At 59.6% G+C, this 45578-nt stretch carries 36 protein-coding genes; 14 read left to right on the top strand and 22 right to left on the bottom strand.

Annotated features, from left to right (window positions below; all coding sequences use genetic code 11):
* On the top strand, positions 1–157 hold a 157-nt coding region (locus B5F76_RS15365), incomplete at its 5' end, for a transposase (RefSeq protein WP_239407026.1).
* A gap of 100 nt (positions 158–257) precedes the next feature.
* Complete coding sequence (locus B5F76_RS14920; protein WP_087354240.1) at positions 258–470, top strand: hypothetical protein; 213 nt, start codon at positions 258–260, stop codon at positions 468–470.
* On the opposite strand, the gene B5F76_RS10365 is transcribed toward B5F76_RS14920, so the two are convergent.
* From B5F76_RS10365 to B5F76_RS10355, 3 genes are all read right to left on the bottom strand, one after another.
* Positions 456–1196 (bottom strand): sulfite exporter TauE/SafE family protein, encoded by a 741-nt coding sequence (locus B5F76_RS10365; RefSeq protein ID WP_162608804.1) that lies wholly within the window; start codon positions 1194–1196, stop codon positions 456–458. The genes B5F76_RS14920 and B5F76_RS10365 overlap by 15 nt on opposite strands.
* Before the next feature lie 184 nt (positions 1197–1380).
* Positions 1381–2475, bottom strand: coding sequence for an aldo/keto reductase (locus tag B5F76_RS10360; RefSeq protein ID WP_087354234.1), 1095 nt, complete (start codon positions 2473–2475; stop codon positions 1381–1383).
* A gap of 123 nt (positions 2476–2598) precedes the next feature.
* Complete coding sequence (locus B5F76_RS10355) at positions 2599–4713, bottom strand: HD-GYP domain-containing protein (RefSeq protein WP_087354231.1); 2115 nt, start codon at positions 4711–4713, stop codon at positions 2599–2601.
* A 232-nt stretch (positions 4714–4945) separates the two neighbouring features.
* Here B5F76_RS10355 and B5F76_RS10350 point away from each other — a divergent pair, with 232 nt between their 5' ends.
* Positions 4946–5788 (top strand): aspartate dehydrogenase domain-containing protein, encoded by an 843-nt coding sequence (locus B5F76_RS10350; protein WP_162608803.1) that lies wholly within the window; start codon positions 4946–4948, stop codon positions 5786–5788.
* 74 nt (positions 5789–5862) lie between these two features.
* Here the strand turns inward: B5F76_RS10350 and B5F76_RS10345 are convergent, their stop codons facing one another.
* Both B5F76_RS10345 and B5F76_RS10340 read right to left on the bottom strand, forming a co-directional pair.
* Complete coding sequence (locus B5F76_RS10345) at positions 5863–6171, bottom strand: hypothetical protein (protein ID WP_087354225.1); 309 nt, start codon at positions 6169–6171, stop codon at positions 5863–5865.
* Between the two features lie 2 nt (positions 6172–6173).
* On the bottom strand, positions 6174–7496 hold the full coding sequence (locus tag B5F76_RS10340) for a transglycosylase SLT domain-containing protein (protein ID WP_087354222.1): 1323 nt from the start codon (positions 7494–7496) through the stop codon (positions 6174–6176).
* Between B5F76_RS10340 and B5F76_RS10335 the strand changes: the two genes are divergently transcribed.
* Positions 7480–7743 (top strand): hypothetical protein, encoded by a 264-nt coding sequence (locus B5F76_RS10335; protein WP_144268464.1) that lies wholly within the window; start codon positions 7480–7482, stop codon positions 7741–7743. The two genes, B5F76_RS10340 and B5F76_RS10335, sit on opposite strands and share 17 nt — an antisense overlap.
* Here the strand turns inward: B5F76_RS10335 and B5F76_RS10330 are convergent.
* Positions 7740–8231 carry a hypothetical protein gene (locus tag B5F76_RS10330; RefSeq protein WP_087354216.1) on the bottom strand — a complete coding sequence of 164 codons (492 nt, stop codon included), beginning with the start codon at positions 8229–8231 and terminating at the stop codon, positions 7740–7742. The genes B5F76_RS10335 and B5F76_RS10330 overlap by 4 nt on opposite strands.
* 342 nt (positions 8232–8573) lie before the next feature.
* Here B5F76_RS10330 and B5F76_RS10325 point away from each other — a divergent pair, with 342 nt between their 5' ends.
* The 10 genes from B5F76_RS10325 (at position 8574) to B5F76_RS10280 (ending at position 25581) form a co-directional block, all read left to right on the top strand.
* Entirely contained in the window at positions 8574–8777 is a 204-nt protein-coding gene (locus tag B5F76_RS10325) for a hypothetical protein (RefSeq protein WP_087354212.1), read from the top strand.
* 117 nt (positions 8778–8894) lie between these two features.
* Entirely contained in the window at positions 8895–11282 is a 2388-nt protein-coding gene (locus B5F76_RS10320) for a type VI secretion system Vgr family protein (protein WP_087354209.1), read from the top strand.
* Positions 11283–11472: 190 nt separating this feature from the next.
* Entirely contained in the window at positions 11473–13842 is a 2370-nt protein-coding gene (locus B5F76_RS10315) for a type VI secretion system Vgr family protein (RefSeq protein WP_087354206.1), read from the top strand.
* 7 nt (positions 13843–13849) lie between these two features.
* Positions 13850–16765, top strand: coding sequence for a type VI secretion system Vgr family protein (locus B5F76_RS10310; protein WP_087354203.1), 2916 nt, complete (start codon positions 13850–13852; stop codon positions 16763–16765).
* Positions 16766–16869: 104 nt separating this feature from the next.
* The gene (locus B5F76_RS10305) at positions 16870–20289 is read left to right on the top strand and encodes a DUF2169 family type VI secretion system accessory protein (protein WP_087354199.1); all 3420 of its coding nucleotides are present in this window, start codon (positions 16870–16872) and stop codon (positions 20287–20289) included.
* Positions 20289–21377: a pentapeptide repeat-containing protein gene (locus B5F76_RS10300; protein ID WP_087354196.1), complete on the top strand. Its 1089-nt coding sequence runs from the start codon at positions 20289–20291 to the stop codon at positions 21375–21377. The genes B5F76_RS10305 and B5F76_RS10300 overlap by 1 nt, the downstream gene beginning before the upstream one ends.
* A gap of 100 nt (positions 21378–21477) precedes the next feature.
* Positions 21478–22185: a DUF3540 domain-containing protein gene (locus B5F76_RS10295; RefSeq protein WP_162608802.1), complete on the top strand. Its 708-nt coding sequence runs from the start codon at positions 21478–21480 to the stop codon at positions 22183–22185.
* Between the two features lie 147 nt (positions 22186–22332).
* On the top strand, positions 22333–22734 hold the full coding sequence (locus B5F76_RS10290; RefSeq protein ID WP_087354190.1) for a DUF4150 domain-containing protein: 402 nt from the start codon (positions 22333–22335) through the stop codon (positions 22732–22734).
* A 31-nt stretch (positions 22735–22765) separates the two neighbouring features.
* Complete coding sequence (locus B5F76_RS10285; protein WP_087354187.1) at positions 22766–24079, top strand: serine/threonine protein kinase; 1314 nt, start codon at positions 22766–22768, stop codon at positions 24077–24079.
* Entirely contained in the window at positions 24076–25581 is a 1506-nt protein-coding gene (locus B5F76_RS10280; protein WP_087354184.1) for a metallophosphoesterase, read from the top strand. The genes B5F76_RS10285 and B5F76_RS10280 overlap by 4 nt, the downstream gene beginning before the upstream one ends.
* Before the next feature lie 62 nt (positions 25582–25643).
* Here B5F76_RS10280 and B5F76_RS10275 read toward each other — a convergent pair whose 3' ends face one another.
* From B5F76_RS10275 to B5F76_RS10205, 16 genes are all read right to left on the bottom strand, one after another.
* Positions 25644–26816: a tetratricopeptide repeat protein gene (locus B5F76_RS10275; protein ID WP_162608801.1), complete on the bottom strand. Its 1173-nt coding sequence runs from the start codon at positions 26814–26816 to the stop codon at positions 25644–25646.
* A 67-nt stretch (positions 26817–26883) separates the two neighbouring features.
* A complete protein-coding gene (locus B5F76_RS14915) occupies positions 26884–27561 on the bottom strand; it encodes a hypothetical protein (RefSeq protein WP_162608800.1) in 678 nt (225 codons plus the stop codon).
* Complete coding sequence (locus B5F76_RS10270) at positions 27558–28436, bottom strand: vWA domain-containing protein (RefSeq protein WP_087354178.1); 879 nt, start codon at positions 28434–28436, stop codon at positions 27558–27560. Before B5F76_RS10270 ends, B5F76_RS14915 begins: the two co-directional genes overlap by 4 nt.
* Positions 28433–30010 carry a methyltransferase regulatory domain-containing protein gene (locus B5F76_RS10265; protein WP_087354174.1) on the bottom strand — a complete coding sequence of 526 codons (1578 nt, stop codon included), beginning with the start codon at positions 30008–30010 and terminating at the stop codon, positions 28433–28435. Before B5F76_RS10265 ends, B5F76_RS10270 begins: the two co-directional genes overlap by 4 nt.
* A gap of 60 nt (positions 30011–30070) precedes the next feature.
* The gene (gene tssG, locus B5F76_RS10260) at positions 30071–31195 is read right to left on the bottom strand and encodes a type VI secretion system baseplate subunit TssG (RefSeq protein ID WP_087354169.1); all 1125 of its coding nucleotides are present in this window, start codon (positions 31193–31195) and stop codon (positions 30071–30073) included.
* Positions 31159–32898: a type VI secretion system baseplate subunit TssF gene (gene tssF / locus B5F76_RS10255; protein WP_162608799.1), complete on the bottom strand. Its 1740-nt coding sequence runs from the start codon at positions 32896–32898 to the stop codon at positions 31159–31161. The genes tssG and tssF overlap by 37 nt, the downstream gene beginning before the upstream one ends.
* Positions 32899–32902: 4 nt before the next feature.
* On the bottom strand, positions 32903–33331 hold the full coding sequence (gene tssE, locus B5F76_RS10250) for a type VI secretion system baseplate subunit TssE (RefSeq protein ID WP_087354163.1): 429 nt from the start codon (positions 33329–33331) through the stop codon (positions 32903–32905).
* 93 nt (positions 33332–33424) lie between these two features.
* The gene (locus B5F76_RS10245; protein WP_087354160.1) at positions 33425–33904 is read right to left on the bottom strand and encodes an Hcp family type VI secretion system effector; all 480 of its coding nucleotides are present in this window, start codon (positions 33902–33904) and stop codon (positions 33425–33427) included.
* Positions 33905–34271: 367 nt separating this feature from the next.
* The gene (tssC, locus tag B5F76_RS10240; RefSeq protein WP_087354157.1) at positions 34272–35759 is read right to left on the bottom strand and encodes a type VI secretion system contractile sheath large subunit; all 1488 of its coding nucleotides are present in this window, start codon (positions 35757–35759) and stop codon (positions 34272–34274) included.
* Positions 35760–35762: 3 nt separating this feature from the next.
* The gene (gene tssB / locus B5F76_RS10235) at positions 35763–36254 is read right to left on the bottom strand and encodes a type VI secretion system contractile sheath small subunit (protein ID WP_087354154.1); all 492 of its coding nucleotides are present in this window, start codon (positions 36252–36254) and stop codon (positions 35763–35765) included.
* A 70-nt stretch (positions 36255–36324) separates the two neighbouring features.
* Positions 36325–38058: a type VI secretion system domain-containing protein gene (locus tag B5F76_RS10230; protein WP_087354151.1), complete on the bottom strand. Its 1734-nt coding sequence runs from the start codon at positions 38056–38058 to the stop codon at positions 36325–36327.
* Positions 38055–38747: a type VI secretion system ImpA family N-terminal domain-containing protein gene (locus B5F76_RS10225; RefSeq protein ID WP_087354148.1), complete on the bottom strand. Its 693-nt coding sequence runs from the start codon at positions 38745–38747 to the stop codon at positions 38055–38057. Before B5F76_RS10225 ends, B5F76_RS10230 begins: the two co-directional genes overlap by 4 nt.
* A 1-nt stretch (position 38748) precedes the next feature.
* Positions 38749–42177 carry a type VI secretion protein IcmF/TssM N-terminal domain-containing protein gene (locus tag B5F76_RS10220; protein WP_087354145.1) on the bottom strand — a complete coding sequence of 1143 codons (3429 nt, stop codon included), beginning with the start codon at positions 42175–42177 and terminating at the stop codon, positions 38749–38751.
* A gap of 21 nt (positions 42178–42198) precedes the next feature.
* The gene (locus B5F76_RS10215; protein WP_162608798.1) at positions 42199–43005 is read right to left on the bottom strand and encodes a DotU family type IV/VI secretion system protein; all 807 of its coding nucleotides are present in this window, start codon (positions 43003–43005) and stop codon (positions 42199–42201) included.
* A 15-nt stretch (positions 43006–43020) separates the two neighbouring features.
* A complete protein-coding gene (tssK, locus tag B5F76_RS10210; protein WP_087354139.1) occupies positions 43021–44421 on the bottom strand; it encodes a type VI secretion system baseplate subunit TssK in 1401 nt (466 codons plus the stop codon).
* A 1-nt stretch (position 44422) separates the two neighbouring features.
* A complete protein-coding gene (locus B5F76_RS10205; protein ID WP_162608797.1) occupies positions 44423–45004 on the bottom strand; it encodes a type VI secretion lipoprotein TssJ in 582 nt (193 codons plus the stop codon).
* Positions 45005–45578 lie beyond the last annotated feature (574 nt).

Raw genomic sequence — 45578 nt, 5'->3', positions numbered from 1 at the left:
TTCCAGCAGGCTGATCAGAAAAAAAGGATATCCCTCCATCCAAAAGAAACTTTGGGGTGGCTCTCTCTGGTCACCAAGCTACTTTGCAGGCAGTTGCGGTGGAGCGCCGTTCTCCGTCCTTAAGCAGTATATCGAATCCCAAAGAACTCCCAACTAAAGGCAAACTTGCCAAGCTAGGGGCGCCTTATATCCTCCCCCTGAAGCGAGAGGTTTTACGGCGCGCTTGATAACCCTGGCCTGGTTTCACAAAGCGGGACATGCCACCCAACAGTTCCACTGCTGCCCTGGTGGCAGCGGAAGGTGTCCCCGGTTGCAACTGCTGTGTCCGGCGTGGCAGACCCCTTGCTGACGCCATTGCAGCCCCGGGCAGGACAAGACCAGCAGCAGAGGAAGGCTCCCTGGAATTTCAGAAAGTCGCGTCGCAGCACGTGTTCCTCCCCTGGGTTCCGGGATTTTCAGCGGACAAATAGGTACAGGCTTGTGGCTATGCAGAGTGCGGATATGCAGACTTTGAGGGTCTTTGCGTTCATGCTGTAGGCAAGGCGGAGCCCAAAGTAGAAGCCCGCAAGCTCAAGTGCCGTGATCCAGGCTGCCAAAAGGTAGTCCACACTGCCGTTTGCCATGAAGACAATGCTGCCCGAAATGCCTGCCACAAGCTGCAGGGGCTGGGCAACTGCCACGGCCACAATGGGCGCAAAGCCCATGGCTATCATGAAGGGCACAGAGAGCACAGGCCCGCCTATGCCCGTGAGCCCGGACATGAAGCCCACCAAAAGACCCAAGCTCAGGAGGATGAAAAACTGCGCCCTTTGCGATGTGCCTGTCACGTCACAAAGGGGCCTTTGCCCGGACTTGAGGGTGCTTATACCGGCAAAGAGAATGAGGATGGCAAGCACAAGGTTCAGGGCCTGCGCGGAAAAGGCGGCATTGGCAAAGGCGCCCACAAAGCCGCTGGCAAGCGCTCCCAGGGAGATGGCGAGTGCCTCGCGCACACGTATGCTTCCCTTGCGGCCGTGCAAATAGGTTCCGAGCATGGCCATGATGGCAAAGGAAAAGAGCGAGGTTGCCATGGCCTCGTGTATGCCAAGGTGCGAGAAGAGCACTATGCCTGGAATGAGCAGTATCCCGCCAATACTGGTACAACCGCAAAAAAAGCCGACTACAAGGGCCACGAGGGCCAAAAGCGCTGTTTCCATGGGCAAAATTCCCCGTACACGCGAAAAAAAAAGGTGACTCATCCCAGTCCCGCAAGGCCAGGGCAAAATTGGTCTAGCACGGGACACAAAAGGGGCGCAAGCTTTTGTTCACTCCCTCTTTTTGGGGGAAGACAAAAGGCTTGCGCCCTCTCAATCGCAAAAGCGCTTTTGTTGCCTTGAGGGTTTAGCGAGCGGCAAACCAGGCGTCCATCTCGCGCATGCGGGCCACCTGGTCCACGTGGAAGGGACAGCGGCTGTTGCAGTGGCCGCACTGGGTACAGGCATCGGCGTGCACGTGAAGGGTGCGGTAGTGATCCACTGCCAAATCGTCCCCCGCCCGTGCCAGATCGTAGTACTTGTTCGCAAGACCCACATCTATGCCTGCGGGACAGGGCTGGCAGTGGTTGCAGTAGACGCAGCGCCCCTGCAGATCCACGGGTGTCAGGCTTGCTATGAGGGAATAGTCGCGCTCTGCGGGACTTGTAGCAAAAAAGCCCAGGATGCTCTCAAGCTCATCCATTGAGCCTGCGCCTGCCACCACGGTGAGGACGCCAGGCTTGTCCAGCACATACTGCAGGCACTGCCAGGGCGAAAGGGCCCTGCCAAAGGGCGAGGTGCGCTCGTCCAGAAGCTGGCCGCCCGAGAAGGGCTTCATGACGGAAATGCCGACACCCATGGCCTCGCAGCGCTGGTAGAGTTCCATGCGCTCGCTGCCGCTGCCGTGGGCAAACTCGCCATGCTGGTAGTCGTAGGCAGCGTTGATGCTGAAGAGCATCATGTCCGCCACGTCCGCGTCCAGGATGAGGTTGGCAACCTTCGGAGTGTGGGTGGAAAAGCCCAGATGGTGCACAACACCCTGGCCCTTCAGCTCCAGAAGGTAGTCGAGCACGCCGTTTTTCCGGTATTTTTCCCAGTCCTTTTCCTCGTCCAGACAGTGGATGAAGCCGTAGTCTATGTAATCCGTCTTGAGCTCGGAAAGCTGCCAGTCCACCGAGGCCTTTATCTTGTCGAGATTCAGGGTCCAGGCGTAGCTTTTGCCGGGGCCATAAAGCGCGCCAAAGTGCACCTGATAGCGTACCTTGCTGCGCACGCCGGCAAGGGCCCTGCCGAAGGTGGTGAAGGTATGGGATTCGGCTGTTGCCAGATCAAAGTAGTTGATGCCGCCTTCCACTGCGGCCTCAAGAATCCGGACGCCCTCCTCCCCTGCGGGAAGGACGCTTGTCCCAAGACCAAGAACGCTTATGGCATCGCCTGTGCGGCGGTTGATACGGTATTCCATCTCTCAAACCTCATGTATGCCCCTTGGGGCGTATCATGGCAGGGAAATAGCACCGTACAGGGGCATTTTCCAGACACATTTGTGCCCGGAAAATGCCCGTTTCTCGCACTCTGAATCTTGAGCCTACCTGTCGGAATTGGCAGGGGAGGCGGGATCCATCTGATCCCAGAGCGCCATGGCGTTCTGGAAGCTGTCGCCCTCGCCAGTGCACTTGCGCACTATGGTCTGAAAATCCTTGACCGGAATGGTGCAAAGGGCCTCCACCACCTCGGGATCAAAGCCCTTGTCCTTCTTCAGCTGTTCGAGGGCAGTCTCGACACTCAGGGCCTTGCGGTAGCTTCGCGGGCTCACCATGGAGCAGAAGGCGTTCACAGCAGAGAGCACCCTGGCTGTAAAGAGGATTTCCTCGCCCTTCAGGCCGTGCGGACCACGGCCATCCACGCGCTCACCCATCTCGTACACTGTTTCTGCCACAGGCAGGCCGAAGTTCAGGCTGTACAAAAGCTCGTAGGCAGCCTCGGGCGCCCTGCTGACCTGGGCGTACTCCTCGGGCGTGAGCTTGCCGCGCTTGTTGAGGAGGTGGCGCGGCACAAAGAGCTTGCCAACCTGGAAGAGGCGTGCTGCTATGCGCAAGGTCTCGAGCTCCTCGCGGGAGAAGCGCAAAAGCGGCTCAAGTACCTCGATGACGGCCATGACCTTCTCGGTGTGGCCGCGCAGGCCTGCGTCCACGCTCTCCACGATGGTCGAGAAAACGTCGAGGATCTTTTGCATGCGCTGCTGGCTCTCCCTGGCCTTTTTGCGGAATTCGGTGATGTCCCTGAAGAAGACAACGCAGCCAAGGCTCACCTTGCTGGAAAGCCCCTCGCTCTCCTGGCCGGGATAGATGGTCACGCGATAGAGATTCCCGTCCGTGTACTGCATCTCGAGGCTGCTTTCGGCACCGCTTTCAAGAACGTTGCGCATGCAGTCAAGGATTTTGTCAGCAGACTCGCGCTCAAGCACTTCGGCAAGGTGCAGCGTTACCCAGCGGGCCTTGCCTTCGGCAGTGAAGAAGTGCTCGTTCATGTAGATGATGCGGCCATTCTTGTCCAGGAGCACCATGCCGTCCTGAATGGAGGCGTTGATGCTGTCGAGTATGGCCTTTTGCTCTGCAATGCGCCTGTTCACCAGGGCACGCACTGCCCTGTCGCGCAAAAGGGAGGCAAGCACAAGGACAAGTGCCAGAAAGGCAATGCCCACGGACAGGCAGACCAGGGTCATGTAGCGCCTCGACTCGATGGCCTGGTCCATGACGCCCTCGGGCACCATGGCGCAGACATGGGCATCGAGGCCTGTCTTGGAGGGAAAGAACATGACGTAGTAGTTCTGCCCGTCTTCCCTCTGCATCTGATCCTCGCTTAAAATCCTCTCTTTCAGCACAAGTTCCCTGTGCAGAAGTTCCCTGTGCACAATAAAGACATTGCCCCTGCTCTCGACGCCTATGCACAGCGTGCCCCCTTCCTTTCTTTCCAGCTGAACCAGGGCCATGCGGCGTATGCCCCTGTTGTCCGCAGGGGGTGTCAGAAGATCCCTGAAGAGGCTGTTCAGGGGCAGGGCCATGATGAGCGCACCTATGGGCTTGGCACCCTCTCCGTCAACTGCAGGGAAGATGGGCACGCCCACGTTGATGTAGGCCTTGCCCTCGGTGCTGTGGAAGGAGCCGTACTGGAACGTTTGTGTTGCCAAAACGCGCTGCAAAAGCCCCTTCCAGGCCTCGGAAAAGGCAGGGGTGCGGCTAGCCCCAAGCAAAATGTCCCCGTCAGCCATGACAAGAAGGCCTTCTTCCATGTCGTGGGATTTGGCAAAGGTGGCAAACATGTCCCGAAGGTAGGCCATGAGGGCCTTGTCCTCGTCGTAGCCTCCCTCCTTCTGGTTCAGGGCGGATCGCTCCTCCTTGCTCATGGCCGCGTAGGAGGAGACGGAGAGCTGCACAAGGGACTGCCTTGCTATGTTGTCGGCAAAGGCCTCCACATCGTCGCACCAGGCCTTTAACTTCCTGTCTACGGAAGCTTCCTTGAGCAAAAGCTCTTTTGTGGACTCTTCCAGAACCAGGGGCTTTGCCCGCCCTATCTGCCAGAGAGTCACGCACACTGCGCAAAGCGCAATGACAAGGACTACTGCAACAGCGCATTTGAAGCGTGCCTGGCAGCGACCAAAGGCAATCTGGAGATCGTCTGTGAAGGGGGTGTATTTTTGCATGGGCAACCTGCGTGCGTGGGCAATGTTTTGGGAAAAGATTCGAAAACGGGAAAAATCCGCCTGAGATCATGTCCTGTCACGTTACGCAGGGCACAAAAAAACTGCAAGAGAAAACAAAATCCCCGGCTGTTGCCAGCTGGAGAAACGGGGAATTTGCGCGTACCATGTCCTTGGGCATGCAACGGGCATTTGGCTATTTTGGGAAAGTATGGCCCGGCAGCCGGGAGGAAACATGCAAAAGAGCGTGGCAGTACTTGGGAGCGGTTCTTTGGGCTCGATTGTGGCAGAGGGCATAGTGAAGGATCTTGCAGGCTCGTGGAGGCTTTTGGGCGTTGTGGCCCGCACCTTTTCCCACGCGCAAGACCTGGCGCAAAGGACAGGCTGCGTGGCCTTTGCGGATGTAGAGGCAATGCTTCACGAGAAGCCCGACATGGTGGTGGAGGCAGCAGGTGTTGCCGCTGCACGTGAGCACGCGGAAAAAATCCTTGCCTCCGGCTCCTCGCTCATCCTGCTTTCCTGCGGCGCACTGGCAGATGAAAGCTTTGTGGTGCACCTCAAAAATGCTGCCAAACAGGGTGGCTGCGTCCTGCATATCCCGAGCGGCGCCATTGGCGGCTATGATCTTTTGCGCACCCTGGCCTTCAGACAAAAGCAGCTGCGCGCAAGGGGTGAAGAGGCGCCCTTGAGGGTTCAGGTCGACAACGTGAAGAATCCCCACAGCCTTGCCGGTGCCCCAGGGCTTGAAGGGATATCTCCAAAGTCCCTGGAAGAGAACAGGGAAGAGGTCTTTGCAGGCTCCGCAAGGGAGGCCATCAGGGGCTTTCCGAAAAACGTTAACGTGGCAGTGGGCGCTGCAGTTGCCTCGGCTGGCATTGACGAAACCAGAGTGACCATCTCCTCGGATCCGCAACTTGTGGAAAATGTGCACAGGATTACGGCAGAAGGCTTTGGCGTGCGGGCAGTGATGGAGTTTGGCTCCATGCCGGATCCGGAAAACCCGCGCTCAAGCACCATGACTGCCTGGAGCGTTCTGGCACTTTTGCAGGATTTGGCAAGTCCCGTGCGCTATTTCTAGCGTGACTGCAAAAAGTTCTACACATCTTGTTGATATTGGCAAATATTTATTGACACATATACAATACATAATATCTAATAGTTTCTGACAAAACGCATAACCAAGTTCCAAACAGCAATGAAGATACATAAAAATGTAAGCAAAGAAAAAAATACAATGCACATGCTGAAGATATGTACAATAGCAATATCCTCTGCTCTGGTTGTGGTGGCAAAATGATAGACCAGCTGAAGCAGGGAAAGAGCCACCAGAAAGAGCACACCCCAACGCACCTCGGCCCAGGGAACAAAGAGGGATAGAGTCTTGTACAACCCGAAAAAGACAAGCATTGTGACAACAATGATAGTGATGAGCAAAAGGATTGGCGAGATATGGTCGAGCATTGTTACCTCCCGGACCGTGCGGCAGAAGGGGCGAAGGAGATCGGGGATGAAGGGTCTGCAAGGGACCCGACAGCAGGGGACAGGGGCAAGCGTGTTGCGCAGGCCCCGTACAGAAGTGCGTAGGTGTAGCGTATGCGCTCCACATAGCCGACTGCCTCGGCCATGCGGGCCATGTCCCCGCCCTGAGACACGCGGGCAACACGCTTGAGGTCGCTCCAAGCAATCTTTTCGCTCCCTGTGCCGAACTCGTTCCTGTACAGGCGCAATGCCCGCTCCACGAAGGAAGGGCCCTGATTGTAGGCAGCCAGGGTCACGAACCAGCGATCCCATGGATCCATGACAAATTTTTCGAGATCGTTCCAGATGATGCACAGATAGCGCACGCCTGCCTCTATGCTTGCGTGCGCGTTCCAGGGATCAACATGCAAAAAGCGAGCTGTCTGCATGGCAATCTGCATGATGCCACCTGGTCCGGTGGGACTTTGCGCGTCCGGATCAAAGCGCGACTCATGATAGATGAGGGCAATGACAAGCAGGGGATCCACGCCATACTGCCGACAAACCTCGCGTATGGTCCGCACATAGGGCGACACCCGCGTTTCCAGGGTTCTGGAGAGTTCTCCCAGCCTTGGCAGAGAATCTTCCCTGGCATTCCAGAAGCCGAAATAGCGCTCGCGCAGGTTGGCAAGGCTGCCCTCCTTCTCGATGCGCTCCCAGAATGCAGCCATCCTTTGCGGCGTGAGAAAGGCGTCCTTGCGCCAGATACACCGGCGGGACACAGGCCTGAAGGACAAAGCTGCTGCCCCGGCGCCAAACTGCGGGACATAGCTGCGCACAACCAGTCCGTCCGAAGCCACCAGAGGGGCCGGGGTCTTCCACAGCGATGGCAGTGACGCATCTCCACCGTTTCCGCGCACAAGGACAGAGCTTGCCGCAAGGGCTGCCTGCAAGCGCTCTCTCGTTGCTGCGCCTGTCTGGTCCGCACCGCGCAGATCCGGGACCTGCTGCAGGGGATAGGAGGGCGTGTACTTCAGCTCCGGATCGGAGGGCAGCGGACCGTCGTAGCCTGCCACAAGGTCAAGATCGCCATTTCTGAGCATGGCAAGGCCCTCTTCGGCACTGCGTGGAAAGAACCAGCGCAGCACAAGGCGCTCTTCTCCGGCAAAGCGCTCGAGCACCTCACGCTCCAGCCCGGGGCCGAAGGGTGAAAAGAAGGCCTGCAACGAGGCTACGGGGCACAGCCCCACGCGCAGGATCCCGGGTTCCCTTTCCTCGGCCCAGTCCCCGGGGAGGAAGACAGGCGCGTTTATGGCAGCCGCGGGCATGGGCTGCAGTGGCCACAGAAACCAGACAAGCACTGCTGCCTGGACAAGCGCAAAGAGAACGAGCAGCGCAGAAAACGACGAGTACAACCTGCTTGCACACAACAGGGGCCGCGAGACCGGAGAACACTTCTTCAATTTTGCCTACCCTCCTGAAAAGCCTGTGCCGGACAAACACCAGTCTGCCGGCAAACAGCATCCTGTAGGCTACCCGTCTGCCTGTCCTGCTTTTGCAGACTGTCTCTTTTAGGACATGCGCAGCACACTGGAGAGCATCCTGTCTATGTGACCAGCAAGAATGTGCATGCGGACAGTGTGCTGCAGGATGGCACACAATTCCCTGGCAAGCATATCCATGTCGTCATCGGCCAGGGCAACACAGGGGCCGAGGCGAAGCAGGTTCACGTCCCCGCACTCCTTCATGGCTACAAGCATGTCGCTTTCATCCCGGACACTTGTTCCTGGCTGTTGCGCAAGACAGTGCAGTTCGCTCTGCGTTGCCTTGCGAAGAAGGGCTGGTTGCCCTTCCCCGGCAAGGGCAAGAACATGAAGCTGCTGCATCTTCCCGTCATCGTCGACTGCTTGCCAGAGTGAGCAGGAACGAAAGCCGCAGCTGCCGGCAAGGGCGTCACACATCGCCTGCAGGCTTGCGTCCAGGGTGCGACAGACATCGACCCGAGCGCGGACCTGGGCAAGCAGATCCTGCAGCTCCCTCTCTTGCGATATAACAGATGTCATGGCTCCTCCTCATGGTCCGGCAGATCGGGACGTGTCCATGTGCAACCGGGCAGAACATGGAGTGAAGACGCATGCCCGACAAACCGCTTTCTCGCAGTAGACGGCAGACTTTCGACAGCACCGTGTCCTTCCGGTGACGATCGTGACATTTGTCTGCGGAGCGGGCCTTGCGCGAGGAGCTGCCCAGGTTCGCCCTTTGGGACAAGCGTCTCCCATAAAAAAAAGCGTCTTGCTGCGAAAACGTCATGCTTCCTTCAAAAAAACGGAAAGAGACCCCGGCATCTAGTCTCTCGGGTCACTATCCACTCTTCCCCTTCGGAGCCTTGTGGAGGTTCTCCTGCTATGGTGCATCTGATCAAAACTTCAGGAAGTGAACAGCAGCTTCTGCGTGGCGGAAGCTCGCGCTGCCGCGTTATCGCATCCCACTCCATTGTCTGGCTGGTGGTCGCGCTGTGGCTGGTTGCGACAGCACTTGTCCTGTTGCTTGGCACAGGAATGATTTCCGACTGGCTGCGGGCTGTACTGCGCCTGCTTGGCGCCATGTAGGGCAGATCTGCCTGCGCGATGATTGGCGGTACTGCAATGCAGGTGCCCGGCTTCTGGAGCGGACTTGCTCCAGCATTCTGGCCAAGGCTCTGCGATATGGACTGTAGAGGGTGACATATGAAGGGACTACGCTTCCTTGTCAGCGTGGACGGTGGTGACGAAACACGCTTCACTGTCGTCCGTTTTTCGGGCGAAGAGGCCGTTTCAAGCCTGTTTTCCCTTGTTCTCCAGGTTGTCAGCGACGATGCCGACATTGCCGCAGAAGACATTGTGGGTCACGATCTCAGGCTGCGCGTTCTCTCGCACGAGCGCGACAGGGAAACCGTGTACCACGGTCTGGCAACGTCCTTCGGCATGCTGCACACAACGCACGGCCTCTGTCTGTACGAAATCGGCATGTCCTCCCACCTGTGGCCCCTGGCCCAGACCGAAGACAATCGCATCTTTCTCTCCCCCGGCCAGTCCATGGACGACAGGGGCACGCCCCTACGGGACGTGCTGAAGGACGCGCTCACAGGCACCGGCGCATCCCCCACGACCTTCGACTTTTCGGGCATACAAACGGACTTTTCCAGGCGCTATGTCTGCCAGTATCGCGAAACGCACATGCATTTTGTCGACCGCTGGCTCGAATACCTCGGAGCATCCTACTACTTCGATCATGCTGGCAACACGGACAGGCTTGTGGCCCTTGACAGCGGCGAGTGGCCAAGGCTGGGCGAACTGCCCTACAGGGAAATCTCCGGGCTGCCTTCCCATGGCCAGGAAGTTGTCTGGGCCCTTGCCGAGCACTGGCAGCAGGTGCCGGCACAGGTCATGATCAAGGACTACAATCCAGACAGGCCCACCGTACTCCTGCAGGCCAGTGCCCCTGTCTCGCCAAGGGGGCACGGGACAGTCTACATCTACGACGATGATCCGCGCAGCCCAGAGGAAGCCCGCTTCCTTGCCGGCCTGCGCGCAGATGCGCTTGCAGCCTGCGAACACACGCTGCGGGGCAGGGCAACCATCACCGGCATGCGCGCTGGACACGTCTTTTCCCTGCGCGAACACCCGCGACAGGAGATGAACAAGGACTATCTTGTGTTGCGCGTTGTCCACAGGGGCTCGCAGGCAGGCCTGATCGCCAAGGATCTGGCCATGGATCCAATGGGCATGGACGACACGGCAGCCGGGGAGAGCAGCTACAGGTGCGAGTTTTCCTGCATCCGCCTTGACCGAACATATCGCCCTCCTCGCCGTACAGACTGGCCGGAAGTCATCGGCACTCTCAACGCGAAGGTGGATGCGGCCGGCAGCGGGGAGTACGCTGAACTCGACAGGCACGGGCGCTACAAGGTGATCATGCCCTTCGACGAATCCGGCAGGTCTGCCGCCCAGGCTTCCTGCTTCCTGCGCATGGCCCAGCCCTACGCAGGTTCGCACAACGGCATGCACTTTCCCCTCATCAAGGGAACGGAAGTGCTTGTCTGCTTTGCCGACGGTGATCCGGACCGTCCTTACATACACGCTGCCATCCCGAACCCGGAAAACAGAAGCCCGGTCACTGTGAACAATCAGACGCAGCTTGTCCTGCTCTCCCTGAGCCAGACACTGATCCGCATAGAGGATCAGAAGGGGCTCGGGCACATACACTTTCACTGTCCGGTCCAGAACACCACCTTCCAGATCGGACGCAACGCCATGGAAGGCGGTCTCGCAAATCCCTTTCTCGGCAAGGGCTCGGCTCTCGAGCAGGGCATTGTGGCCATGACCGACTCGGATCTTGCACAGGACGTGTCCGCAGGCATGTTCGAAAGCGTGCTTGGCGACCGCATCCTGCGCGTGCACGCTGGCAACTACGAAAGCAGTGTCGCCTCCGGCTACAGATCGGAAAAAACCGAAGGCAACTACACGCTGACAGTCAACGGAAACATGTCCTCCACCTGTGGGGACACCCTGTACGCAAACATCGGACAGAATCGCAAGCTGAAGGTTGCAGGCAACAACGAGAGCACGATCACCGATTCCCTGGCCATAAGCTGCCAGACATACAGGGATCAGAGCATACAGGGAACATATACTCTCGACACGCAGACGGGCATCGCGCTGCAGTCTCCCAAAATAACCTGGAAGTCTCTGGGAGACATGTTTGTAAACTCCTCCCAATCCATTGCCATCAAGGCCGATACCCTCCTGGAAAAATCCATACTCAAGAACAAGCATGCCCGGGGATTTCAGGCAAATGTTCTGAACAAGAACGTGCGCACGCCGATAAACATTCTCCTCCAGTCCGCCAAGCTATCCATCTCCACTTCACACAAGCAGGATCTCAAGATTATTGCCGGTGCCATAAAGGGCGTTTCCCTGTCCTCAAAGGGCGTATCCTGCGATGTGTCACTCAGCAAGGTGGAACTTATCGGCTTCAAGGACAGCTTTACCGTCGTGCAGATGGAAGCATCTGGAGCAACATGCAACATCAACACGCTCTCGCGCGAGAACTTTCTGTTCCAGCTGCTCCTGTAGTCCTCCTGTACCATGCAGCTTTCAATGCAACAGCCCCCGGCTTGCCGGACACTTCCACTTCCCCAAATCATTTCCTTGCCAAGTTCTTGCCAAGTACGACGGACGCCATCCACCCGCGCGTTTCTGAAAACTGACCCCATGTCCTCTTCCAGGATCCCGGAGACAGCCAAGTCCCGGGGAGGAAAAGTCCATGCCCGCCTACTCCAACGACATTCGGTGTACCCTTTCCATATCCGGGACCAGCACGACACTCCATGTAGTCAGCGTGTCCGGAACGGAAGCACTTTCCTCGCTCTACCTCTTTCGCTGCGTCCTCTATAGCGAACAGGACGTTGAGGTCCTGCCAGGCCAGGAGTGTACCCTCTCCTTCAGGGATTTAAACGACAGGGAGCACGTGCGCCACGGCGTGGTGGGCTCCTGGACAGGGCTTGGCAAGACGCCCACAGGCGTTCTCCACGAGCTTGAGCTGCATCCCCATGCCTGGTGGCTGACACACACCGAGTACAGCCAGGTTTTCCTGGACGGCGATCAGTCTGACAGCAATCCCGGCACGCCCCTGAAGGACATTCTTGCCAGAGCTGCCGTCCAGGGAGGACTGCCTGCCCGAAACCTGGATTTTGGGCGCATGCAGGCTTCCTTTCGCAGACGCTACGTGTGCCAGTACGAGGAGAGTTTCTTCAGATTCTGCGCCCGCTGGCTGGAATTTCTGGGCACAGCCTTCCATTTTGTCCAGGATAGCGGTACGGACGTGCTCACTGTCGACGAAAAAGCCGAGTCCGGCGTTCTTGCCCAGGCAATTCCCTATTCCGAGGCCTTCGGTCTTGAAGCCCGCCGCGAGGGGCACATCCATGCCCTTTCCTGCAAGAGGAACATTCCCCCTGTCCAGGTCGTCATGCGCGACTACAATGCCGAACATCCGGACGAAAATGTCCTTGCCGTCGTTGCCTGCGACCCTGAGGGCATAGGCGAAAGCTACTTCTACGGCGATCACCTGAAGAACACGGACGAGGCAAGGCAGATAGGCACACTGCGCAGCGAGGAATACCTGTGCCGCAAGCGTGTTCTCGAGGGCCAGGGAACAGTGCCGGACTTTCGCCCCGGCCTTGTGTTCACAGTGCAGGATCACCCGGAAGACGAGTGCAACGGAACTTTCCGGGTGGAGTCCGTCCGCCACGAAATCAGCCAGTCCGCGCTGCTCGCGCGCCTGCTCAAGGCAGATCTTGGTGCGCACGCGGGCAGCGGGGAGGCCGTGTACAAAAACAGCTTTGTCTGCCTCGAGGCAGCTCGCCAGTATCGTCCCCAGCGCCGGACGCCCTGGCCGCACATAGCCAAGGTTATCAGCGCACACGTGGAAAACCAGGGCAGCAAGGAGTACGCACAGCTCGACGCCCAGGGGCGCTACCACGTGCGTCTGCCCTTTGATATCGGCAATGCTCCGGAAGGGCGCGCCTCCTGCCTTTTGCACATGGGCAAGCCCTATGCAGGAAACGGATCGGGCATGCACTTCCCCCTGCCCCCTGGCACCGAAGTCATGATCGGCTTTGTGGGCGGACATCCGGACAGACCCTACATTGCCGCGGCCGTCCCCAATCCCGTGACCCCCAGTCCACGCACGGAAGCGACGCAGACATCCCTTGTAGTCACAACCCTGAAGCGCAATGTCATCGAAATCGAGGACAACAGGGGATCCGAGCACTTGCAGATGGCCAGTTCGCCCACCGGGGCCATGGTCCAGTACGGCAATGTGCCCACCGGTTCCACGGACTGCGGCGGACAGGGCATCTACGAAAACACGGGTCCGGGAGGCTGCCATGTGCTCTCGGCAGGCAGCCACGCCGAGGAGAACACGGTCAATCGGCACCGCGAGGACGTGCTCGGTGGCAATAGCATCCTTGTCATTGACGGCAACCGCAACGAGTTTGTGCAGGGCGACTTTACCGAGACCGTGTCCTCCTGCGTTTCCCACACGGTCAGTCAGAACGACTACACGGAATGCCTTTCGGACCGGACGCTCTCCCTGGGGGCAAAGTGCTCGGTGACTACGGAAACAGGCTACTTCTCCGAAACAAATGGCGGCAACAGACAGACAACACTTGCCGAAAACTTCTCGGCCAATGCGTGCACGTTCCTGACACTCGAGACAGCAGGAAAGGCCATTTTCAATCAGAAGGAGCTTGCCGCAACCTCTCCGAAAGTCACGCTGACCGCAGGCATTTCCCTTGTCAAGACAACACAGGCCATGGTGCTCAACGGGCCGAACGCGACCTGGGACATCAATGCCTGCGCATTGAACATGGACATCTGTGACTTGAACTACAGCGAAAAGGCGTCAGACAAGGATCTCTACCATCTGCTGGACATGTCCGTAAACGCAGTGTCCACAACAAACGATGCGCTTAGCTACGCGTACAATGCCTTGAGAAAATCCCTGACCACGAACAAGGAGGACAGCGATCTTTTCAAGTTGGAACTCTCCGCGACAAAGGCCAAGACCACTGCAGACGAGTGCCTGAATGCCGCCTTCATACTGCGAGTGACCGGCCTGTACAACCGTACATGAGGTAGACATGGGCATCTATGCAAATACCGAAAAGCTGGCCTTTCGCATTGCCGGCGTAGACACGACACTTGTGCCTGTACGCTTCGAGGGTGAGGAGGCTCTGTCAACCCTGTACCGTTTCACTGTACTCTTCCTGAGTGAGGAACCTCTTGATTCGGTATCGATTCCGGGCAGACGGGCCGATCTGGAAATCCTCTCCGCAGACGGTGGGGATCGCAGCCTGCGCACGGGCATTGTCACGCGACTCTCCCTTGAGCGCAGCGGCAGGCGCTGCAGGCTCTACACTGCGGTCCTGGAGCCGCGCTTTGTCAGGATGCGCCAGGGCAGATACTCGCGCATCTTTCTTGGCGACGATCAGAACGTTCCCCTTGGCGGCCTGCAGATACGCGACATCTTTCCGAAACTGTGTAGGGATCTGAATCTCGAGGCCAATGCATGGGACTTTTCCGGACTGTCCGGCGTCGACTTCAGGCGCCACTATGTCTGCCAGTACAACGAGAGCAACTGCGACTTCTGTGCCCGCTGGATGGAGTACCTCGGCATCTTCTTCCTCTTCGAGCACGGCAAGGACGGCGACAGACTTGTGGCCCTGCACGGGGAAAGCGACCGCCGCACTTCCCCGCCAGCCCTTGTCTGGCACCCAGGCCAGGGCCTCAACCGCAACAGGGAGGAGACCGTTTTCCGCCTTGCCACGCACCACACCCTGGCGCCCCGCTCCCTGCGCGTACGGGACTACAATCCGGACACGCCCTCGGTGACCATTGCCGCGCGAAAGGGCGTGGACAAGCACGGTCAGGGCGACGTCTATCTCTTTGACACCTTCCTGCGCTCGCCAGAGGAAGCCTCCTTTATTGCTCAAATGCGGGCCGAACAGCTTGTTGCAGCAGCCAATGTCCTCGAGGGAGAAGCCGACTCGGCCTCCCTGCTTCCGGGACATGTCTTCACTCTGGAGCAGCATCCCTCGCGTGCCTGCAATACGTCCTACATGGTGATCTCGTCGCACCTGAAAGGCGATCAGTCCGGCAGCCTTGCTCGACTTCTCTCCATGGACGGCCTGTACGACGCAGCATCCCCTGCCAGGGAGCCCTTCTGTCACACCTTCTTCACCTGCCTGCCAGCGAGCATTCCCTATCGTCCTGCGCAGACAACCCCCATCCCGCGCATTGCCGGCGTCATCCAGGCGCGGGTGGACGCCGAAGGAGGCGAAACGTACGCGGAACTTGACAGCGAGGGGCGCTACAAGGTGATCCTTCCCTTCGAAAACTTCGAGCACCCGGGCGGCCGGGCCTCCTGCTTTGTGCGCATGGCCCAGCCCTACGCAGGCTCGCACAACGGCATGCACTTTCCCCTGCTCAAGGGCTCGGAAGTGGGCATTGCCTTCACAGGCGGCAACGTGGATCGCCCCTACATCGAGTGCGCCCTGCCCAATGCCCGCAATATCAGTGTCTCTACCGAACGCAATCAGTCCCAGGGAAAGATTGTTTCCCTGGCTGGCAACACGGTTCTCTACGAAGATCTTTCAGGCAGAGAACGCATAGAGATGCACAATCCCGATACGGAATCCCTGGTTGTCTATGGCCACTTCCAGTCGAATACGGGCATTCTCAAGTCCACACCCCATACCTATGCCGACTTTGTGGGCGGACAGCGGCACATTGTCATAGACGGAGCCGGCTCCTACGACGGAAAAGCCGCAGGCTTGTACCGCTATGTGGGTGGTGACTTCTTCATGCAGATCCAGTCCGCAAATCGTATCGAGGACACGGCAGGTTACCAGACACAACAGACGATGCTTGACCGCAACGCCACCATTGCCGGCAACCGCACCCTGGATGTTGCCAGCAACACCGAGCTTGTGGTGCACGACAACCTCACAGAGGAAATTGGCGGCAACAGGACAATCACTGCTAAAAACATGTCCCTGACCACAGTGACGGACTACTGGCACTCCAACGCGCAGGGGAACATGACCTGGACCACTGCCACCAGGCACACGGACGCAGCAGCAACGAGCATGGACCTGCAGGCACCAAACATTTCCATGACCTCCCAGCAGCACATGGAGGAAGTGACCAATACCTACACGGAAAACACGGTTTTGCGTACGATCACCACAATTCAGAACCAGCAGGATATGAAAAAGCTCTTCAAGCTGGGCCTTCTCAATCTCACCGTCTGCCCCCTCAATGTTGCGTCCAACTCCTTGTCGGGCAAGATCTGCGCCGTAGCCAACATTTCCCTGGAGGGCACCGCCATTGCCAGCACACTGCTCAAAATCGACATCATGGTCGACAAGGTGTCCGTCACAGGCCCGAGTAACAGCACGGAACTTGTCAAGATCAGCACCAAGGGCAAGAAGACGGACATTGCACCCATCAGGCAGCTGTGCCTCGGGGCGGTCTTTGGCTGGGCCGGCATAACAAATGGACTGCTCAACCCGCTGTGGGTGGCCAAGGAAGTGTTTCTGGACGCAAGGATGTTCTGGCCCTTCCTAGCAAACCTCGGCATCAATGTCACACATTTCATTGCTGCGGACAACGTCAAGTCGGCCTACGAAAACATGGTCGACAACATGACCAATGTCACCTACCCGCAAACAAGCGCCACGGTCAATCCTGTCTCCCTTGTTCCCAAGCCCCAGCCACAGTCACAGAATACAGGCACCACAGGCACTGCCCCCTTGAGCGACACAGAGCGTCTTGCCCAAAACCAGAGCACTGCCGAAACCCTGTCCGAGTCCATGGACGACGCGCACGAAGACGCACGCACAAGCGCGGACAACGCCCACGCCAGCCATGCCGAACCGGACTGGATGGCGCCTGTCCCACCTGTGGACAATTCCATCCTGCAATCCTGGAACGCCCCTGTGCCGGAAGATCGGCCCTTTACCCTTCTTCCGGAAATTCCCGACGGCAACCCCTAGACAATCCCGGGAGCTGCAAGCTGTCTCTCGGCCTCCCGGCCTGCCACACTGTACTCCTTCCCCTGCAGCGGAAACGTTGCGACAGCGCAAATTTTGAGGTTTAGATGCGCATTCTGAAAGGCGACGAACACATTCTCATGCCCTCTCCGGTGGCCGTGCACGGCAAGCGCTTCTGGAGCCTGGGCATTCTGAACTACTTTTCCTTTGACGATCCCGACACACTGCTGTCCGAAACACGCATGTGGAAGGAGGTGCCTCCCCTGTTCGGCAACGCGCCAGTGGTGCTGGATACCGGAGCCTTCAAACCCAGGGGCGAATTTCTGGTGGCAGGCAGATGCTGGGCGCCACGGGGAGAAACCAGGGTTGCCTCCAGGGTGCGGGTGCGGGTCGGCAGCCTTGTCAAGACCCTTGCCATCTTCGGCGATCGCTACTGGAAGCTTGTGGCAGGCATGATGACAGGCATCACCGATCCCGAACCCTTCAGCTCCATGCCCATTGTCTGGGAGCGGGCCTTCGGTGGGCCGGACTTTGCCTGGAATGTCGCAGGCAAGGGTCTTGTGCCTGTGGAAGGTCCCAGGGGCACGCGCCTGCCCCTGCCCAACGTGGAATATCTCGATCGCCTTGTGACGCACCCCTCGCACAGGCCACAGCCCGCGTGTTTCGGGCTGGTGGATCCATCCTGGAAACCCAGGCGCGACCGTATCGGCACCTGCGACGCACAGTGGCGCGACACGCTCTGGCCGGGACTGCCCATGGACTGCGATTTGCACTTTTTCAACTGGGCGTCCGACGATCAGATTCTGCCCGGCTTCTTTGCCGGCAACGAGACCTTCGAGATAGAAAACATGAACCCGGACTTTCCCCTCCTGAAGGGACGCCTGCCGGCAGTACGCCAGCGTGTCGTCCTTGAGCGGGCAGAGCCTAGGAGCAGGGAAGTCCGCATCCAGGAGCTGGACGTTGTCATGGACACGCTCTGGCTTTTTCCGGAGATCAGAAGCGGCATTGTGGTGCACAGGGCAACAACGGACTCCCTCTTCGAAGACAACCGCGACATTCTGGTCCTGCACGTGGTGAGCGAAGGCAGGGACACGCGGCCAAGGCCTGTGCGGGAACTTCTAAAGACGCCGGACGAGCACTATGCCGCAAAGGTGAACATGCCGCGCACAGTGGAGTTCGAGGACATGGAGGGCCTCGACCTCTTCAAGCCCGGCTTCAGGGAGCGCCTGACACTTGTCCAGACCTCCATGGCCAGGCGCACTGTCAAAAAATCGATTCTGGCACAGTTGCCGCGCCCGGTCATGCTCCGCACGCCAAGGGAGGACAACGCGGCTCTTGTTGCTGCCTACGACAGGCAGCTTGCGGGGCAGGCAAGGCTGCACGAGAACATGACTGCGCTCATCCGCGAGCAGGCAGGGAACACGGACGCGGATCTTGTCGTTCTGGAAGAGGGCATGGCAATGCTCAAGGAGCAGCGGGATCGCCTGCGCGCAAGGGAAAAGACCCTGCCCGATGTACCCTTCGACGAGGCTACCCTGCCTGTCCGTGCCTCTGGCCCCTGGGAGGACCATTTCCTGCGCCTTGTCATTGCCTGCCGCAGAGCTCTGGAACAGGCGCCCCACCTGCTGGAGCGCCTTGCTGCCCTTGGGCTCGACAGGGAGCGTATCGAAAACGCCTGGCTCGGCTTTCTTCCTGCCCCAAGAACCTTTTCCCTTGCAAAACTTGGTCTTGCAAATTCTGATCTTGCGCAAGAAAGCGAAGCCACTCTTGCGCCAGGCCTTGTGGTGCCGCGCTTTGCGCAGGACAAGCTTGTGGCAGTAAGCATCTTCCCCGGATGGCCGGACAAAAACCTTGCGCGCACAACAGCCGTGCCTGTGCCAGGCTCCTCGCAAAAACCCATGCGCATCAAATCCACGCTTCCCGGAAGCCCCCTTCTATGGGTACGCAACGACCTCGAGGCCATTCTTGCGGACTGTCTGTGCGGCGAGATGTACGAGATCATGACCCTGCCCTGCGCTGGCTGGGCGCCGGACAGGGACACGAGCACCATGCTTGAGCGCACCCCCTCCAGTCATTTCCTGCATGCAGCGGGCATGCACGAGGCTTGGGAACGTCTTGTGCGCACACTTTGTCCCAATGTGCGCCACGTGACACTGCCAAGGGGGCGCACGCTCACCGAGAGCGTGGAACAGGGCGGCGATGTCCGCAAGACTCTGCTCGACATGCTTGACCAAAGACAGATTCTTCCCTCTGGCAAGGAACCCTCGTCCGAGCTTCTTGCCAGCGCCATGGCCTATCTTGCGCCCTCCCTTGTGCGCAAGTACGACTTCAGGGAGGGACCCGGGAAGGGACCGGATCCGGCATCCCCTGCAGCACAGTCCCTGGAGAACATGAACGCTCCGGGCCCCCTGGCAGACATCAGGGAAAAGCTTGCCGCACTTCCCTCGCAGGAAGTGCGCACCCTGACCAGCAGCGAGGCATTGCTGCTTGCCAAAAGGACGCGCTCCCTCAAGGGACGCGATCTCTCCTGGCTGGATCTTTCCGGAGCCTGTCTCGACGGCGTGGACTTCTCGGAAGCGATACTGCAGAAGACCAGGCTCGCAAACGCCTCCCTGCGCGGCTGCACACTTTCCTCCTGCGCTGTGCAGCAGGCAGACTTCACCAATGCAGATCTCTCCCAAAGTACCCTCAGCCAGTGCTCCTTCACAAACTGCACCATGAACGGCGCGCGCCTTGCCGGGGCACATATGCGCCAGGCAGGCTTTGTGGGATGCGATCTCGAGGGAGCCGATTTTTCCGGGGTCGATGCACGGCTCGGCAGCCTTATGCGCTGCGTCCTCACCAGCGCAGTCTTCGATGGAGCAGGCCTTGAACTGTGCACCTTCACGGAGGATCGCGCAGGGAGGACCTCCTGGAAGAAGACTGTTTTCAACGGCACCACCTTCATGGGCTGCCTGCTCGAGCACGCAGATTTCGAGGGATGCAGCATCACCAACTCAGCCTTTACGGACGTTGGCGCCAGCTGCAGCAGCTTCAGGCACGCCCGCATGGAAGGGGGCCACTTCATGTCCTCGGGCACGGAGGGCAACCCGGTATGCACCCTTGCCGAAGCGAATTTCTCCCATGCCGACATGCATGCCTGCAGCTTCCACCAGGTCTTCCTCCACAGGTCTGACTTTACCGCAGCCCGCTTTGTGCAGGGCATCATGGAAAAAAATCTGGCCATGGGACTCAAGATGTCCCTGTTCCAGGGCAGGGAAAGCCGCTTTGTCGACTGCGTCATGGACGGATCCATCATGCGCTACGCGGACTTTCTCGGAGCCGGCTTTGGCGGAACGCGCCTGTGCGGCGCGGATCTGCGCGACGCCAGCCTCTACTGCGCGGATCTGCGCGGCTGCGTGCTTGGCGAGACGCTCTTTGATCGGGCAAACCTCGGCCGCACAGTCATTGAGGGACAGGGCAACAGGTTCAGGCGGCGTCCGCAGCCTGACGAAGAAAACGCGTGGGGCAGGGAAGGAGAGCAGTGATGAAGATGCAGGACATTCTTGACGCGGCCCGTGCCCTGAGGGTGATCTGCGACGAGGACTTGCGGGGCATGGACTTTTGCGGCGTGGATCCCTCCCTGATGCGCTTCAAGCGCTGCAACCTCGCAGGCGCACGCTTCCAGGGCCTAGATCTCTCGAAAACAGGCTTTTTCAACTGTGACCTGTCCGGCGCAGACTTTTCCCGAACCAGGCTTGTGGGCAACATGTGGCGCTCCCTAACCCTCGATGGCGCAAACTTTTCCTCTGCCAGCCTTGAGCGCGCCATATTCCTTGAATGCAGCATGAAGCGCTGCATTCTCGACAGCGCCACCCTGTTCTGCTCGGTTCTGGACAGGGCACATCTTGAGAACTCGTCCTGGCAGGACGCAGTGCTTCGCAAGACGGAGCTGTCCAAAGTCAGGCTTTGCGGTGCACGACTTGCCGGCACGCGTATCGAGGAAAGCTCCTTCATGGACTGTGATCTGACGGGTGTCGCACTGAAGGACCTGTCCGTGGAAGCAGCCTTCCTCTCGGGTTGCGATCTGCGCGGACAGGATCTTGCCGGCTGCACGCTCAGACGCCTCAACGCCATGAAGTCCAACCTTTCCGGAGCGAATCTCTCCTGCACCCGCCTCGAAGGCTGCGTCTTTGGCGAGGCAATTCTGGTGGAAGCAAGCCTGCGCGGGGCAGTGGCCCTGCGCTGCCAGTTCGACGGCGCAAACATGCTGCGTGCGGACATGCGTGACGGGGATTTTGCCGAATCCAGCTTCAGGAACTCGGAGCTTGGCAGTGCCCGTCTCGACAATGCCCGCCTGGCCTACGCAAACCTGTATGGCGCCAGGGCAGGTGCGGCAATCCTCAGGGGCAGCGACTGCCGCAACGCGGACTTTTCCCACGCGGATTTGCGCGGCGCGGACTTTAGCGGAGCCAACATGTACGTGGCCTGCCTGCACTGCGCGGACACCAGACACACGCAGTGGACCGGTGCCAACATGCTGCTTGTGCGCGGCACGGACGAGGCTCTCGCGCGGGCCGAGTGCTGGCAGCCCCAGCACCAGCTCGACGAGGCAAGAAAGCAGGGGCTGGCATGAGCAGGACACTTTGCAACACAGAAGGCACAGAATGCAAGACCAGATTCGGACAAGGAGGAAGAAGCCCTTCTCCAGGGAACAGAAGGAGCCAGTATTTGCCATGAAGCACGACAGAATTCCGTCTCCTGCAGGCACGCAGGACAAGAGATTGACAGTTGAGGAAGGGGCGGTTCCGGGAAGGGGCAGCGCCACCCTGCACCAGGGCAGGATCCTTGTGGCCAGCGACGATGGCTGGATCGTCACCATGGATCCTCCCATGTCCTCCTCCATATTCGCCACTACGGCCTTCAGCTGCCTTGTGGAGCCCACTCCCGGCGACAGGGTGCTTGTGGCCCTGGACAAGGAAGGAGAGAGTGGCCTTGTGCTGGCCATCTGCGAGCGCCCGAGTACTGTGCCAGCGCGTCTTGCCCTGCAGGGCAAGCTTGTGATGAGCAGCACGGACACGCTTGAGCTGCACGGACGCAACGTGCGCATACGCAGCGACGCGGAACTGGCTCTCGATGCCTCATCCATGCAGGCCGTGGCCGACAGGGCAACCCTCAGCGTCAGGGAGGCAGGAATCGTGGCCCAGTGTCTCAGAAGCGTTGCAGCAAAGGCCAGCCTGGTCGCGGAAGGACTCACCCAGGTTGTGGGCACCCTGACCCAGAAACTGACCCACTCGCAGCGTTTGGTGCGCGAGCGCGAGGAAGTCTTTGCCGGATCGAGCCTCACCAGCGCGCGGGATCTTGTCTCCATCCAGGGGCAGAATGCCAGAATCAACGCAGAGCGTCACATTGTTGTCAACGCGGACAAGATACACATGGGCTAGCCATGGTCCACCGGACAAAACATGCATGTCCCTGTCATCACACTTCACGGCATGTGCGCATGATCGGAAAAAGACACAGCATACGCACCAGGAAACACAGTCCACAAAAAAATACAGTCAACAGAAATACAGTCTAGGAGGCTTTCCATGTTCGTTCTGAGCCAGGGCCTCGGCATGAGCCTGTCCTTTCCGGATGTCTGTCTCACGCCACCAACAGCCATTCCGGTCCCCTATCCGAACATCCAGTTTTCGGCCACAAGCTCTCTCACCTACCCCAAGGTGCTGCACACCTGCATGCCCACTGTCAATCAGCTCACGACAGGCCACGCAAGCCAGCTTGACTCGCCAGGCGTCATGGGCTTTGGCATCATCTCCCACAGAATCAATGGCGATCTGCACTACATCCTCGGCTGTGTCGCCCTGTGGGTGGGAGGCACCCCTGCCCAGCGCCTGACAAGCATCACTGCCCAGAATTGCATGTTCGTACTGCCCAATGCCGCTGGCGTGACCATTGTGCCAAGCCAGCTGACTACCCTGGCCCTGTGCTGAGCGTCCGGGCAGACGGACAGGGAGACGCATCATGGCCCGCCTGCTGAAGCCTGGAGACAGAGTTGCCGGTCTGGTGGTGGAAAAACACCTGTACACCGGCCGTGACGCCATCTCCTACCGTGTCCGCTCGCAGGACGAGCTCTTCTTTCTCAAGCAGTACAAGTCCCCGAGCTGTCTGGTTGGCTGGTACGAGGCCTACAAGCGCTACCAGAAAGAGATAGGCATGCGCCTGCGCGGCAGGGACGTGCCCTGGATTGCTCCTGTCGCGGCCTTCGAAAGCACAGTAGGGATGCCAACCTTCTTCCAGATATTTTCCCTTGCAGACTCTTCGGATATGGAACAGCTGCTGGCGCAACCTTGTGGAATCACGCCCAAGAGACGTCTTAATCTGGCCCGCCAGCTTGTGGCAGCCCTTGCAAGGCTGCACAAGACAGGCATTGTGCACGCGGATCTCAAGCCAGCCAACATCCTGCTTGTGCCGCACACAATTCAGGGAGCGGAGAGCCACGCAGAACAGGCCAAGCTCGTAGACTTCGACTTCTCCCTACTCGAGCACGAAACAGCACCCTGGCACAACCAGCAGGGGTACAAGGGTTCGCCCTGCTACTACTCTCCCGAACACGTGCAGAATCTGGTGCCATGCCGGCAATCGGACATCTACTCCTGCGGCCTTGTCCTGTACGAGCTGCTCGACAGGAAACACCCCTACGCCCTTGACGACGCGCACGCCTACATGAAGGCCATGCTCGCCTTCGAGGCCAGGCCACCGCGTCTGGACATGTTTGCTCATGGAGAGGAGCTGCGTGCCCTGCAGGACTGCATGCATGCCTGCCTTGCGCCTGCTGCGGCCGACAGGCCGACGCCTGCCGACCTCTGGGCAGCCCTGAACCGTCTCCAGTGCGATAACGGCTCTCCCAACCCGCAGCCCAATACACGCCCCAGCCCTGGCAGCAGAACTCTTCTCTCCCCTGTGCCCCATGCGGACTCGCCCCCTGCTGCCGACTGTCTGCTGCTCGAAGGCGAGGTACAGGGCAGGCTTGAAGTGCGCATCCGCAGTGTTGTGGGTCGTGCCCTTCTGGAAGCCTTTGGTCCGGATGCCCGCTACGCCAGTCACGGTCAGTTTGTCCTTATGCCCGGGAACGGCACGTGGTTCATCGAGCCTGACCTGTCCGCAGTCAACGACACCCTGGTCAACGGCGCACGCCTGCAAGGCCGGCTGCGCCTGCGTGACGGAGATATTGTCAGCATAGGCCGCGAGTCCAGGGGGCTTTCCCTTCTTCCTGTGCGCGTGCGCCTGCCCCTTGCGCAGGCCATGCAGCGCTCCAATCGCCAGGATACGCCATGACGCTGCCTCTGACCTCCCAACGCCGGCGCACGGTGCGCCATTTCGCCCGCCTTGTCCGTTTCTGCCTTGACAGACATATGCCGCAGGCTGATGCCTGCGCCCTGCGGCTTGTCTTCGAGCATGCCGGCCTCGACATGCTGTGGCAGGAGCACAGGTCCCGCATTCTGAAGGAAAGCACGCGGGCCATGGCGCACGAATGCGAAAGCCTTCCTGGAGCTCGTGCCCTCTCGGCCGTGTTCGGCCTGGACACACTGTGCGGCCCAAGGGGACTTTTCCTGCGGGCCTGGAGCAGGGGAGAACAGCCGCCTCCTCTGCTCCTGCCACACTCGCCTCTGTGGGACGAGTATAGCGCACGCATGCTGCATGCTCTCAGGCGCACTGGCAAAAGGCGGACAACGCAAGAGTGCAGGTCAGGGATCCGCTTCCAGGCCAGGACCTCACGGCCGCGACTCCGCAGGCAAAAGCAGGCCCGGCAGGATCCTGCGGACGAGCCGAAAAACAGGGAACAGGGGCGTGCGGCACCAGTTGCGGACTTTTCCCGCCTTGTGTTGCGCGATATTGCCGCAGGTTCCCTTCACGCCTCACTCCCGGACACGGATCTGGAACTTGGCGAGCTTGTCCCAGCGGGTCTTACGGCCCTGGACGGATCGCGCCTCTTTGCCGGACACGGCTTCGGGACTCGCGTCTGGGTTGCGGAAAGGCTTCTTGTGCCGCATCTGTGGCTTGTTGGCGATGTGCACGGCAATCTCTCGGCCTTCGAGGCCATACTCGCCCATATCAACGCACAGGATCCGGACAGGCGCGACGGCATTGTCCTGCTTGGCGATCTTGTGGACCGGGGGCCGCACAGTGCTGCCTGCCTCTCGCTTCTCCTCGCCCTGGCCTGCGCGCGCCCAGGCCTTGTACTCCTTGTTCCGGGCAACCACGAGATGGGCCTTGCGCTTTGCAACGGCCACTTTCGCTCCTCTGTCCTGCCCTGCGACTTTGCCCAGTGGCTCGAACAGAAGCGAGACCTTGCTGACGTTCGCGCCCTTGGCAATGCCTGCCTGCACCTGGCAGCCACAGGTCCGCACCTGCTCTTTCTGCCCGGGGGCATCTGGGCCGCGCACGGGGGCTTTCCCTTCAGGGACCTTTGGCCAGGTCTCAAGAGCCTGCGAGACATGGACAGCGACAGATGCCGCAGCGACTGTGTCTGGGGGCGCTTTCGCCCGGATGTGGAACGCCGCCTGGTCAACCGCCACACGCTCTCTGCCGAATACGGCGCAGGCGATCTGACAGACTGGCACGAATTTCTTGCCAGGCAGATGCAGATCCCCGTGCACACCTTCATTCGCGGCCACGACCATGTGCCGCAGGGCATAGACCTGCAGCGCGTGCACGGGCGCTGCGCGGTGATCACCTGTACAGGCACAGGCCCGTGTGCAGGCTGTGTCAGGCTGGACGGCACAGGCATGGTGGAGCTGTTTCGCATCCACCATGAACGGGACGAGCGGGATGAGTAGGATGGAAGGGATGAGCAGGATGGACAGGGGCGAAGAATCCGACGCCCTGCTGCTGAAAGATCCTACTTCACTTTCAGCAGCCACTGCAGCGGACTGTCCGGCGTAGACTGTGGATCATCGTCCACCCTTGCCGCAGCCTCTCCCCACAGCCAGGCATCGACTACACTGCGCGGCACGCCCCAGCCGTTTCTGTACATGACTGCCAGATTGCGACGTGCCTCGGCACTGCCCTGCTCTGCCGCGGTTCTGAGCCAGCGCAGGGCCTCGGGGTAGTTTTCCGGGTCGCCGGAGGCTGCCAGAAAATGCCCCAGGGCGGCCTGGGCTTCCACGCAACCTGCCTGTGCCTCTTCGGTGTACAAAAGCCTGGCGCGCTTGGGATCGCCTGTTTCGAGCAGCGAGGCCAGGCGCAGGCGTGCGCGTCCGTCGCCTTCCCCTGCAGCCCTTTCGAGTGCAGCGATGGCCCTGGAGAGATCGTGTTCGGGATTGGAGCCTGCCAGTATGTAGCCAAGCACTGTCCAGGCCTCCACAAGGCCTGCATCCGCAGCCTTTTGCACCCAGGTCATGGCCCTGGACAGACTGATTCTTTCCGACCACCCGTTCAGAATGGCCATACCGTGCAAAAGCTGGCCCCTGGGATCGTTGCGCTGTGCTGCCAGGCGAAACCAGCGCCCTGCCGCGTCCGTATCCCTGGCTGTGGAGCGCCCGTGCAGCAGCATCAGGCCTAGGTTGACCTGGGCTGCCGCAGAGCCGTTTTCCGCTGCCCTGCGGTACCAGGAAAAGGCCTCGCCCTCGTCTCTGGAGACTCCGTAGCCCTTTTCGTACATGCGTCCCACCATGGCCTGGGCCAGAAGCTCACCGTTGCGGGCTTCCTCAAGCAGGCCCGGAAAGGCCTCCCCAAAGAGTCTGTCTGCACGAAACGAGGCAGGCAGGGCCAGATCCCTGCCTGCCTCGCAAAGCATCAAAGCCATGCCGTATCTGCCCCTGGGACTGCCAAGGGAGGCTGCCGCACTGTAGGAAAGCCAGGCCGCAAAGGCGTCCCTTGGCATGCCGAACCCGTTTCTGGCCATGAGGCCCTCAAGATAGGAGGCTCTTGCGCGATCCCTGCGCGTGGACTCGCGCGCGTCAAGAACACTCTGGCAGTGGCGTTGCGCAGTAGTGTAGTCGCCGCGTACAAAGGCTGCCTCTGCGTCCCTGTATCCGGCACGCACCGGATACGGCAGGCTCAGCAAAATCATCAGGCACATTACAAGGCACATGACGGAGGTGCTGGCCCCATGAGTGCTGGACCAGGGAGCAAACAGGCTATTCATCGGCGCAAATCTCCACCTCAAGGCGCAGGGGTTCCTTATGGACAAGGGATGCGGGCTGCTGTCTGGCAGCCCCAAGGGGCAGCCCGGAAAAGATTCCCGGGAAGGTCCACGCGCCAAGCAGGACGCAGAGCAAAAGTAGGCAAAACGCTGTCCCACGGCGCAGGCGCCGCACACTGCGCTGCCTGCGCTCAAGCACGGACGCAAGGGAAACAATGTGGGAAAAGGCCTTCCCCGGCTCACGCGCTGCCTGTTCTGCGGCAGCTGCCAGGGCCAGGGCATCCTTGCGTGTCAGCCTGTCTAGGCAGTCCCGCGCGGCAAGCTGTGCTGCAAGATGGCGCACGCCATTCACAAGGGCTTCGTCCGTGCCGAGCAAATGCAGGCGCAGGATCTGGCGCTGCATAAGGCCTGCGAGATTGCCCCTGGCCTTGATCGTGTCCGGAAAGACATCAAGGTACAGCCCCAGTGTCGCAGCCTGGGAGGGCAGGCCTGCAGACAAAAGCTTGCCAAAGCGCCTGGAGAAGCTCATTTCGCGCATGATGCGCAGTACAATGCCCCTGAGGCCCAGCGCAACAAGCATGACGCAAAGTATGGCAGCACCTGCCAGGCCGGCAATGGACAGGCACGAGGCAATCCAGGGCGAGGTGCCGCAAGCGGACAGTGTTTCCATCATAGTACCGGTGTCTCCGCGGATTTGGAAATGCTTCGCGCAAGCTGCATGAGCGTCTGGCGAAAGGCCTCGGGCCTTGAAGTAAAGAGGGCCAGAGCCTTTTGCGGACCATAGTCATCCCCGAGATCGTAGGGCACAGGGTGGTACTCGGACTTGTCCGTCTGCGCCAGCATGTCGTAGCAGGGCATGTCCGGGGCAAACACGGAGAGCACGATGCGCTCGGACATGAGCAGGTTTGCCACGTCCTGCACTGTGCCGCCCCGCGCCTCCGGCAGGCTCATGACCTGCCTGTAGGGCGCATCCGTGAACACCACCACAATGCGTACTGCGTCCGCGCGACTGCGCCACAGCTGCGCATCCTCTTCGCCTGACCTGCTTGCCGCACAGCTTGCCACCTTGTACAGTGCATCGAGCAGGGATTCTTCTTCATCGCCCCCGCCCCTTGCCTCCAGGGCCGCAAGCTGTTTTTGCAGCAGGCTTGTGCTGCGCACAAAGGGAAAGACCTCGAGGGGCGGCGCGTCGTCGTAGTTGTAGTCGCGGTAGCCCACAACGCGTGCACGCCAGTCGCGCACAGGGGCAGGCCCGTCCCTTTCCGACAGCGTGCCGAGAAAGGCCGCTATATTGTTCTTGAGCGCGTCGATGCAGGGCTGCATGCTCCCTGTCACGTCCAGTAGGAAGACAATGTCCGCCACTCCACCGGATCCACCCTGCGCCACGGGAGCATCACTGAGCCTGGGCTCGGCAGGCGCCCTGTGGGACGCCGAGGATGCGACAGGACCAGGCTCGAAAGAGGGCGCAGTGTCACAAGCCTGTTCCTTGCCTGCCCTTTCCTGGTCTCCCTTCTCGGCATGTCTGTTCAAGAGATCGGAAAGCTTCATGACCTGTTCCCGGAGTCGTCCGACTCACCTGGATCGCTCAAGCCGTCCCGACCAGCCATGGAGCTACCCAGTCCCGTGTCAGCCTGTTCTGCTGCCACAATCTGCAGCCGCTGCAGTTCCGGGAGAGTGTGCATGGCAAATTCCTCGTACTGGCGCAGCACCATCTGTTCGAGGCGCACTGCCTCCTCTTCGTTGCCTGCGGCACGCTGCGGATCAATGGCCTGCAGGGCATGATCAAGTGGCGAACAACCGCTTGCAATGGCCAAAAGGAAGAGCGCGCAGACAGGGTTGAGCAGGACGCAGCCGCCCAGGGGCGACACCAGGGTCGCCATGGCATTGTCTGTCACTGCCCGTCTGGCAAGGTGCATGTTGCAGGCAGCCACTGCCGCCCTGTCCGGAGCCTGCGGGGCTGTGACCAAATCGCCCATGGCAAGGCGCAGGGCGCAGACGCCGTCAACCTGCTCATGGCTCATGCCAAGCTCTGCTGCCAGCTGGCCTGCAGTGCAGGCTCCCTGGCTTAGTATGCTGTCCAGTACCCGGCTGTGTGCGCTCATGTCGAGCCTGATCTCTCCGCGTGCGGATCTGCAGACCTCGGCATAGTCGCCCTCGTGCATGTCCGCGGAAAAAGGGGTTTGCTGCAGCACATCGTTCGCGTCTGCCAGGGGATTGTGGCCGCGAACAAAGATGTCGCGCCGCAAGAACGTGCCTGTCAGGCAGTCGCGCAGCGTTTCCTGCAGGGACAATACACCCACTTCCTCAAGCAGCTGCCCGGTTTCCTGCGCAAGGCCAGTCTGCGCAAGGCGCGAGGTCAAATCGAGGCTGCCCCGAAAGATCAGGCCCCGGCGCGCCAGGGCATCGCCAAGTTCGCAAAACCAGACAGGCTCGTAGTATGGTGCAAGGTAGCGGTGCAGCAGAATGCGCCTGTCCATGTCCAGCAGCATGCGGCAGGCAGCGGCTACCGGCTGGCCCTGGGCAAAGAGCCCGCGACCTTCTCCAAGCAGGCGTTCCATAATGTCCAGTACCCTGCCCAGGCGCTGCTCCTCGCTGCCTGCCACAGCGTTCCAGCACGAGCGCAGCACACCTACAAGGGTCTGGAAGGGAGCTGCCATGGGAAGGGCCTCGTAGGCCAGCACCAGGGCGCCACCGCACTTGAGCTTGCGGGCTGCCATTTCGGCCACAAGCTCCCGCTCCTGCTGCGACAGTGTGCAGTACCCTGCCCGCACGACCATGCAGTCGAAGGCAGGGGTCGCTGCCTCGAGAAAGCGCTCGAGATCCAGGGGAGCCACTGTCATGTTGGCCCTTTGCGTGGCGCTCATGAGCCTTCCTGCCTGCAGGGCCGCTGTGGGATTGGCCTCCACGGCCCAGAAGGACGCCTCGGGATACAGACAGGCCAGTGCTGCCACGTGGGCTCCGGCGCCTGCACCAATGTCGCAGTATGCGTATCCCGGCCCCGGAGGCGGCAGGGCTGCGCCAAAGCGCGCCGCGCAGTAGCGGATGGAGGTCGGAGACCAGGCCGGATCGAAATCGTCCGGGCATGGCGTCCAGGTCATGGGAAAGACGTTCAGGGGTTGCACGCTCTTCTCCTTGTGCTTTGAGTCCTTTCATTGTGTCCGGGAATTGACCTGCACGCGCACTCACATGCTGTCTGCAGGATTCTGCCATTCCGCACAAGTACATGCGCTGTGAAAGACAAGGCCCCTGGCCTCTGGGGCAAGCGGGCCGTCCGGGCCAAGGTGCCACATGGGAATGGTGGCCACTGCTTGCCTGCTGGCATGCCCGGAAAAGAGCCAGGTGTTCCAGCCAAGGCAGGCCCAGTCCCTGTTGCCAGGGCAGGTCGTTCTCACCTCGTCCTGCTTAAGGACAGCGTGCAGCTCGTATTCCAGAGGATCCGTCAGGTACAGCCGAACAAGTTGTCTCAGCTCTTCGTAGAGCCGGGTGAGCGGATGCAGCGCGTGAAAACGTGCAGCGTCGAGCCTGCACAGGCGAATGACGATCTTTCCCGAGCGATCGGCAACAGTCGAGCCAAGCACAGCGTTTTCGCCAAGCCTGTGGTTGAGCCTGGCCAAAAAGGTGCGCTGATCCCTTGGGATCTCGACCTCGCGGCGCACGCACTGCTCCACCTCCACGCTGGGCACGCAGGCAAAGTCCGACACAATGCTCTCGAGTCCAGAGGCCGAGCGCGGGTGCTGGCTGAACAGGCCCATATAGCGCAGGGCCTTTCTGTGCACACTGAGCCCCTCGCGCAGCAGGGGGTGCCCAAGACCGAGAAAGCTGTAGAGCTCCTCCAGGTAGACGTCATCGCGCTCTACCTCAACCTTGAGCATGAGGCGGTACTTGGTCCAGCCGCGGTAGAGCAGGCTGAAAAAGGGATTGCCGACAATGTCGAGAAAGTCTCTGACAACGCTGCCGTCCTCGCCTGCCTCTTCAAAAAGGTCCTCGGTGTAGTAGGTCGGCAGCGGCGATCCTGTGCCGTACAGCCCGAGGAACGTAGTCACAAGCTGGAAGGTCTCTGGGGCACCGGCAACGGGTCCGTCTGGCGGCAGGACCTCGCAGCCCACGAGATCCGAGGCCGGGAAGGCCAGGGAGAGATCTGCGCGCACGCGCAGGGATCTTTCCAGAAAGTCCTCCGTATCCTGACCGTGCCTGGCTCTGGCGTAGGCCGAAAGCAGCTGTACTGCCTGGAAGAAGGAAAACTTCTGCGGGGCGCGGACAAGCTCCGCGATTACAGGAGAGAGCGGCTGCCCAGACGTGGAGGCCATGTCAGTGTTTCCCTGCTGTCCCGTTCTTCCATGCAGAGGCGGGTGTAGCTGTTGATCCCGGAATAGGAGGCAAAGAAGCGGTCAAGTACGGATCCGAACAGGAGCATGTCCCCCTTGCAGGGAAAGCCTGCGGGATCCACGCGCAGGCTGATGGCGCTGCCCCGCATCATGACGCCGTGGACAAGCCTGTTCTCGTTGCGCATGCTCAGATCCTCTATGGACTCTATGCGCTTGAGCCTGGCCCTGTAGCCACCCTGATCGCGCATGGTGTTGCGAACATAGAGACCCAGAAGAGCCTGCAGGCTGCGCCGATCCCCAAGGGTAAAGTAGTTTACGTACATGTGCGAGACAAGGTGCCAGAGCGCGTTGCCGTCGACCTGGGGACGATAATAGGGTGTTGGCACGGTAATGTTCTCGAAATCCGCCAGCACAGGCGAGTTGGCTGTGGCAAGACGCACATCCCCTGCCTTCAGGGATTCGGGCACTGTCCCGTTGGTGCAGAGCAGATCCACGGACAGGGTTTCCGGCCTGAAGGCCTTCTCGAAATTCTTTTCGCCAGGGCGGGCAAAGGAGATGTACCAGTCGAGCCTGCCGCCTGCGGCATCGGAGCGGAAAATCTGTGTGTAGCCTGGTGTCGTGTCATCGAGATTGGCAAAGATCTCGAAGGGACGGTAGCTGCGTTCTGCGCTGCCGCCCTGCGCAAGGCCGGTCACCCCGACAATGGAGTGTATTTCGTAGGCATGGCCGGCATTGTCCGCAGGCACGATTCTGTACTCCGGCTGGGTGAAGTCGACGTGTACGGGCTCAGCGCCGTGGGCAAAGAGGTTGATGGCCGGCACCACGTGCAGGGAAACGTGTTCCCTGCGGAAGGGCACAGTGTCCCGGAAGGAGGCCCTGTCCACGTAGATGTCCATGTCGAAGCCCTTGCCCGAGGCACCGGACAGGAAGGGGGCGAGGCCTGCGACATCGAGGAAGAGGTACTTTTCGGGAAAGACAAAGAATTCCTGCAGCAGACGAAAGCCCGCAAAGGATCTGCGCGAATAGGGCAGTATGGCCTCGTCGTCGCCAAAGCCTGCAGGGCAGATGGCGTTTCCGGGCAGGCGCAGGCTGCGTTGCGAGCCGTGCTCTGTGAGGACAACCTGCTGCACGTGTCCTGTCAGCATGCGGTAGCGTTCGCAGGCAGGAGCGTATTCTCCGGACAGAAACAGCCGTATCCTGTCCGTGTCCCAGGAGTTCATGGGCACGCCCTGGGTCGCGAAGCGCAGGCGCAGGACTGTTTCCCTGTCCTCGCGCCAGCTGCAGTCGGCCAGGGTCAGGGGCAGGAGCGACATGTCGGACGTTGTGGAAAAGACACAGGAAATGTCCCCTACGGGAACCGAGGCAAAGCGCGTGCCCTTTGGGATCACAAGGGGCTCCATGAGACCAGGTCTCGGCGCAAGGCGCATGGCTGTCACGCTCGGCAGGGGCTTGAGATAGTGGGGAAAGAGGATCTGCGTCAGAGTATGGATGATTTCCGGCAGCTGATCGTCGATCTTCTCGGCGACCATGGCAGCAAGAAAGGCCGTTCCCTCTAGAATGCGCTCGACATCCGGGTCCGCACTTTCCGTGAGCAGCAGGGGGGCAATGGCAGGATGACGCCTGCCGAATTCCCTGGAAATGTCCCGCAGATGCTCGAGTTCGCGCTGAAAACGTTCCGGTTTCATAGGGTTAGGACATTTCCTGTCTGGCGATGCGCACCTCGCCATTGCAGAGAATGTACGTCTTCATGTTCACGGGCAGCGCACCGTCCTCCATGGACACCACGCCCACAATGTCGAAAGCAAGCTCCAGCTCGTCCGGCAACACCTGATGCGGCTGTATGCGCAGCTGCTGTATACGGGGTTCGTAGCGGCGCACGAGCTTTTCCATGGAGCGGCGCAGCACTCCTATGGTCTCTTCGCTGAAGCTTGCGCCAAAGTTGGTGTAGTCCGGCAATCCGAAGTCCGGGTCGAGCAGGACAGTTCCCTTGCGGGTGTTGAGAATCTTGCCGAGATTCCAGATGATGGAATTGAGCACTGCATCCGAATTCTGTCTGCCTCTCCTGCCGGGATCGGCCTCCAGGGCCCGAAGACGTTCGAAAAAGCGCATTTCTGACATGGCGGCTCTCCACGAAATACGGGGAAAGGGGCCCGCCGGCCGTAGCCGACGGACCCGCAGGAACAAGTTGCGGATGTGCGAAGGGAATGCGGACTAGGCGTTCCAGGAATCAGTGAATTCTACGTTGCCGTCCGTGTAGTTCCAGGTGATCTTGGAATAGGTGAAGCACACCTCTTCCATGTCGTGGTAGGGCTTGTTCTCGGGCAGGAAGGTGGTGGGGGTGTACTCGTTCATGGACACGATGATGGCGTCCTCAAGCTTGACTGTGAAATACTTTTCTTCCTCGCCTGTGGGCTTGATGCGGTAGAATTCGATGTCAACCGTGCACTGCTCGCCCCTGCAGGTGCACTGGAACAGACGGGGAGAAGCCTTGTCCTTGTGCTTCACAATGACAAAGGGATGGTGAATGCGCTGCCCTGTGGGGAGACCGGTGTGAGTATCCTTGGGGATTTCTACCCGATGGTTCATGCTGTACACCAGGATGGAATCCTTCTTGTCGCCGGCCTGATTGCAATCTCCCTTGATGACACCCTGAGTTTTGCCAGTTACCTTCATGTAGCTAGTAAGAGCCATGATGAATCTCCATAAAAAAGTAGATACGCGACGAACAACACTCTCTTCTGTCACCTGTATGTCAAGTCACGACAATGCCTTGTTTTGTTAAATATATTGTATCTGTTATAAATGATGCATTCATATGCTACTTGCACTGTACTGCTTATCTAATAAATATCATGTAATATTTACAGTTTTATGTAATGACAGGCATATACCATGACATACACTGGCGACCAAAGAGAGATTACAGGGAAAATATAGAGAAATTTTTTGGGGTATACATGACAAAAAGCCATGATTTATGTGACATTATATGAATATTGCAAGCAGATGTCTGGATCGAATCCGGGGAGATGCCACGGCGTACTGCCTGCAGTGCCGGCTAGGCCTTGTCGAGCTTGCCGACCAGGGACAGGGTGAAGGCAGCGCCCATGTACTTGAAGTGCGGACGGGCCTTCAGGGTCACGCTGTAGAAGCCCGGTTCGCCTGCCACGTCGTGCACCTCGATCTGTGCGTAGCGCAGGGGACGACGGCTGCGCACTTCCGGAGCCGGAGAGTCCATTTCCGTCACGTACTGGCTCAGCCACCTGTTCAGCTCGCTCTCCAGGGTCTGGCGCTCCTTCCAGGTACCGATGTGCTCGCGCTGTATGACCTTGATGTAGTGTGCAAGGCGGTTCATGATGAACATGTAGGGCAGCTGGGTGGAAAGACGGTAGTTGAGTTCCGCTTCCCTGCCCTCTTTGGACAGGCCAAAGGTCTTCGGCTTCTGGCAGGAATTGGCCGAGAAGAAGGCTGCATTGTCGCTGCCCTTGCGCATGGTCAGGGCAATGAAACCCTGTTCTGCCAGCTCGAATTCGCGGCGTTCGGAAATGAGCACCTGGGTAGGAATCTTGTTCTGTACCTCGCCCATGGCCTCGTAGGTGTACAGAGGCAGATCCTCCACTGTGCCGCCGCCCTGGGGACCAATGATGTTTGCGCACCAGCGGTACCTGGCAAAGCTTTCGGTCAGGCGCGAGGCAAAGGCAAAGGCCGCGCTGCCCCAGCAGAAATCGTTGTCCTCCATGGTCGCTTCCCTGAAGTTGAAGGTGCGGGCCCTGCAGCTGTCGCTGCCATAGGGGCTGCGCAGAAGGAAGCGGGGCAGCACAAGGCCGACATAGCGGGAGTCCTCGGACTCGCGAAAGGCCTGCCACTTTGTGTACTGCATGCCTTCGAAGATAGACTGGAGATCTCGCAGGTTTGCAAGACCGCCCCAGTTTTCCAGGCCGAACATGGAGGGCGCCACACCGGCAATGACCGGAGCGTGGGACATGGCTGCCACGCCGGCAAGATCCCTGAGCAGGGCCACGTCTGCGGAAGAGTGATCGAATTCGTAGTTGGCGATGATGGCACCGTAGGGTTTGCCGCCAAACTGGCCGTATTCGGCTGTGTAGACCTGCTTGTAGAGGCCGGACTTGACGAGTTCCGGAGAATCCTCGAAGTCGTAGCTGAGCTCGTCCTTGCTGACGCTCAAAAGCTCGATGCGGTTGTTTTCCCGAAAGTCCGTGTGGTCTACCAGATACTTGAGGGAACGCCAGGCGGACTCGAGCCTCCTGAACTTCTCGTTGTGCATGATGGCGTTGACCTGGGCGCTGAGCTTCCTGTCGATCTCGGCAATCATGTCGTCGACCAGGACGCCGGACACCTTTGCCTTTTCCCGTTCCGGACGCAACAGTTCCCCGATAAAGGCCTGCACCCCGTAACGCGTGGAGGAGAAGCCCTCATCCGAAGGCTTCAGCCTTGTGGCCTCCATGATTTCGTCTATGAGATCCAGTGTCTCGCTGTGTGCTGCTCCCTGTTCGTCGCTCAGCATCAGCAGTTGTTCCGTAGCCATCTTCTACTCCTCGTCAAGGCCGAGATCGGCCAGCAAACGCGCACGCAATGCCTCGTCCTGCACTATCCTCTGCAGCTTCTTCCTGAACTCCGGAATGTTGCTCAGAGGGCTCTTCAGGGCCTTGAGAGCCGCGCGCAGCTCCATGAGCTGCCTGAGCTCCGGGACGCTGTCCACAATGACGTCCGGACTGAAGTCGTTCATGTTCTCGAACTTCAGGCTGACTGCCAGCTCACCGCTGTCCGGAGAGTCCTGCAGCCTGTTGGGAACCATCATCTCAAGCGTGATGCCCTGTCCCTGCATGACTTCGTCGAAATTGTCCTTGGCCACATTGATGGGCTTGCGCTCTTCCACCGGAACGCTGTCCGCGCGCAACGTGAAATCGCCGATGACAAGTGTCTTGAGAGGAAGCTCAACATCCTCCTGCACGTCGCCTATGGCAGGACGGTAGACAATATTGATGCGTTCCTTGGGAGCAATGGAAGTTTCCTTTGACATTGATACTTCTCATAAGGGTTAGAGGTTGCAAGAAAGACATCGGCGCCTTTAGACATGCGCTGGATGTGACTTACGACATGGATTGTTCCACAAGGGAGAGCGCTTTTGCAGGACGCAGGCGGATCATGTGTCCGAGGGCCTCGCTGCGCATGTCGCCCGCACCGCCACGTGCGAGGATCTCCCAGGCTTCCCAGGCAAGGGAGGATTCCCATGTGTCAAGATCGTGGCCAAGCAGGCTGGAGCGCAGCTGCCCGGCCACGACTGCAAAAATGTCCTTTCTTCCCTTCTGTGCAGCCCTGCGGGCTGCGTCGAGCATAAGACAGAAATCCGCCCTCCCCTGGCCTGCGAGCCTTTCGTGCGCATCTGTGCCCTCCGGGACACCCGTCGTGCCTTCTGGAAGCTGTTCGGATCCTGCGGCAGGGCCTGCCGTTTTTTTTTCTGCTGCAAGGTGCGCAGGCAGATCGTCCCGGCTGTCGGACACTGCATGCGTTCTTTCCGACACAGGCTCGGGCGCTGGCTTTGGGGAAACGCCCAGGCGCTGTCGAAGCCAGGCTGAGGAAAGCTCTCCGGCCATGGGGGAGCCATCGGCGAAGCGTGCTGACAGGAGTGTCGGGTACAGACGCACAAGATGTTCCGTTTCCCCTGCCATGCGCTGCGCACTCTGCGTTTCTCCCATGGCCTCGAGCACACGGACCAGGGCATGGGCTGCGTCAAGCCAGAAACGGTTTTCGCGCAGAGCCCTTTCGGCCCTGAGCGCTGCAGCTGCATCCGCACGCGGGGATTCCTGCAGCTGGTGGATGCCCTCGCGCTGCGCAATTTCCGGGGCTGGCATGTTGGTTATTCCCTCCTCGTCTGCCTGCGGTGCCCTGGCAATGGCAAGCCAGAGGCTCTGGCACAGGGCAGCGCAGCGCAGCGGATGCCATGTGCCCTCGCCTGCAAAGCGTTCTGCGGCAAGGGCCAGCTGCTCCAGGGCCCTGTCCAGAAGAACCGTTGCGGAAACGTTCCCGTCCGCATCCTGCTCATCCTGCTCACCCTGCCCTCTTTGCGCCCGCACTGTTCCTGGCGCAGGCAAAGAGCCCAGGGTCCCTGTCCGGGTCTGGGCCCAAGAGGTCTGCGGAGTGTCCGGAGGGACCCGGGTGAGGGGTGCGGCCAAGGCCGCAGGCTTGTTGTCCTGCTGTTTCCTGTCTTCCCCTTCTTTCCCGGCAAGGGCATTCTGCGCCTCCTGTTCCTCAAGGTATTTTTGCAGGACCGGCAGGGGCGGCGCATTTCTCTCCTCGGCTCCGCGCAACTGTTCCGCAAAGCGCTGCAGATCGCGCAAAATTGGAGCCCGCTCACCCAGACGTTCATCCAGGGCTTCCTGCAGATCGCGCACCATGTTCCCGAAAAGTTTGGCAAGGTCCGCATGGGGCGTTTCGTCCACGTACTGGCGCACAAAGTCTCCTGCCTGCTCATGCCACCAGACAAGAGCGTTGACCCTGCCCCGCATGCGCTGCACAGGCGGCTGCATGCTCTCCCACTGCAGGCACACCATGTCGCGTACTATCCCTGTACCCTCTACCAGACCTGCAAGGCCCTGCGTGCGCATGAGCGCCACTGCCAGATAGACAGCTGCCTGCAAGTGCTTGCAGCAGGTACGCAGCACCGTGTCCGCAAGTGTGGCCATGTTCTCCCAGTTTGTGCCCCTGCCAGAGGCGGACACCTTGCCGAGATGGCTTGCGCAGTCCATGAGCTCCTGAAACTCGTGGCTGTCTTCCGGATGGATCGGGTGTTCTATGGCTGCACGCCCTGCATCGGAAAGATTCATCGCCTGTTCTTCCCCCCGAAACCGAAAAAGGATCCCAAAAGCCCTGCCATGCGCAGGATTGGGCTGGACGGTCGTGGTGGCAGGGGCACAAGCGGCTGGGCAGGCTGGATCGTGTCCTGGCTCTCGCTGGGCAGCCCGGGCATGACGGGAATCTGCAGCCTGCGGGCAAAGGCCACAAGGTCGGCAAAAAGCCCGGGAGCGTCCAGATGCGTGCCGAGAAAAGCCTGCAGGGTCAGGGCATCGTCCTCAAGCCTTGCGCCCATGCCGCTTTCCGGGGCCCTGTCCAGCGTGCAGGTTGCCACAAAGAGTCGTGTCTCGTCCTCCCACAGGCTGTAGGCATTGAAACGCGCTCGCTCGCGCTCTGGGACAGGATACATGCTCTCCCAGTACAGGCAGGTCAGCTCGCGCAGCATCGTGCTTGCGCAGCACAGCCCCTCGAGGCCGAAGATACGCATGAGCGCTATGGCGAGATAGACTCCGGCGTACAGGTGCTTGCCCTGGGAGCAGAGAATTTCCCTGCAGACTATGGCAACGTGATCCCATTGCGGGGCAAGTCCCTTGCCCCTGCGGCGGATCTGGTCCTGCAGATAGAGGTATTCCAGTCCGGACGAGGGATCTCTGCCTGCCGGATTTTCGCAGCCGAAGACCGGGACTCTTCCGGCATCCGTGAACGAAGAGGGTGCGTCCATATCAGTTCCCGCTGGTTATCCGCTGGGGAAGCGTCATTTTCTTCACCTCGATGAAGTTGATGACAGGTCTTGCGCCGGACATCTTCATGCCTGTGGACAGACTGGTTATGCCGAGATCGCGCAGCTCTTCCTCATAGGCAGGGAAGTCGTCCGCCCTGAAGGTCACCCTGCCCGAACGAAACATGCGCAAGAGTTCCGGGAAGGCCCCTGGGCCGTGAAATTCCTTGCGCAGCGTCACAGTGCGCAGATGGATGTCCAGACGGGCCTCGTTGCACTCGTCGAAACTCCAGGTAAAGTTGCGAGAGACACGGTTGTTGTAGTTTTCCAGGGTCTGGACCGGCCTGTCCTGGCACATGAGCGAGACAGTGGTCAGGAAGGGGATGTCCCTGGCCTCGCGATTGACTGTGGTGGGTTCGGCCAAAAGGCGCACGCGATGCTGCCTTCCTGTGGCAAGCGGCTGCCTTGCCGGACATGTCAGACTGCCCAGGAAGGTCGATGCCAGGGGCAAATCCGTGCCAAGAAAGGAGGCCGCCGTGTAGCGTTTGCCGCGCTTGATCACAAAGGGTTGTCCGGATCCCTTCAGGAAGGCCGGAATGGCCCCGTCTGCGGCATCGCACAGGGCGTGGTACTGCTTTTCCACAGGCGTTTCCTCTGCCACTGTGTACACGTCCGCCACCCAGATGCGCTGCAGTTCCTCCAGGGACTGGCGCAAAAGCAGGGAATGGAAGAACAGGTAGGGACCGCCGACCAGGCGCTGCAGGATTTCGGGTGTACCTCTGGTACCGCAGACTGTGCGCACAAAGGCATCGAGCGAACGCTTGGCATTGTGAATCTGGAAGCTCACGCCCGAGGCCACGTCCGGACCGCGCAGGACCTTGGACACAAACTGAAAGGATGTGGCCGGTGAGGATATGGCCGGAAGGAGTGCATTGACTGCCTTCTGATACTCCTCGAGCTGGCGTGTGACCTGGGCCAGTTGCATGGCCTGCTCGCGCTGTGCCGGATCCATGCTTGCCGAAAGCTTGTCCACTGTGTGGGACGTGTCTGAGAGGACCTTTCCGATGGATGCGGGCGTTTTCTTGAGGCGTATTTCACGCAGGACCATGTTGAAGGTCTGTACAGTGCCGTACCAGGGTGGCGTGTCCGTGACGAGCGCCATTGGACGCAGCTCTTCGTTCATGCGCTCGAGCAGGGCAAAATAGGGATTGGCGTAGCCGGACATCTGCCCGGAAACCAGGCGCATTTCCTCTGTTGGTGCCACGATTTCCTGGCCTGTGGGCGCAGACAGGGCAAAATTGTACCAGCTTGCGAAGTACTGGTCCGCGTAGCTCTCCCAGAAGGCCTTCTCGGCCATGCGAAAGCTCTCCTTGTCCCTGGAGGAATCGCGTATCTTGTCGAGGAAGTCCGCAATGGCCTCTCGCCCGCGCACCGTGTAGGCAGCCGGCACAAGGGTGTCCTTGCGCAGGATGAACTGGCTGTTGCCCCAGAACTCGCTCATGGTGACCGGCCGTAGCAGGGGATGTTCGTTGGCCCAGCCCACAAGCCAGTCCAGCCTGCCGCCACGGAAGCTCACAAGGTCGGCAAGGGCGTTTTGCCAGGTTCGCAGCTGTTCCTCGAAGTTCTGGCTGCCCGAGTTCCAGGCAAGATTGCGCAGGTAGAGGCTTGTGTATACCGGGCCACTCTTGGCTGGCAGACCGAGGCCCTGGCGGAAGAGCGCAGGCCGCATGGGTGCGGGAACCCGCTCCATGTCCTCGAGCGAGGCACCGTCTATACCCTTTTGCAGGACATTCATGCGCCAGACGAGATGCTCGATGTAGATGGGTATGACTGCCTCGGGAGTAGAGGCATTGACCGCGTTGATGTTGCGCAGCAGGGTCAGGTCCGAGGGGTGCTGCACCGTACCTGCAAACAGATGCCCGTAGTACTCCTTGATGCGCTGTTCGCCCTCTATGCTCTGGGTCAGTCCAAGACGGGGAATGCGCCAGTTCCTGTTTACCATTTCCATGTTCAGGATGCCCCTGGAAATCTGATCCAGGGGAAGCAGGCGGTTTTCCACCGAACCCGAGGTCGCCTTCGCTACTGCGGCAAAGGGCGCAAACTGGTCGGAGAGAATGTTCAGGGCCTTTCTGTTTTCCACAAAGGAGAGGGTGAGAAGGCAGGAAACCCCAAGGCAGACCAGCATCCAGGCGCCCCAGCCAAGCAGACCGGAAACTGTACGCCAGTGCAGCATTTCCCTGACAGGTGTGAAGAGGTATCTGTCACGGGGGATGATCTTGGAGAAGATATCGTGCAGGAAGGCGCCCCTGTTTGTGGCCATGGGGTTGTTGGCAAACTTCTCGTCGTTGGCCTTGGCGCTGGAAAAGAACAGTCCCCTGAAGAAGGGCGTTTCCAGATAGGGATTGGCGCTGAAGAGAATGGAGGAGAATCGCTGTAGCGGCCCCTGGAATCTGGCAAGATGTCCGGGCAGGGACAGAAGGGAAAGATCGAAATCCGGCTTGGCGTTGGCTGCCATGATGCGGAAATCGTTCATGATCCCGACAAAATGATCCAGACAGTCGTGGGCAAATCTGTCGCCGGGCAGCTCTTCGCAGTTGAGCGACCCCATGACCTGCCCTCGCGCGGACATGTCGATCTGATCCGTGAAGGCATTGAAGCCCGGCACAAGATCCATCTTGGTCACAAGCACGTAGATGGGAAATCTTGCGCCGACCACACGCATGAGTTCGTTGATGCGTCTGCGCAGCAGCCGCGCATAGTCGTCGAGTTGCTCCGCGTCACCACCAAGTCGTTCCGCCGATACTGCCACCACCAGGGCATTGAGCGGCTCACGCTGGCGATGCTTGGCCAGCAGTGTCAGAAAGGTCTCCCATTCGCGGCGCACGGATGTATCCTCGCCGCAGTCCGCCTCCGAGAAGCGCCCTGCCATGTCGAGGATCACTTCGGAGTTGGAAAACCACCAGTCGCAGCTCGATGTGGGACTGCCTATGGAGTTGAACTGCGTCTGTATGGCCAGAAGGTTGGCACGGCGCAGGGCCATTGTCTTGCCGGAATTGCTTTCGCCAAGCACCATGCACCAGGGCAGCACGTAGAGAGGATTGCCCTTTTTGCTCATTTCGGATGTTTTCAGAACATCCACCGCAGCAAGAAAGCGCTTCTCCATGTCCTTGTAGTTTTGCTGCTCTTCCTCTTCCTGGGGCAGACGCGAGAGATCCTGCCGCACCACACGCTCTACAAAGCGGCGCTCCCTGTGCCGGAAATACCATCTGTGCAGGAGCGCTGCCAGCACGCACAGGCCGACAATACCTCCATAGACAGACGCAACAAACCACAGGGGCCAGTGCAGCCACAGACCAAGGTAGTAGAGACCGACAGCCAGGAGCAGCAATAACAGGAGGATGAGCAGGAACCGAAACAGCTTGGAGCGGAACATCAGAATCCTCGTTGCGGAAAACTACATAAAGACGGTATTCACAAAACGGTCAAGAGACATGTCAAGAATAATGTTGTAGGAGAGGTAGAGCACGCCGACAGTCAGCACAGGCACTGCAAACAGAGCCAGGGTGACAAGATGCGAACGCGCCCAGGGCAACTTGCGCGGTTGTGTGGGCGTGTGCACGGCATAGGCTTCCGGAGCCAGGGGAGCCTTGCCGACCATGTCGCAATCGACCTCCGGCGAGAGCCATTTCGCATTCGGCAGGGCATTGCGTATGGCCTGCTGGCGCAGGGCGTTGAGACGCACGCGCTGACGATCGTTGAAGTAGCGCCCCCGAAAGCCGAGCTGCAGGCACAGGGCGTACACTTCGAGCACTGCGGGCCTGTCGTTGGTCATGATGCCCTCGTGATCCCTGGGAGCATTTTCCGGCAGGGGATCGGACAGCAGCAGGATGTCCTTATCGTCCGTTCCGATGGTCGCGCGATTCAGATGCTGGAGACGGACAAAGAATTCCTCGCCGGCATTGATGGTGTTGTAGTAAATCTTTTGCAGGGGAGCCTGCAGCCAGCGCTTGCGTCCATCCCAGGAAGTGGCGAGTATGGTCTCGTCCACAAAGGCGCACACGGCAAATCTGGCCTGGTCGAAGTCTACTGCAGAAAAGCGCTGCCGCTTGGCAAGGTTTTCGGCCTGCACAAGCAGCTGCTCAACGCTGTCGCGCATGGTTTCGAAATCCGGCGCATCGCCGGGTGAACGCATGGTGCTGACAGTGAAGGCCACAAGCTCCGTAAAGGCGTCGACAAGGCGGCTGCCTGGCTGTCTTGGCATGGATGTTTCCCCCATCTAGTCGGAACGTACGACTGCCAGAAAAACGTCCACGTTTTCCGGCCTGGATTCCCAGAAAAGGCAGATCTCGCGGCTTTCCTCGACCTCGAGCCAGTAGGGACTCTGCCTGTCCACAAGAAAGTAGTAGCTGCCGGCCCTCTTCGGCAGTCCGGACGGCGGCATGTGGTGATGGGTCAGACCTATGCCCGGAATGGCGCGCACCAGAATGTCCGACATCTTGAAGGGAGCGCACAGCTTGGCCGAACGCAGCACTTCCTCCACAAGCTTCTCTCCGTCTTCTTCCGGATCCGCCTGCACGATGAGCCAGTACTGGTTGCAGGGTCTGAAGATCCTCTCTGGCAGCTCGGCATGAAGCAGCAGATCCCTGGGCTCGAGACGCACAAGGAACTCTATGCTTGTACCGAGCTTGGCTATGAGCTGCTGTATGAGGTCCCTGGCATTGAGAAAGCAGGGGTAGAGATCGCGGTGGTTGTAGGGCAGAAGAACCCTGCGTCCGTCAGCTGTTTCCCCTGTCGGGGCAAGATCCCTGGAAAAGACGGAAAGTTCGCCTATGAACTGGCGCAGAACGCCGTATGCCTCCCAGGGCGACACATCATCCGTCTCGGCAAGGTGCATGAGGATCTGGACGTATCTGTTGATGGTCTGCAGGGCGAGCAGAAAAATGATGTAGGCCGGATCGAAATCCTTGGTCCGCTGCTCGCCGTGCAGCTTGTATTCCTGCAGCTGGGTGGCACGAAAGATGACAATGTCGCGGATGTCGCGCACAAGACCGCAGATTGCAGAGCCTGCCCCAAGGCGCACGAGCGGGGGCACAAAGGTTTCCACGAGATGGAGCTGCTCGCCCTTGCGCACGAGACGGGCAATTTCCAGTGTCGTGTACCCGGACATCTGGACTGCATCCTGTTCGAGAAAAATCTTCATGACAGGACGCATGCGGTGCACGTTGCCCATGGGCGCCCGCGGCATCAGCAGATCGACCTGGGGTTCGGGATCCTGATGTGCCATGTAGCGCGTCTGCACGGAATCACAGGGCGCGTTTTCCGGCACAATGGTGACATTGCCGCCATGCTCGTCCCACAGTCGAACTCCCACGTAGACGGAAGTAGGCTGTTCGGCGCTTAGGGCGTTTCTGTCTATCAGTCTCGGTGCGCATTCCGCACAGTCCGGATAGTCGATGCGGGTGCCGTCCGGAAGGATTGCCTTGCAGCGTGCAAGGACAAGCTGTGATGACAGCAAGGCATCCGTGTTGATCTCCAGCTGCAGGATGCCCCAGGCATGGGGCCTTGAGGCAGCGAGCGTCTCACCCAGACGAACTTCATTCTGACGCTGCCAGACCTGAAAGTGCTGCGGCTGCAAAAAGAGTCCCTGGAACCAGAAAATGGGACGAAGATCTTCCATACTACTTTTCCTGTGCCGGCAGCGGCCTGAAGCCGTCCGCTCCCAGTTCAAGGCGCATGTTCAGAACAGCTGGCTGGAAGCTGCGCTTGCTCCACCACAGGGCCCCGTCGTGCTCCTCCACAAGCGGTATTGCCTTGAGCATGGTCGCACGTGCGGGCGTCAGATTGTAGAAGCCTCCGACTATACCCAGATAGCGCGCATTTTCGTGGCGGTCCATGACTACACTTTCTGTTGCTCCGGGATGGGCAATGCGACGTCGGGACATGACCACCGATGGATCGAAATTTGTGCATTCGAGCAGCTTGTCGATGCCGGATCTGGTCTGGGCCAGAGCCTCGAAGCCTTCTCTGCCCGAGAGCTCGTACACGCACAAAAGAAGTGTATGCGGAGCCCCCTCGAAGAGATTGAGCGTGTCCGTTGATGCCAGTTCCATGACCAGACCGTTCTCGGCATAGCTCCAGCGCGTGGCAGCAACATCATTCTGGCTCTCCGCAGGGAGATCCTTGGGATCCACAGGCTTGGACGCGCAGGAACAGATTAATATCGAAAGAAACAGGCCGAGACAGGCAAGAGCTTTGTCCATTGGAGGCTCTCCTCCGTTGCCAGGTTGAAAAAATCCCATGTGCTTATCCGACAAGCCATATTGGGCAGGTTAGAAAGCTAGGGGGAGAGCGTTACGCATTTACGTCAATAGTGCGTCCATGCAAAAAAAGTGTATTCCTTCCCTGCGCAATTTGCGGCAAACAGCGTATGATCCAATGGTTGCGTCACCCCGGCTGACACTGTCCGATTGCATCGGCGCCCCTGCATCTTGCAGGAAAAAACTCCGTCATCTGTCTGTGCGATGCGGCCAACCATGTTGAATCGCCCTGTTTTTTTGTGCCTGGCTCCTATCCTCGGAGCACGAGACAGGTCTGAACTCTTTTATGACAAAAGATGGAGAATCGCCGACATTCCTGCAGCCACGTTACAAATTTTTGGCGTTCTCCCTCGCCTTCAGGCGGGGGAGAACGCCAAAAACCATCCGTTATGAACACCCGCATCTCATATTGACATCCTCCCCCGCCTAAAGGCGGAGGATTCCCAGCGGAAACAAGCTAGCTTGATCCCTGGGCGGGTTCCGCTTCAACGAGGCAAGGAGCCTCTCCACAGGCTGT

Source organism: Desulfovibrio sp. An276 (genome assembly GCF_002159665.1).
Lineage (GTDB): Bacteria > Desulfobacterota > Desulfovibrionia > Desulfovibrionales > Desulfovibrionaceae > Desulfovibrio > Desulfovibrio faecigallinarum.
This window is presented reverse-complemented; position numbering and strand designations above follow the sequence as displayed.

Excerpts from the sequence above, each read along its gene's own strand:
- B5F76_RS10320 (WP_087354209.1), top strand. The coding sequence starts at position 8,895 with ATGAAGGGACTACGCTTCCTTGTCAGCGTGGACGGTGGTGACGAAACA.
- B5F76_RS10310 (WP_087354203.1), top strand. The coding sequence starts at position 13,850 with ATGGGCATCTATGCAAATACCGAAAAGCTGGCCTTTCGCATTGCCGGC.
- B5F76_RS10300 (WP_087354196.1), top strand. The coding sequence starts at position 20,289 with ATGAAGATGCAGGACATTCTTGACGCGGCCCGTGCCCTGAGGGTGATC.
- tssC (WP_087354157.1), bottom strand. The coding sequence starts at position 35,759 with ATGGCTACGGAACAACTGCTGATGCTGAGCGACGAACAGGGAGCAGCA.
- tssG (WP_087354169.1), bottom strand. The coding sequence starts at position 31,195 with ATGGCCTCCACGTCTGGGCAGCCGCTCTCTCCTGTAATCGCGGAGCTT.
- tssF (WP_162608799.1), bottom strand. The coding sequence starts at position 32,898 with ATGAAACCGGAACGTTTTCAGCGCGAACTCGAGCATCTGCGGGACATT.
- B5F76_RS10345 (WP_087354225.1), bottom strand. The coding sequence starts at position 6,171 with ATGCTCGACCATATCTCGCCAATCCTTTTGCTCATCACTATCATTGTT.
- tssB (WP_087354154.1), bottom strand. The coding sequence starts at position 36,254 with ATGTCAAAGGAAACTTCCATTGCTCCCAAGGAACGCATCAATATTGTC.
- B5F76_RS10350 (WP_162608803.1), top strand. The coding sequence starts at position 4,946 with ATGCAAAAGAGCGTGGCAGTACTTGGGAGCGGTTCTTTGGGCTCGATT.
- B5F76_RS10295 (WP_162608802.1), top strand. The coding sequence starts at position 21,478 with ATGAAGCACGACAGAATTCCGTCTCCTGCAGGCACGCAGGACAAGAGA.
- B5F76_RS10270 (WP_087354178.1), bottom strand. The coding sequence starts at position 28,436 with ATGAAGCTTTCCGATCTCTTGAACAGACATGCCGAGAAGGGAGACCAG.
- tssE (WP_087354163.1), bottom strand. The coding sequence starts at position 33,331 with ATGTCAGAAATGCGCTTTTTCGAACGTCTTCGGGCCCTGGAGGCCGAT.
- B5F76_RS10285 (WP_087354187.1), top strand. The coding sequence starts at position 22,766 with ATGGCCCGCCTGCTGAAGCCTGGAGACAGAGTTGCCGGTCTGGTGGTG.
- B5F76_RS14915 (WP_162608800.1), bottom strand. The coding sequence starts at position 27,561 with ATGATGGAAACACTGTCCGCTTGCGGCACCTCGCCCTGGATTGCCTCG.
- B5F76_RS10330 (WP_087354216.1), bottom strand. The coding sequence starts at position 8,231 with ATGACATCTGTTATATCGCAAGAGAGGGAGCTGCAGGATCTGCTTGCC.
- B5F76_RS10230 (WP_087354151.1), bottom strand. The coding sequence starts at position 38,058 with ATGAATCTTTCCGATGCAGGGCGTGCAGCCATAGAACACCCGATCCAT.
- B5F76_RS10355 (WP_087354231.1), bottom strand. The coding sequence starts at position 4,713 with ATGCAAAAATACACCCCCTTCACAGACGATCTCCAGATTGCCTTTGGT.
- B5F76_RS10245 (WP_087354160.1), bottom strand. The coding sequence starts at position 33,904 with ATGGCTCTTACTAGCTACATGAAGGTAACTGGCAAAACTCAGGGTGTC.
- B5F76_RS10205 (WP_162608797.1), bottom strand. The coding sequence starts at position 45,004 with ATGGACAAAGCTCTTGCCTGTCTCGGCCTGTTTCTTTCGATATTAATC.
- B5F76_RS10280 (WP_087354184.1), top strand. The coding sequence starts at position 24,076 with ATGACGCTGCCTCTGACCTCCCAACGCCGGCGCACGGTGCGCCATTTC.
- B5F76_RS10305 (WP_087354199.1), top strand. The coding sequence starts at position 16,870 with ATGCGCATTCTGAAAGGCGACGAACACATTCTCATGCCCTCTCCGGTG.
- tssK (WP_087354139.1), bottom strand. The coding sequence starts at position 44,421 with ATGGAAGATCTTCGTCCCATTTTCTGGTTCCAGGGACTCTTTTTGCAG.
- B5F76_RS10325 (WP_087354212.1), top strand. The coding sequence starts at position 8,574 with ATGGTGCATCTGATCAAAACTTCAGGAAGTGAACAGCAGCTTCTGCGT.
- B5F76_RS10225 (WP_087354148.1), bottom strand. The coding sequence starts at position 38,747 with ATGGACGCACCCTCTTCGTTCACGGATGCCGGAAGAGTCCCGGTCTTC.
- B5F76_RS14920 (WP_087354240.1), top strand. The coding sequence starts at position 258 with ATGCCACCCAACAGTTCCACTGCTGCCCTGGTGGCAGCGGAAGGTGTC.
- B5F76_RS10315 (WP_087354206.1), top strand. The coding sequence starts at position 11,473 with ATGCCCGCCTACTCCAACGACATTCGGTGTACCCTTTCCATATCCGGG.
- B5F76_RS10340 (WP_087354222.1), bottom strand. The coding sequence starts at position 7,496 with ATGCCCGCGGCTGCCATAAACGCGCCTGTCTTCCTCCCCGGGGACTGG.
- B5F76_RS10275 (WP_162608801.1), bottom strand. The coding sequence starts at position 26,816 with ATGATTTTGCTGAGCCTGCCGTATCCGGTGCGTGCCGGATACAGGGAC.
- B5F76_RS10365 (WP_162608804.1), bottom strand. The coding sequence starts at position 1,196 with ATGGAAACAGCGCTTTTGGCCCTCGTGGCCCTTGTAGTCGGCTTTTTT.
- B5F76_RS10215 (WP_162608798.1), bottom strand. The coding sequence starts at position 43,005 with ATGCCAAGACAGCCAGGCAGCCGCCTTGTCGACGCCTTTACGGAGCTT.
- B5F76_RS10335 (WP_144268464.1), top strand. The coding sequence starts at position 7,480 with ATGGCAGCCGCGGGCATGGGCTGCAGTGGCCACAGAAACCAGACAAGC.
- B5F76_RS10290 (WP_087354190.1), top strand. The coding sequence starts at position 22,333 with ATGTTCGTTCTGAGCCAGGGCCTCGGCATGAGCCTGTCCTTTCCGGAT.
- B5F76_RS10220 (WP_087354145.1), bottom strand. The coding sequence starts at position 42,177 with ATGTTCCGCTCCAAGCTGTTTCGGTTCCTGCTCATCCTCCTGTTATTG.
- B5F76_RS10360 (WP_087354234.1), bottom strand. The coding sequence starts at position 2,475 with ATGGAATACCGTATCAACCGCCGCACAGGCGATGCCATAAGCGTTCTT.